The sequence below is a fragment of the Paraburkholderia heleia NBRC 101817 genome, assembly GCF_000739775.1.
Lineage (GTDB): Bacteria > Pseudomonadota > Gammaproteobacteria > Burkholderiales > Burkholderiaceae > Paraburkholderia > Paraburkholderia heleia.
In genome coordinates, this window is record NZ_BBJH01000046.1 from 1 (window position 1) to 57,671 (window position 57,671).

General features: G+C 61.6%; 48 protein-coding genes and 3 pseudogenes (1 of these 51 running past the window's edge). 30 read left to right on the forward strand and 21 right to left on the reverse strand.

Annotated elements, in window-relative coordinates; all coding sequences use genetic code 11:
- Nucleotides 1-145: 145 nt before the first annotated feature.
- Nucleotides 146-448, reverse strand: coding sequence for a DUF3579 domain-containing protein (locus tag BHE01S_RS29945; RefSeq protein WP_042270414.1), 303 nt, complete (start codon nt 446-448; stop codon nt 146-148).
- A 104-nt stretch (nt 449-552) separates the two neighbouring features.
- Entirely contained in the window at nt 553-2,208 is a 1,656-nt protein-coding gene (gene mqo, locus BHE01S_RS29950; RefSeq protein ID WP_084069365.1) for a malate dehydrogenase (quinone), read from the reverse strand.
- A 902-nt stretch (nt 2,209-3,110) separates the two neighbouring features.
- On the opposite strand from mqo, the gene BHE01S_RS29955 reads away from it, so the two are divergent.
- Together BHE01S_RS29955 and BHE01S_RS37270 are read left to right on the forward strand one after the other, a co-directional pair.
- On the forward strand, nt 3,111-3,335 hold the full coding sequence (locus tag BHE01S_RS29955; RefSeq protein WP_042270416.1) for a hypothetical protein: 225 nt from the start codon (nt 3,111-3,113) through the stop codon (nt 3,333-3,335).
- Nucleotides 3,336-3,438: 103 nt separating this feature from the next.
- Nucleotides 3,439-3,885: a DUF3331 domain-containing protein gene (locus BHE01S_RS37270; RefSeq protein WP_084069367.1), complete on the forward strand. Its 447-nt coding sequence runs from the start codon at nt 3,439-3,441 to the stop codon at nt 3,883-3,885.
- A 256-nt stretch (nt 3,886-4,141) separates the two neighbouring features.
- On the opposite strand, the gene BHE01S_RS29960 is transcribed toward BHE01S_RS37270, so the two are convergent.
- The 3 genes from BHE01S_RS29960 to BHE01S_RS29970 form a co-directional block, all read right to left on the reverse strand.
- Nucleotides 4,142-4,996 (reverse strand): alpha/beta fold hydrolase, encoded by an 855-nt coding sequence (locus BHE01S_RS29960; protein ID WP_042270418.1) that lies wholly within the window; start codon nt 4,994-4,996, stop codon nt 4,142-4,144.
- A gap of 251 nt (nt 4,997-5,247) precedes the next feature.
- Nucleotides 5,248-5,634, reverse strand: a complete 387-nt coding sequence (locus tag BHE01S_RS29965) for an SgcJ/EcaC family oxidoreductase (RefSeq protein ID WP_042270420.1) — start codon at nt 5,632-5,634, stop codon at nt 5,248-5,250.
- 56 nt (nt 5,635-5,690) lie between these two features.
- On the reverse strand, nt 5,691-6,734 hold the full coding sequence (locus tag BHE01S_RS29970) for a D-cysteine desulfhydrase family protein (RefSeq protein WP_042270423.1): 1,044 nt from the start codon (nt 6,732-6,734) through the stop codon (nt 5,691-5,693).
- Nucleotides 6,735-6,948: 214 nt separating this feature from the next.
- Between BHE01S_RS29970 and BHE01S_RS29975 the strand changes: the two genes are divergently transcribed.
- From BHE01S_RS29975 to ubiM, 3 genes are all read left to right on the forward strand, one after another.
- Nucleotides 6,949-7,158, forward strand: a complete 210-nt coding sequence (locus tag BHE01S_RS29975; protein ID WP_042270426.1) for a hypothetical protein — start codon at nt 6,949-6,951, stop codon at nt 7,156-7,158.
- Between the two features lie 274 nt (nt 7,159-7,432).
- A complete protein-coding gene (locus BHE01S_RS29980; protein WP_042270427.1) occupies nt 7,433-7,873 on the forward strand; it encodes a hemerythrin domain-containing protein in 441 nt (146 codons plus the stop codon).
- Nucleotides 7,874-7,896: 23 nt separating this feature from the next.
- The gene (gene ubiM, locus BHE01S_RS29985; protein ID WP_042270430.1) at nt 7,897-9,093 is read left to right on the forward strand and encodes a 5-demethoxyubiquinol-8 5-hydroxylase UbiM; all 1,197 of its coding nucleotides are present in this window, start codon (nt 7,897-7,899) and stop codon (nt 9,091-9,093) included.
- Nucleotides 9,094-9,144: 51 nt separating this feature from the next.
- Here the strand turns inward: ubiM and BHE01S_RS36170 are convergent, their stop codons facing one another.
- On the reverse strand, nt 9,145-9,996 hold the full coding sequence (locus tag BHE01S_RS36170) for a hypothetical protein (RefSeq protein ID WP_052406183.1): 852 nt from the start codon (nt 9,994-9,996) through the stop codon (nt 9,145-9,147).
- 561 nt (nt 9,997-10,557) lie between these two features.
- On the opposite strand from BHE01S_RS36170, the gene BHE01S_RS29995 reads away from it, so the two are divergent.
- The 12 genes from BHE01S_RS29995 (at nt 10,558) to BHE01S_RS30035 (ending at nt 27,496) form a co-directional block, all read left to right on the forward strand.
- A complete protein-coding gene (locus tag BHE01S_RS29995; RefSeq protein WP_084069370.1) occupies nt 10,558-19,293 on the forward strand; it encodes a hemagglutinin repeat-containing protein in 8,736 nt (2,911 codons plus the stop codon).
- Nucleotides 19,294-19,538: 245 nt separating this feature from the next.
- The gene (locus tag BHE01S_RS38120; RefSeq protein ID WP_157025719.1) at nt 19,539-20,093 is read left to right on the forward strand and encodes a hypothetical protein; all 555 of its coding nucleotides are present in this window, start codon (nt 19,539-19,541) and stop codon (nt 20,091-20,093) included.
- 2 nt (nt 20,094-20,095) lie between these two features.
- Nucleotides 20,096-20,293, forward strand: coding sequence for a hypothetical protein (locus BHE01S_RS30000; RefSeq protein WP_218000432.1), 198 nt, complete (start codon nt 20,096-20,098; stop codon nt 20,291-20,293).
- A 202-nt stretch (nt 20,294-20,495) separates the two neighbouring features.
- Nucleotides 20,496-20,792, forward strand: coding sequence for a hypothetical protein (locus tag BHE01S_RS37285; RefSeq protein WP_245639896.1), 297 nt, complete (start codon nt 20,496-20,498; stop codon nt 20,790-20,792).
- 66 nt (nt 20,793-20,858) lie between these two features.
- Nucleotides 20,859-21,437: a hypothetical protein gene (locus BHE01S_RS40005; RefSeq protein ID WP_157025721.1), complete on the forward strand. Its 579-nt coding sequence runs from the start codon at nt 20,859-20,861 to the stop codon at nt 21,435-21,437.
- A gap of 68 nt (nt 21,438-21,505) precedes the next feature.
- Nucleotides 21,506-21,697: a hypothetical protein gene (locus tag BHE01S_RS40010; RefSeq protein ID WP_042270436.1), complete on the forward strand. Its 192-nt coding sequence runs from the start codon at nt 21,506-21,508 to the stop codon at nt 21,695-21,697.
- An 862-nt stretch (nt 21,698-22,559) separates the two neighbouring features.
- Nucleotides 22,560-22,856 (forward strand): hypothetical protein, encoded by a 297-nt coding sequence (locus BHE01S_RS38125; RefSeq protein ID WP_157025723.1) that lies wholly within the window; start codon nt 22,560-22,562, stop codon nt 22,854-22,856.
- A 298-nt stretch (nt 22,857-23,154) separates the two neighbouring features.
- A complete protein-coding gene (locus tag BHE01S_RS30015) occupies nt 23,155-23,427 on the forward strand; it encodes a hemagglutinin repeat-containing protein (RefSeq protein ID WP_042270438.1) in 273 nt (90 codons plus the stop codon).
- A gap of 495 nt (nt 23,428-23,922) precedes the next feature.
- Nucleotides 23,923-25,665, forward strand: a complete 1,743-nt coding sequence (locus BHE01S_RS30020; protein ID WP_042270440.1) for a ShlB/FhaC/HecB family hemolysin secretion/activation protein — start codon at nt 23,923-23,925, stop codon at nt 25,663-25,665.
- A gap of 47 nt (nt 25,666-25,712) precedes the next feature.
- Nucleotides 25,713-26,384, forward strand: a complete 672-nt coding sequence (locus BHE01S_RS30025) for a CsgG/HfaB family protein (protein ID WP_407669570.1) — start codon at nt 25,713-25,715, stop codon at nt 26,382-26,384.
- 64 nt (nt 26,385-26,448) lie between these two features.
- Entirely contained in the window at nt 26,449-26,820 is a 372-nt protein-coding gene (locus BHE01S_RS30030) for a DUF4810 domain-containing protein (protein WP_245639897.1), read from the forward strand.
- A 10-nt stretch (nt 26,821-26,830) separates the two neighbouring features.
- Nucleotides 26,831-27,496 carry a DUF799 domain-containing protein gene (locus BHE01S_RS30035; RefSeq protein WP_042270444.1) on the forward strand — a complete coding sequence of 222 codons (666 nt, stop codon included), beginning with the start codon at nt 26,831-26,833 and terminating at the stop codon, nt 27,494-27,496.
- 12 nt (nt 27,497-27,508) lie between these two features.
- On the opposite strand, the gene BHE01S_RS30040 is transcribed toward BHE01S_RS30035, so the two are convergent.
- The 3 genes from BHE01S_RS30040 to BHE01S_RS30050 all read right to left on the reverse strand — a co-directional run bounded on the left by BHE01S_RS30040 (nt 27,509) and on the right by BHE01S_RS30050 (nt 30,070).
- Complete coding sequence (locus BHE01S_RS30040; protein ID WP_084069372.1) at nt 27,509-27,760, reverse strand: flagellar basal body L-ring protein FlgH; 252 nt, start codon at nt 27,758-27,760, stop codon at nt 27,509-27,511.
- 30 nt (nt 27,761-27,790) lie between these two features.
- Entirely contained in the window at nt 27,791-28,690 is a 900-nt protein-coding gene (locus tag BHE01S_RS30045) for a hypothetical protein (protein WP_042270445.1), read from the reverse strand.
- A gap of 408 nt (nt 28,691-29,098) precedes the next feature.
- The gene (locus tag BHE01S_RS30050) at nt 29,099-30,070 is read right to left on the reverse strand and encodes an AraC family transcriptional regulator (RefSeq protein WP_042270447.1); all 972 of its coding nucleotides are present in this window, start codon (nt 30,068-30,070) and stop codon (nt 29,099-29,101) included.
- A gap of 94 nt (nt 30,071-30,164) precedes the next feature.
- Between BHE01S_RS30050 and BHE01S_RS30055 the strand changes: the two genes are divergently transcribed.
- Nucleotides 30,165-30,998, forward strand: a complete 834-nt coding sequence (locus BHE01S_RS30055) for an oxidoreductase (RefSeq protein ID WP_042270449.1) — start codon at nt 30,165-30,167, stop codon at nt 30,996-30,998.
- A 24-nt stretch (nt 30,999-31,022) separates the two neighbouring features.
- Here the strand turns inward: BHE01S_RS30055 and BHE01S_RS39335 are convergent.
- Nucleotides 31,023-31,118 (reverse strand): annotated as a pseudogene (locus tag BHE01S_RS39335) (DUF4148 domain-containing protein); the annotation flags it as partial.
- Between the two features lie 1,051 nt (nt 31,119-32,169).
- Here BHE01S_RS39335 and BHE01S_RS38725 point away from each other — a divergent pair.
- Entirely contained in the window at nt 32,170-32,619 is a 450-nt protein-coding gene (locus BHE01S_RS38725) for a hypothetical protein (RefSeq protein WP_157025728.1), read from the forward strand.
- A gap of 256 nt (nt 32,620-32,875) precedes the next feature.
- Here the strand turns inward: BHE01S_RS38725 and BHE01S_RS30075 are convergent, their stop codons facing one another.
- Nucleotides 32,876-34,225 carry a metallophosphoesterase family protein gene (locus BHE01S_RS30075; protein WP_042270451.1) on the reverse strand — a complete coding sequence of 450 codons (1,350 nt, stop codon included), beginning with the start codon at nt 34,223-34,225 and terminating at the stop codon, nt 32,876-32,878.
- Between the two features lie 283 nt (nt 34,226-34,508).
- Here BHE01S_RS30075 and BHE01S_RS30080 point away from each other — a divergent pair, with 283 nt between their 5' ends.
- Nucleotides 34,509-35,576, forward strand: coding sequence for a purine-nucleoside phosphorylase (locus tag BHE01S_RS30080; RefSeq protein ID WP_042270453.1), 1,068 nt, complete (start codon nt 34,509-34,511; stop codon nt 35,574-35,576).
- 57 nt (nt 35,577-35,633) lie between these two features.
- Here the strand turns inward: BHE01S_RS30080 and BHE01S_RS30085 are convergent, their stop codons facing one another.
- The 7 genes from BHE01S_RS30085 to BHE01S_RS30115 form a co-directional block, all read right to left on the reverse strand.
- Nucleotides 35,634-36,785, reverse strand: a complete 1,152-nt coding sequence (locus BHE01S_RS30085; protein ID WP_042270455.1) for an MFS transporter — start codon at nt 36,783-36,785, stop codon at nt 35,634-35,636.
- A gap of 167 nt (nt 36,786-36,952) precedes the next feature.
- Nucleotides 36,953-40,066: an efflux RND transporter permease subunit gene (locus BHE01S_RS30090; RefSeq protein WP_042270457.1), complete on the reverse strand. Its 3,114-nt coding sequence runs from the start codon at nt 40,064-40,066 to the stop codon at nt 36,953-36,955.
- 53 nt (nt 40,067-40,119) lie between these two features.
- The gene (locus BHE01S_RS30095; protein WP_042270459.1) at nt 40,120-41,187 is read right to left on the reverse strand and encodes an efflux RND transporter periplasmic adaptor subunit; all 1,068 of its coding nucleotides are present in this window, start codon (nt 41,185-41,187) and stop codon (nt 40,120-40,122) included.
- Nucleotides 41,184-42,581: a TolC family protein gene (locus BHE01S_RS30100; RefSeq protein ID WP_042270461.1), complete on the reverse strand. Its 1,398-nt coding sequence runs from the start codon at nt 42,579-42,581 to the stop codon at nt 41,184-41,186. The genes BHE01S_RS30095 and BHE01S_RS30100 overlap by 4 nt, the downstream gene beginning before the upstream one ends.
- Nucleotides 42,582-42,813: 232 nt before the next feature.
- Nucleotides 42,814-43,029, reverse strand: a complete 216-nt coding sequence (locus tag BHE01S_RS30105) for a tautomerase family protein (RefSeq protein ID WP_218000433.1) — start codon at nt 43,027-43,029, stop codon at nt 42,814-42,816.
- A gap of 8 nt (nt 43,030-43,037) precedes the next feature.
- Complete coding sequence (locus BHE01S_RS30110) at nt 43,038-43,451, reverse strand: (R)-mandelonitrile lyase (protein ID WP_042270465.1); 414 nt, start codon at nt 43,449-43,451, stop codon at nt 43,038-43,040.
- Between the two features lie 10 nt (nt 43,452-43,461).
- The gene (locus BHE01S_RS30115; protein WP_042270466.1) at nt 43,462-43,794 is read right to left on the reverse strand and encodes a carboxymuconolactone decarboxylase family protein; all 333 of its coding nucleotides are present in this window, start codon (nt 43,792-43,794) and stop codon (nt 43,462-43,464) included.
- A gap of 109 nt (nt 43,795-43,903) precedes the next feature.
- Here BHE01S_RS30115 and BHE01S_RS30120 point away from each other — a divergent pair, with 109 nt between their 5' ends.
- The 4 genes and pseudogenes from BHE01S_RS30120 to BHE01S_RS30135 form a co-directional block, all read left to right on the forward strand.
- Entirely contained in the window at nt 43,904-44,797 is an 894-nt protein-coding gene (locus BHE01S_RS30120; protein ID WP_042270468.1) for a LysR family transcriptional regulator, read from the forward strand.
- A 136-nt stretch (nt 44,798-44,933) separates the two neighbouring features.
- Nucleotides 44,934-45,791 carry an enoyl-CoA hydratase/isomerase family protein gene (locus BHE01S_RS30125; protein ID WP_042270470.1) on the forward strand — a complete coding sequence of 286 codons (858 nt, stop codon included), beginning with the start codon at nt 44,934-44,936 and terminating at the stop codon, nt 45,789-45,791.
- 19 nt (nt 45,792-45,810) lie between these two features.
- Nucleotides 45,811-46,074, forward strand: a pseudogene (locus BHE01S_RS30130) (SDR family NAD(P)-dependent oxidoreductase); the annotation flags it as partial.
- 470 nt (nt 46,075-46,544) lie between these two features.
- Nucleotides 46,545-46,954, forward strand: a pseudogene (locus BHE01S_RS30135) (transposase); the annotation flags it as partial.
- Nucleotides 46,955-47,139: 185 nt separating this feature from the next.
- On the opposite strand, the gene BHE01S_RS30140 reads toward BHE01S_RS30135, so the two are convergent.
- Nucleotides 47,140-48,051 carry a LysR family transcriptional regulator gene (locus tag BHE01S_RS30140; protein ID WP_042270472.1) on the reverse strand — a complete coding sequence of 304 codons (912 nt, stop codon included), beginning with the start codon at nt 48,049-48,051 and terminating at the stop codon, nt 47,140-47,142.
- A 153-nt stretch (nt 48,052-48,204) separates the two neighbouring features.
- Here BHE01S_RS30140 and BHE01S_RS30145 point away from each other — a divergent pair, with 153 nt between their 5' ends.
- From BHE01S_RS30145 to BHE01S_RS30160, 4 genes are all read left to right on the forward strand, one after another.
- The gene (locus BHE01S_RS30145; RefSeq protein WP_042270474.1) at nt 48,205-49,074 is read left to right on the forward strand and encodes an NAD(P)-dependent oxidoreductase; all 870 of its coding nucleotides are present in this window, start codon (nt 48,205-48,207) and stop codon (nt 49,072-49,074) included.
- Between the two features lie 27 nt (nt 49,075-49,101).
- Nucleotides 49,102-50,610: an aldehyde dehydrogenase family protein gene (locus tag BHE01S_RS30150; protein ID WP_042270477.1), complete on the forward strand. Its 1,509-nt coding sequence runs from the start codon at nt 49,102-49,104 to the stop codon at nt 50,608-50,610.
- A 76-nt stretch (nt 50,611-50,686) separates the two neighbouring features.
- On the forward strand, nt 50,687-52,012 hold the full coding sequence (locus BHE01S_RS30155; RefSeq protein WP_224101322.1) for a DUF3100 domain-containing protein: 1,326 nt from the start codon (nt 50,687-50,689) through the stop codon (nt 52,010-52,012).
- Between the two features lie 104 nt (nt 52,013-52,116).
- The gene (locus BHE01S_RS30160; protein WP_042270481.1) at nt 52,117-53,310 is read left to right on the forward strand and encodes a M20 aminoacylase family protein; all 1,194 of its coding nucleotides are present in this window, start codon (nt 52,117-52,119) and stop codon (nt 53,308-53,310) included.
- A 66-nt stretch (nt 53,311-53,376) separates the two neighbouring features.
- Here the strand turns inward: BHE01S_RS30160 and BHE01S_RS30165 are convergent, their stop codons facing one another.
- Nucleotides 53,377-54,597 (reverse strand): acetylornithine/succinyldiaminopimelate transaminase, encoded by a 1,221-nt coding sequence (locus BHE01S_RS30165; protein WP_042270482.1) that lies wholly within the window; start codon nt 54,595-54,597, stop codon nt 53,377-53,379.
- Nucleotides 54,598-55,091: 494 nt separating this feature from the next.
- Between BHE01S_RS30165 and BHE01S_RS30170 the strand changes: the two genes are divergently transcribed.
- Both BHE01S_RS30170 and BHE01S_RS30175 read left to right on the forward strand, forming a co-directional pair.
- Nucleotides 55,092-55,631: a hypothetical protein gene (locus BHE01S_RS30170; RefSeq protein ID WP_052406185.1), complete on the forward strand. Its 540-nt coding sequence runs from the start codon at nt 55,092-55,094 to the stop codon at nt 55,629-55,631.
- 318 nt (nt 55,632-55,949) lie between these two features.
- A complete protein-coding gene (locus tag BHE01S_RS30175; protein WP_042270484.1) occupies nt 55,950-56,843 on the forward strand; it encodes a hypothetical protein in 894 nt (297 codons plus the stop codon).
- Nucleotides 56,844-57,227: 384 nt separating this feature from the next.
- Here the strand turns inward: BHE01S_RS30175 and alc are convergent, their stop codons facing one another.
- Nucleotides 57,228-57,671, reverse strand: the 3' portion of a protein-coding gene (gene alc, locus BHE01S_RS30180) for an allantoicase (RefSeq protein ID WP_042270486.1). 555 nt of this gene lie beyond the right edge of the window; 444 of the gene's 999 nt are visible here — the last part of the coding sequence; its start codon lies beyond the right edge, outside the window; the stop codon is at nt 57,228-57,230.

A 57,671-nucleotide genomic window follows, 5' to 3' on the forward strand; every position in this document is an offset into this window, starting at 1 on the left:
GCAGCGTAAAGTCGACTTCGAAATTGAAAACATCAGGACTGGAGAGCAACCTGATTAATGCGGTCTCTCTGGGAAGCCAAAAAGACCAGAACATCTGCCCGGCAGCTGCCTTGACAAGCCGGTGCGGCTGCGCGGCGCGAGTCTCCTACCCCTTGCTTTGCACCACGAGATCATTGTCCCGGGCGAACTTCAGCACGAAGTCGAAGGCGTAGGGCGCGACCTCGCGCAGCCGGGCGTCGAGCACGACACACTTCAGGTTGCCGATAATCATCGGGCACACATAGGGCGAATAGCCGATGTGCAGGTTTTCCCTTCTGACGCCGCGAGCCCGCGGTCCGAAGCTCGACAAGGCGCCGGCCAGGCGCTCGGACCAGTCGCTGGGCCGGAATGTCTTGCCCTTGCTGGTGATACCTTGAATGACGTATGCAGAGGGATTCGCGGTGGTCATATGCCAATCTTTTCAGGCTCTGAAGAGGTGAAGGCTCTTCGAATGAGACGTTCCGTGCTCCAGCGCCCGATGCAGGTAAAAGTCACTCGCACCGGTCGCGGCGTTCAGTGCGCCAGTTCGACATGTCTGCTGCGCGCATGCGCACCCGTATTCGTATTCGAACAGGCAGCACGGGGCTCGGGCATGTCGGGCTCGGTCGCGGCACGGTCCGGCGGCAAGCCGAGTTGCAGGATTTCGCTCGTCGTTTTCAACGACTCGCGCGCCTTGCCGGGATTCGACGAAAGCTGCATGCCGTAACCCGGAATGATCTTGCGGATCTTTGCCTGCCACGCGGACGTTCGAAACTTGCTCTGAAAGGCCCTTTCCAGCAGGTTCAGCATGATGGGCGCCGCCGTCGACGCGCCGGGGGAGGCGCCCAGCAGGCCCGCAATGCTTCCGTCCTTCGAGCAGACTATTTCGGTGCCCAGCTTGAGCACACCGCCCTTTGTCTTGTCGCGCTTGATGATCTGCACGCGTTGACCGGCTTGCCAGAGTCGCCAGTCTTCCTGGCGGGCAAGCGGGAGATATTCCTGCAATGCCTGGAGGCGGTTGGCGTCGGAGAGCGTCAGTTGACCGGCCAGATACTTGATGAGCGAGAACTCGGAAAGCCCCACACGCATCATCGGAACGATGTTGGTCATTTTCGTGCTGACGAGCAGGTCGCTGTACGAGCCGTTCTTCAGAAACTTCGTCGAGAATGTGGCGAACGGTCCGAACAGAATGGCCTTCTTGCCGTCGAGAATGCGCGTGTCCAGGTGCGGCACCGACATGGGCGGTGAGCCGACAGAAGCCTTGCCGTATGCCTTGGCGAAATGGCGGCTCGTAATCTCGCTGTTGTCCGCGACGAGGAATGACCCGCCAACCGGAAAGCCGCCGTAATCCTTAGCCTCGGGAATGCCGGATTCCTGCAACAGCGGCAGGGAACCGCCGCCTGCGCCCACGAAGACGAACCGCGCGTCGATCTGGCGGGTCTGCACGCGCGACTGGGTATCTTCCAGCGTCACGCGCCACGTGCCGTCGTCATTGCGCGAGATTTTCTGAACGTTGCTGTTCAGGAGCAGATCGAAATTGGACTGACTGCTCAGGTAGCGCACGTATTGACGCGTGACCTCGCCGAAGTTCACGTCGGTGCCCTGCGGCGCCCACGTCGCGGCAACCTTCTGGCGGGGATCGCGGCCTTCCATCATGAGCGGAACCCACTGAGCGATCTCGTCGTGTGATTCCGAATATTTCATGCCCTGAAAAAGCGCATTGGTCTGCAAGGTACCGTAGCGATTTTTCAGGAAACGCGTGTTCTCGTCGCCCCAGACGAAACTCATGTGCGGCGTCGTGTTGATGAACGAGCGCGGCTGCTTCAGTATTCCGCGGTTGACACCCCAGGCCCAGAACTGCCGCGAGACCTGAAAGTCCTCGTTGATGCGCACAGCCTTCGTGATGTCGATGGCGCCGCTCGAAGTTTGCGGCGTGTAGTTGAGTTCGGCGAGCGCGGTATGCCCGGTGCCCGCGTTGTTCCAGCCGTTCGAACTCTCCGCGGCGACGCTGTCGAGCCGCTCGGCCATCATCATCGACCACTGCGGTTCGAGTTCGTGGAGCAGGACGCCGAGCGTCGCGCTCATGATGCCGCCGCCTATGAACAGGACGTCGACCCTGGCGTGGTCATTGCCGGATCCTGGTAGCGAGCGGCCAGAATATTCCTGTCCCGATAGTCGTTCTCGTTTCATTTGTGCCAAGATTCTCACCCGCTGTGTTTGATGCGGAAGTGGTTTGCCGTAATGGCCGCGTGAGCTTGCTTCTTCCCGCAGGCCTTTTGTCGATCGATCCCGTCGAGCTCGCTCGTTGCGACGAGGAGTGAAGAACGACAAAAATGAAATTCAATTCGGCAACAGTTAATTGAAAAGGAAACCGCGAACGCATGACTGATTTCCTTCTTGTCCAGACGAACGTAATGGTATGGGGTCACAACTGCTACATATAGTCGCAGTGTGGTAATGGACCTTTGCTTGATGGGTGTGAATTCTTGACGCAGGACGCGAGCGAACCTCGCAAGCGCATTCTGCCGTTGATTTCGCTTCAGTATGTGCGAGCGTCAGGATTTCTTTTTGTTCCAGTTCACGTCTATTCAGCGCTAGTGGTCTATGCCGTTGCGAGGAAATGGCGCGTCATCGGAGCGGATCGGGCGATGGATGCGCGAACTCGCGATAGCGCAATCAATCAGGCTGCGAGCCCGCACTGACGTGAGTTCTGTGGACTGTGAAAAAGATCAATGGCAGCTTATGGAGCAGACTGTTCCAGAATCCGTGGTGAATCCTTGTGGCGTTAAGCAGCGCAGAGAGGAAGTGAAGGAATGGAAATGGAAAGCGTTATTTTGCCGGGCGGGCGGTCAATCGATATATCGATGCCGTATTCATTGACATGAAAAGAAGCAGTCGGTAATACGAAATCGGTCAACACAGTATTTCCAATTCCAGCATGACGATGGCCTCGAGAGCTGACGCATTGGGTGCAGTTTGCCAGCGGGGCGCATGGAAGAAACTCTTCCATTGCCGGCACTTAATCCGGGCGGGGCGGCAAACTATAGTTCGCGGCACAGCAGCACGTTACGCTGCGCGTAAGGAGTTTAGTCGTGAAAGTTATGTCATGCCTCTTGGTCGCCATGTCGCTTTTCGCCACCGCCGCGTATGCACAGGGAAACCATGCCCAGCCGTCCGCCGCCACCGAAGCCGCCAGGCAGAATGAAGCGGCTCCGGCGGCGCATGAGTTCGGCCGCGTTGACCACGATCGCCGTGAAGACAAAAAGGACGACTGTGTCGGTCCGGTGTCGTTCTGCAACATCTATTTCGGCAGCTGAGCGTTTGCTTCTGCAAATCGCTCCGGGCAAGTCGGTGCTGGAAGCGCATGGTATGGCCGCCCATTGATCTGAATCGTTTTGCTGAACGGTTCGGAGGTGAAAATTGGACAACTCGAATGAGCACGTGTGGGAAAGCACCATTGCGCTGCTCGGCCGGATATCATCGCCAGATGATGGAATAGGCAAGTACAAGATGAGTCGTGCCGATAATGGGCGGGATCCCGCAAAAAGAGGGCCTCCGGCGCGTGCCGGAGAACGGCCGACCGATCCGGCCAACTGCACCATCGTCGATCGAATTTCCGCCTGTTCCATCATGGTTCGTTGGGGCGACGCCACCGTGGGACATTATGGCGAGCAACTCTGGAAGCGCGGCATCGCGCGACGCTCGACCTGGTGCATCTTGAGCGGAATGCGGGTCAGGCGGGGCGATATTGTGTATCGGCCCTGTACGCGGGGACTGCGACCGATGAATTGCGAAGAAGTGATTCTGGCGGAGGTGCTGGAAGGGGTTGACGTCGGTGTTTGCCAAATTTCGTCGGCAATCGATTAGGGCGTAGCCCGGTATTCGAGCGATCCGCGCTTCCGCTGCGAAGCGGGCGGTCCCCCAACTTGCGTTTTAAGAAAGCGGTGGACTCATGAGAACGCTGTAGCGCGGTATCCCACCCGCGTATGTCAGTGGGGTCCACCGCCGACTGTTACTGCTACGTCTGCCTCAGGCAATTCGGATACCTATGGGAAAACCTGGAAACCGATCGTACTTGACGCGGAAAGTCATATCAGCGGAGAACAGGGTCGCGACTAAAGCCTCAACCTTGCGTGATGAAGGTATGGACGTGGGTGTTGAACAGGTCGGGGTGCGTGCCGTTCATGCCGTGTGTGGCGCCCTTGATTGTGACGCGCCGTGCGAACTCGATCCACGCCTCCAACGCTTCGACGTTGTTGCGGAACATGAGCGGGCTGCGCTGGCCGTCGATCAGCAGCGTGCGGCACTTGATCTCGCCGGCGGCGCGCGGCGCATACGGCGGCAGCGGGTCCTGCAACTGCTTGGGCAGCGTCGTGGCGTTGGCGATGGCCATCTGGCGAAACGCGGCCGAACCTTTTTTCCAGGCGCCCGGCACGCTCACCGAGTCGACGAACAACTCGAGCCCCGCTTCGACTTCACCTGCGTGGATGAGGTCGGCGGCGCGCGTGCGCAGCGCGTTGGTGGCGGGAGGCAGCGCGGCTTCGTCGTCGTCCACGCGGGACAGCGGGCCGCCGGGGTCGGCGAGCACCAGCGTGCGCACGAGGCGCGGATAGCGGCGCGCCAGATGCCACGCCACGCAGCCGCCACGCGAATGGCCCACGAGGTGCACCGATTCGAGACCCAGCGCGGCGATGAAATCGGCCAGCTCGGCAACGTGGCTTTCCCAGCCGAAATCGCCCTGAATGCAGGCATCCGCCGCAGGCCAGTAGTGGCTCAGACTAGGCGCGATGCAGCGAAAATGCTCCGACAGGCCGTTAAGCTGCGGCATCCAGTAGCGGTAATCGCAGAGCGATCCGTGGACGAACAGCAGCGGCTCGCCATCGCCGCGCTCGAGGAACGGCAGGGCAATGCCCGAGTGCAAGGTCGCGTACGACAGGTCGGGCGCAGCAAGCAGGGATGGATCGATGCGTTGATTCAAGGAGTGGCTCCTGACATGTGAGCGTCACTTTGCCGCAAGCGCACGATTAAGGGAAACTCAATAAACTGAAGGAATCGATAAGGTTTTCTGATTCTAAAAAGGGGCGTAACGCGGTAAGGCCCGTCGCGCGGGGGCGTTTCCTTTCATCGGTGAAAGCAATCGCGCGTGCCACAGCGCTGGCGCACGGCGGCACAATGGCGATTCGCGGTTCGCGATTTGAGGCGACGATGGCCGCGTTTGCGGCGCGGGACCTACGCCTTCGGCGCCACGAGATTGGCGTCGCGCGCGAGCAGCCAGCGTCCGCTCGCATCCTTGCGCACCAGGGTGAGCGTGTAGCCCGCACGCCGCATGGGCTGGGTTGCGCCCGGCGGCATGATGGAGATGTCAATGCGATTGCGCAAAAAGGCCCAATCCCCCAGCACCTGAAGTTCCACGATCTCAGCCGTGCCCTCTATGCGCATGGCTTGTTGTGCCTGCGAAGCCGCGGCGAACGCCGCCTTGCCGAACGGCTCCTGGCCGGGCACCGTGAACACCACGTCGTCGGCCATCAGGTTCAGCACTTTGGCGGTGTCGCCGGCGCGGCTGGCTTCCATCCAGGTTTGCACCAGCTCGCGAATTGCACGTTCGTCATCGGTCATCGTGGACTCCCTCTTTTTTCAGTTCAACGCATTCTGGAATACGCCCCCGCGGCGCCTCAAAACGCACTGCGATAGGCAAACAGGCCCGGCAAACCGCCAGTCATGACGAAGAGGACGTTCTCGCCGCGCGCAAGGCGTCCCGAACGTGCGGCTTGCACGAGACCGGCGAACGCCTTGCCGCCGTACACGGGGTCGAGCAGCAGGCCTTCTTTCGAAGCGACGAGCCGCACGGCCTCGCGCATCGCGTCGGTCGGAATGCCATAGCCGTCGCCGAGCTGAGCTTCGTCGATCACGATCGAGCGGCCCTCGATGCGCCGCGCCGGATCGATCAGCCCGAGCGTCTTCGCAGCCTTTTCGAGCGTTGCTGCGTGGGCCTGCTCAGCCTTCGCGAGGACGGTGTAGGCGAGCACGAGGCCCGGGTCGATGCCCAGCGCCGCGAAGCCGGCGGCGAGCCCCGCATGCATGCCGCCGCTGCCGTTGGGCACGACGATGCGCGCGAAGCTCAAACCCTGCACATGGCCCTGCGCCATGATTTCGGCGGCGCACGCCGCGTACCCCAGACACCCCACCGGGCTCGACCCGCCCAGCGGGCATACATAGACCTTGCGGCCCTGGGCGCGCAGCTCGTCGGCGCGCGCCTGGGCGAACTCCAGCGCATTGGCTGCGCCGGGCAGGTCGTGCACGCGTGCGCCGAGCAGGTCGTCGAGGAGGATGTTGCCGTTCTCCAGATACTCGAAGTCCTCGCGCGGCACGGCACGCGTGAGCACGAGTTCGCACTGCAGGCCCGCTTGCGCCGCCGCAGCCGCCGTCAAGCGCGCGTGGTTCGACTGACGCGCGCCCACGGTGACGACGGTGTCCGCGCCCTCAGCCAGCGCTTCGCCCACCAGAAACTCCAGCTTGCGCAGCTTGTTGCCGCCGCCGCCGAGGCCGGTGAGATCGTCGCGCTTGACATAGATATTCACGCCCCCAAGTTCGTCGCTTAGCCGCGGCAAGGGCTGGATCGGCGTGGGTCCTTCCAGCAGTGCGCGGCGAGCATGCCGCGAAAGATCGAGCTGATACGGGGACGCGGCATGCGTCGCTGCATTCGTTATGGTAGTCATCGGGGTCTCGCTGTCTCGCAATTTGAAATGGGCCGGTGGCTGGCGGCAGCCGCGTTCGCCAGGCGCCGAATCATAACCAGGTAATGCTCGAATCATGCGTCTCAGGGTTCTCACGTCCACGTAATTCCGTATTGCGTCGCAGCAAGGAGGTTTTTAGACTGATTCTTATCCAGACAATCGTCCGAGACGATATTCCCACCACGGGAGGCTTCAAATGAATATTTTTCAATCGCCGAGCCAACCATCGAGTCCGAGGCTGCACGTATTCGAACAGGAAGGCGGCTGGCACTGGGGTATCACCATAGAGCGTTCGGCAGGCGGCGGGTTCAAGGTCATCGCGTACAGCGAAAAGACGTTCCGCGCCGAAAACGAAGCACAATGCGACGGCGACCGCGCCCTCGTCAATCTCGCCGAACTGGTTTGAGCCGCGCGCCGCGCGGCTTCGTGTTTTCACGTCTGCGGCACCCTTCCTCGCATCCTTCTACGTCTGCGGCCCGCGCCCCCGCGCTGCGCCGGAATCGGCGTGTCCTTTCGTCTGATTGCTTCGTCTGCGTGCGCTCCGGCCGCGTCCATCGGCCTCAGTGACCGGTCGCGCGACGTTTGCGAAAAATCAGCGCGCAAACCCATCTGCCTCGGTATCTTGAAAAATTGCCCGAGAGGGCTTTTCAGACCGTTCCCGAACGCCGTCACTTACCTTCATGACCTCACCTGCGCCGCGCCCCTCGCCGACCCTTGCGCCCGATCTGCAACTGGGCGAACCCATGACCGATACGATACATGCCGAGTTCGTCGCGCTGCTCGACGCGCTTGCGCGCGCGAGCGACGAAACATGGCTCGGCGCGTTCGATGCGTGGGCGGCGCACACGAAGCAGCATTTCGCGCAGGAAGAAGCGTGGATGGAGGAAATGTACTTCGGTCCGCGCCATTGCCATGCGGGCCAGCATCGGCACGTCCTGAACGTGGCCGCCGAGGTGCGCAGGCAAGTTGCCGACGAGGGGCGCTTCGACACGGGGCGGCAACTGGTGGGCGAACTGCGCGAATGGTTCGCCTGGCACGTGCAGTCGATGGACGCGCTCATGGTCGAAGGCCTGCGCGAACACGGCATTGCGAAGTCCGATCAAGCCGATCAAGCGGTCTGAGTCACATTCCAATCGTTCGATTCATGCAAGCAGATATCGTAATCGTGGGCGCCGGTCCGGTGGGGCTGTGTCTCGCGCGCGCGCTCAGTGGTGCTGGCCTCAAGATCGCCATGGTCGAGCAGCAGAGCCTCGCCGACATCGGCGAGCCGCAGTTCGACGGGCGCGAGATCGCGCTGACCCAGAAGTCGGTGCGCATGATGCGCAGGTTCGGGCTTTGGGATCTCATCGATCCGCACGCGCGTGCCCCGCTGCGCAGCGCCAGGGTGTTCAATGGTCCATCGCCAGGGGCGCTCGAGATCGGCCACGACCTGAGCGGCCACACGGAGCTGGGCTGGCTAGTCTCCAATCACCTGATTCGCAAGGCTGCCTACGAGGCGCTGCTGCAAAGCACGGCCGAGCATGGCGACGTGACGCTGCTCGCGGCGCGAAAGGTCAGCGCCGTGAAAGCCGACGACGCTCTGGCGAGCGTGACACTGGAGAGCGGCGAGACACTCTCGGCGAAGTTGATCGTCGCGGCGGACAGCCGCTTCTCATCCACGCGCAAGATGATGGGCATTGCCGCCAACCTGCACGATTTCGGGCGCGCCATGCTGGTTTGCCGCATGACGCACGAAGCGCCTCACGAACACGCCGCGTGGGAATGGTTCGGCTACGGTCAGACGCTCGCGTTGCTCCCCATGAACGCGGAGCGCTCGACGAACGCGCATCAGTCGTCGGTCGTGCTCACGCTGCCGGTGGGCCAGGTCAACGAGGTCGCCGCGCTGGAGCCCGAGGCGTTCGCGCGGCATATCGAGGATCGCTTCATGCACAGGCTGGGCGCGATGACGCTGGCGAGCACCCGGCACGTGTATCCGCTCGTGGCCGTTTATCCGGAGCGCTTCGTCGGCAAACGCTTCGCAGCCGTGGGCGACGCCGCGGTCGGCATGCATCCGGTGACCGCGCATGGGTTCAATTTCGGTCTGCTCGGGGTGGAAAACTTAGGTAAGCGAATCATCGACGCGCACAAGAGCGGCTTCGATATCGGGGCGCCCTCGGTCCTGCAGGGCTATGAAACGCAGCACCGACGCGCAACGAAGCCGCTCTATCTCGCGACCCGGTTCATCACCGACGTCTATACGAACAACACCGCACCCGCGAAACTGGCGCGCGACTTCATGCTGCGCGCGGCTTCGAAACTGATGCCGTTCAAGAAGGCCATCGCGGCTTCGCTGACCGGCTGACTTCACGTTCACAAATCGTCTGCAAACGCTGCCTGAGGGCGGCCGGAAGGATCAGTGATGCCAGAAGAGGGGATCCTGGCGAGAGCGGCTGTCGCCTTCCTGCGCATACTGGCTTTCCCATGGCCACGTCCGGCCATGGCGCTTTGCGACACCCGGCTCGTGCCCGGCGCTGGCGAGCGTGAGCAGGTGTCTCGCTTCGCGGCTCGATGCGTCGACTTCCACCGCATGCCCCGCGTCTTGCCGCACACAAGCCCATTGGCGCTCGTGCGCGCATTGCCGCGCCTCGCCGATCAACGCGTCGCGCTGCTGCTCGCGCGCAACGAGGTCGGCTTTCATCTGCTGCGCTTCAGGGTTGCCGGGCTCCACGGCGAGCACGCTCGAGAGTGCCCTGCGTGCGGGCCAGAGAGTGTTCTTGTCGAGATTCAGGCGCGCGCTGGCCAGATTCCTCGCGACCTCGGGATGCGCACTCGCATAGCGCGGGGCGGCCGGCGCATTCCCCTGGGCGACGCGGTGCTGCGCCGCATTCGCACGCGGCGGGACGGCGGGTGGCCGCGTGGTCAGCGCGGCGAGGGTACCGCTAGTGCGTTGAGTGCCCTGCGTGCCCTTCGACCCGCTCACGGCCCCCTCGACCACCTGTACGCCGGGCTTCGGCACCCATTCGCTGCGGTGCAGGAACGCGTAGCCGGCGAGCGCGATCGCGAGCGAGCCGAGACCTGCCCAGGCATAGCGCGGCAGCCGCTTGCGCCCGGTGACGTGTTCTTCGTCGATCGAAGGGTACTCACCGTCGTAGGCCCGATTGCCGCCAAGCGCGCCCGGCAGCGCGCCCAGGCGCCCGGCTACGCCGTGCGTGCGTTCGCCCGGCACGCCATCGCTCGCGGCTGCGATGCGGGCCGCAGCGGCCACTTGATTCGCTCCGCATTGCGGGCAGAGTGCGAGAGGCGCATTGAACCTGGCTCCGCAGTAGGGGCACTCCGACGGATCGGAATCGTCGTGACCAGGGGCGTTGAGCATGGGAGGAGCGCGCTTTCGCTTCGATTGACGAATTGCCGCAAAATCGGTGCCTGATTTGCGCACTTATTCGAATATGGGCCACTTCGCCGCGAAGATCAATCGGCGGATTCCGCCAGTTTGGCGGATACGGACAGGCGAAACGCCGGCGAGTGACGCTGCCTTTGCGGCTGTGCGCCTGACAGGAATTAGTGCAATGGCACGTCAGATTGCGTGCGGCGACGTCCCCCCACATTCATTCGCACTGCTGGATTTCGTCAATTTTTGACAAGCCTGACGATAAATCGGATTTATCCGATAGTTATCCTGCATTCCGCCTGTTAGCCTCGTCCACCGCATGCTCAAGGCATTTCAGGAAACGACGCCTGTTTTCCGTCATGGCCTTGCGTCGTCGACATTGGACTGGAAAGCGCCTTGTATCGCGCAAGGCTTCATCCAGTATTACAGGTACAAGCAATGCATAACCGTTGTTACCGGCTTGTCTTCAGCAAGCTTCGCGCAATGCTGGTCGCTGTCACTGAAACGGCAATCGGCCAAGGCAAGACATATCAGCGGGAAGCCGGGCCTTCGCTCGCGCTTCAGTGCATCACGCTTTTCGCCATACGTCACGCTGCATTCGCCGCGCTGGCACTCTTCGGACTCGCACCCGTCCTCGCAGATGCGCAGATTGTGCCGTCGGGCGCGCACGCGCCGAACGTCATCAATACGGCAAATGGCATACCCCAGGTGAACATCAACAAGCCGTCCTCGGGAGGCGGCGTGTCGATGAATACCTATTCGCAGTTTGATGTCCATAAAAACGGGACGATACTCAATAATTCGCCGGTCATTACGTCCAGTCAACTCGCGGGACAAATCAACGGTAATCCTGGCTTCGGGCCGAATGACGCTGCGAAGATCATCGTCAACCAGATCAACAGCAACAGTCCCTCGGTACTCAAGGGATATGTTGAGGTCGTGGGAGCCAAAACCGCTGCGGTCGTGATCGCGAACAGTTCTGGCCTGGTCGTGGACGGCGGCGGGTTTATCAATACCGCCAAAGGGATTTTGACGACGGGCAATCCGCTAGTCGACGGCAAGGGCAATCTTGCCGGATTCTCGGTCACGGGAGGGACGATTACCGTCCAGGGCGCGGGCCTGAACGCCTCGAATATCGATGAGGTGGATCTGTTGTCGCGTGCGGTGCAGGTGAATGCGGCGATATATGCCAATAACCTGAAGGTCACAACCGGCTCAAACAGCATCGACTATGCGAGCCTGACGCCGACGCCCATCGCGGGCAGCAGTCCCGCCCCCGGCGTGTCGATCGACGTATCGCAACTGGGCGGTATGTACAGCGGGGCGATCAAACTGGTGGGCACCGAGAACGGAGTCGGGGTCGCAAACGCCGGTTCCATCGAGGCTCAGGCCGGCGACCTCACGCTGACCAGCGCGGGCCAGCTCGTGCACAGCGGAAAAATGACCGCCACGGGTAACGTCGCGATCAACGCGGCCAGCCTGAACAATAGCGGCACGATTTATTCGCAGCAGAATACCGCCATCGGCTCGACGGGCGCCGCAACGAACAGCGGCGTCGTTGCTGCCGAGCAAGATACCTCGCTCTATGCGGGCAGCGTTGCGTCGACCGGGCTGCTTGGCGCGGGTATCAACACCGACAGCACGCTTGCCACGAGCGGCAATCTCACGGTCAGGTCAGCGGGCCGGCTTTCGGCAGACGGCCAGATCATCGCCCCCGGCACGGTGACGCTCCATGGAGTCTCGCTTGATCTCTCGAACGCGCAGACCTGGGCAGGCACGGCGCTGGCCCTCGCCGCCACCGGCGGCAACCTCAGCCTCGTGAACGCCACGACGGGCGCGGGTGCGTCCATCACGGCGAGCGTGGCGGGTACGCTCGATAACAGCGGCGGCACGTTCAACGCCCCGCAACTCGCGATCCAGGCGGGCAATCTCCTGAACCGCAGCGGCACCATCACGCAAACCGGAAGCGGTCCGACTTCGATCATTGCCGCAGGCACTCTCGACAATACCAGCGGCTCATTGCAGACGAACAGCGCCGATCTCGCGCTCACGCCTGCCACGCTCATCAATGACAGCGGCACGATTGCAAATGCGGGCACCGGTACCCTGTCGGTTCAGACCGGTTCGCTCTCGAACAATGCGGGCACGCTGGCGACGAACGGCGCACTGAAGGTGAAAGCCGGGGCCGTCTCGAATCGCGGCGGCAGGCTCGCCGCGCAACAGGCGGCGAGCCTCGTCGTGACGTCGCTCGACAACAGCTCCGCCGGACAGATCACCGCGCAGGACATCTCGATTGCGGACACCGGCGCATTCAGCAACGTGAACGGCACATTGCAGGCGGACGGTACGCTTGTCGTCGCCGCGCAAACGATTGCGAATGACGGCGGGTCGATAGCCAACGCCGGCGCAGGGGCAACGACCGTATCGGCCTCGGGCACACTCACGAACACGAACGACGGGCAGATTGGCGGTAACGGCGACGTCTCCGTAACGGGCGGCAGCGTCGACAACGGCGCGGGTACGCTGGCGGCGGGCGGCATCCTTTCCGTCCAGTCGCGCAGCATCCTGGGCAATGCGGCGGGCCTCATCCAGGCGGGCACCAACGCGGCCGTGGCCGCACAGGGAGCCATCAACAACATGGGCGGCCAGGTCGGTGCGAACGGCACGCTGCAGGTCTCGGGCTCCGTACTGGACAATACTTCGGGTCGCGTAGCCAATACCGGCAAGGGGACGACTACCGTCACCGCGGGCTCGATCACGAACAGCAACGTGCCCGGCACGGCTGGCGCAGGCGTGATCGGCGGCAATGGAGACGTCACGCTCTCGGGCCAGTCGCTCTCGAACACGCAGGGCGCACAGGTGGTGGCCGGTCACGACCTGACGCTCATCGAATCGCAGTCCGTGAACAACTCGGGCGGCACGCTCTCCGGGGCGAACAACCTGACACTCAACGGTGCGGGCGCTACGGTATCCAACGTCAACGGCTCGATGCATGCCAACGGTGCGCTCTCGCTCGGCACCGCGTCGCTGGACAACAGCTCGGGCAGGATCGGCAATGATCAAGGCAGCGGCGCAAGCGTCGCCATCACCACGGGTAAGCTTACGAACCAGAACGGCGCCATCGGCAGCGACCGGGACCTGACGCTGACGACGAACCAGCTTGCGGGCAATGGCACGATCATCGCAGGCCATGACGGTACGCTCACGTTTCTCGACGACTACGCGCTCGACGGCGCGAACCTGATCCAGGCGAACCACGATCTCGCCTTCACGGTGTCGGGCAATTTTACGAACCGGGGCACGCTCGGGGCGGTCAACACGTTGGCCGTGACCGCCGCGAACATCGATAACCAGGCGGGCGCGGGCCTGAACGCCGCAAACACGATCGTCAATGCGGCTGGCGCGATCACCAATGAAGGGCGCATCGAGGGCGACACGGTCACGACGAACAGCGCGACGCTCACTAACACCGCGACCATCATTGGCAACACGCTCACGCTCAACGCCTCGCAGTCGATCGTCAATGACGGAGCGGCCGCGATCATGGCGGGTGCGCAGCAGGTGAACGTGTATTCGCCCGGCAACATCTCGAACACGAACGGCGCGAACATCTACAGCCTGGGCGACATCAACAGCGCAGCGGATGCCACGCGCGACGCGAACGGGTTGCTCGCCGACCGCTCGAACTCGTTCACCAACGACCAGTCCACGGTCCAGGCGCAGGGCAATATCGAAATCGCCGCGCAGACGCTGACGAATTCGCGCCCCGCGCCAACCGTCGATACCGTGACGACCGACGTTTCGACGGTACACCAGACCAAGCGCAGCCAGTACATCGCCTGCACGCCGAGCAACGGCGACGGCAATGCGGGCTGTGGCGATTCGGTCTGGTCGGGTCCCTACAAAACGCCGCTTACGGCTACCTGGGCCGCTTCGGACGTGGTTTCGGAAACGTCGGGCCCGAATGCGACCGACCGCGCGCTTGTCGTGAGCGTGAACGGTGTCCAGCAGACGATCTGGTACAACACGTCCACGACGAATCCCGATGGTTCGATCACGGTCACCTACTGGGCCAACTACGACCCGAACGTCAACTTCGATCCGGCCACCGAATACCCGGCGCGCAGCGATGCGCACAATGGCTACCAGCGCGTGGAGATTGCGCGCGACACCACGACGACTACACAGCAGGATCAGGTGACGGCGCAGGCGCAGCAGGGCCGGCTTCTCGCTGGCGGCAACATGACGCTCGCCAATGTCGGCACGCTGAACAACGACTACAGCGCGATTGCCGCAGGCGGCTCGATCCAGATCGGCAGCCCGGCACAGACCGGACAGCAGGGCGGCGCGCTCGATCTCTCGGGCAGCGGCAGCAACGGTGGCACGCTCGTCAACAATGTGGGGCAGACGCTGTACCAGTACCAGCGGCAGGATATCGTTTCGACCTACGCGTGGAACGAAAATCCGTCGCGGGACGTGGGGCGGGTGGTGGAACCTTCCATCGTGCTCGCTCCGGTCGCCATCGGCGGTACGGGCGGCACGATCATCGCGAACAACGCGGTGCTCATCACGGGCACGGATATCAACAACACGAACGTCGCGGCGGCAAATTCAGCCACCGGGGCGACCGGCGGCACGCTGGGCGCTAACCAGGCTCTCGCGGGCCAGAAGGCGAATGCGCCGCAGACGGTCGCGGACAGCACGGGCTCGCTGCACATTACCCTGCCGAAGAACGGCCTGTATTCATACAACACCGTACCGAACGCGCCGTATCTAGTGGAAACCGATCCGCGTTTCACGAGCTACACGAAGTTCATCAGCAGCGACTACATGCTGGGCCAGCTCGGACTGAATCCGCAGACCGTGGAGAAGCGGATCGGCGACGGCCTGTATGAACAGCAGCTCGTGCAGAACCAGATCACGCAGTTGACCGGGCGCGTCTACCTTCAGGGTTACGACAGCGCTCTGGACGAATACACGGCGCTGCTGACGGCGGGCGTGAACTCGGCGCAGCAATTCGGTCTGGAAGTGGGCATGGCGCTGACAGCTGCACAGATGGACGCGCTGACGAGCGATATCGTGTGGCTCGTGAACGAAACGGTAACGCTGCCCGATGGCACCACACAGCAGGTGCTGACCCCGGTCGTCTATCTGGCGCAGACGCATGCCAACGACCTGCAACCGACCGGCGCGCTGATTGCTGCTGACGACGTCGAACTGCACGCGACCGGGAGCGTGACCAACAGCGGCACCCTCCAGGGCGGCACGCAGATGGTCGTAACCGGTACGAACATCGTGAACCGGGCAGGCACGATTGCGAGCCGCGGCACGGGCGGCACGACTGTGGTGTCGGCCACCAACGATGTCGTGAATGCATCGGGACTCGTCACCGGCAACCGGGTCGCGGTGCTGGCGGCCCACGACATCGTGAATACGACGCTGGTGGACAACACCGGGATCAGTTCGGCGGCGGGAGGCAGCAAGGTCAGCCAGACGCTGCTGGGCGCACAGGGAACGATTGCGTCGACCGGCGACATGCTGGTGAGCGCGGGCAACGACCTTACCATACATGGCGCGGCCATCACGGCGGGTGGCAGTGCGTCGGTCAGCGCCGGGCATGACATGACGGTGGATACGGTGCAGTCGTCCACGTCGCAGTCGTTGAACCAGAACGCGAACCGCCATTGGGAATCGGCGGCGGTAATGAACGAGACGAGCGCGATCACGGCGGGCGGCAACCTCGCGATGCAGAGCGGCAACGACATGGCGCTCAAGGGGGCGCAGGTCACGGCAGGGGGCGACCTCGCGGCGGTGGCAGGCGGTAACCTGACCGCCACCGCCGCCACCAATACCGCGAAATACGACAACGTTGCCACAGACAGCAAGACGCGCAAGCAGGTTGATGGCAGCTACGACGAACAGGCAGTTGGCACGACCTTTACCGCTGGCGGCAATGCCACGCTTGGGGCGGTCAGTACCGATGCGTCGAAGGGCAACGTGACGCTCACGGGTTCGTCGCTCACGGCCGGTATGGTCGACGGGGTGGACACCGGCGCAGGCACGGCCACCATCGCATCGAGCGGCAACATCACTCTCAACGAAGCCCGCGAGGAGCATGACAGCTATATCGCTTCCGAATCGAAGCGCGGCAGCATCGTCAGCGGTTCGACCACGGATCAGTCGCTCGCTACCCAGGCCAACGTCGGCGTAGGCAGCACCGTGTCCGGCAACACTGTGCAGATGAAATCCGACAAGGACCTGACGGTCCAGGGCAGCAACGTTGTGGGGACGAGTGACGTGAACCTGGTTGCGGCGGGTAACGTCGCCATCACTACGTCGCAGGATACGTTCAGTTCGCAGAGCGCCTATCAGAAGCGCGAGTATGGTTTCCTGTCTGGCCTGAGTCCGCTCAACCAGCTTGACGGCGGCCTGCAGGGCTACTCGATCGGGGTGCGCAAGACTACCGACGACCAGCAGGGTGCGCAGGTCACGAACAACGGCAGCATGGTCGGGGCGATCAACGGCAACCTGAACATCACGTCCGGCAACGATCTCCATGCGACGGGCGGCACGCTGTACGCAGGTAACAACCTTGGCCTCGCTGGCAAGACCGTAACGATCGACGCCGCCCGCGACACGACGAGCCGGAGCGAGCAGCAGTCGTTCAGCCAGACGGGGATTACCGCTGGAATCAGCAGTCCGGTTATCGCGGCCGTGCAGACGGGCGTCCAGATGGCGAAGGACGTACAGAAGACCGGGGGTGACGTTCGCCTGGATGCACTGGCCGCTGCGACGACCGGCCTTGCCGGGAAGAACGCCTACGATGCGGTTGCCAGCAACCCTTCCCAGCTTGGCGGTGTCGGTGTCAACGTCTCGCTGGGCACGAGCCATAGCAACAGCAGCTCGAATGCGACCTCGACTACGGCGGTGGGCAGTACCCTCGGGGCGGGTAACAACCTGATCATTGCCGCTTCCGGCTCGGGCGAGGACAGCAATATCAATGTCACCGGCAGCAAACTCGCGGCCGGCAACAACGCGGCCCTGCTCGCAGACGGCAGCATCAACCTTCAGGCCGCCCAGAATTCGGACCGCCAGTCCAGCACGAGCAGCGGTTCGAGCGCGTCAATTGGCGTCACCATCGGCGTGGGCCAGAGCAACGGCATTTCGTTCCAGGCGGGTGTGTCCGGCACGAAGGGCAACGGTAACGGCGGCGATACCTCGTACACCAACACGCACGTGAGCGCGGGCAATACGCTTACGCTCCAGTCTGGCGGCGATACGAACCTGGTCGGTGCGGTTGCGAGCGGCGGCCAGGTCGTGGCTGATGTCGGCGGTAACCTCAATGTCCGGAGCCTCCAGGACACGAGTCACTACGATTCGAAGCAGACCAGCGGCGGCGTGTCGGTGAGCGTGTGCGTACCGCCGATCTGCGCGGGAAGCTCCAGTGTGGCGGCAAGTTTTAACCGGCAGAAGCTGAACAGCAACTACGCGAGCGTCACGGAGCAGTCCGGTCTCCAGGCAGGCGACGGCGGCTTCCAGATCGACGTCAAGGGCAATACGGACCTGACTGGCGGCGTGATCGCCAGCAGCGACGCGGCGGTCCGGAGCGGCGCGAACAGCCTGACGACAGGCACGCTAACCTATACCGACATCCAGAACCAGGCAAGCTACAGCGGCTCGTCAGTGGGGATCAGCGGCGGTTACGGCGGCGACATCGGCAAAACGTCGTCCGGGACCGCGACGAACGTCAACCCGGTCCCCGGCACCACACTGCCGAGCAGCAGCGGTGGCGTCACGATGGCTCCGCCCATCGTGCTGGGCGCGTCGGGCGATGCGAGTTCCACGACGCACAGCGCGATCAGCGGCGGCGCGATCACCATCACGGACAGTGCGGCCCAGCAGCAGCTTACGGGCCAGACCGCCGGGCAGGCTGCCGCCGGTATCAGCCGCGACACCAGCAGCACGGAAAACGCGCTCGCGCCGATCTTCGACAAGGACAAGATCGAGGCGGGCTTCGATATCGCGAGCCAGTTTATCAATCAGATCGGCACGTTCGTCAACAACCAGGCGAAGAAAGCCGACGCGGCAAAGGCTGCGGCAAACGATCCGAGCCTGACACCGGAGCAGCGTGCGGCCGCGCAGCAGCAGGCGGACCAGATCAATGCAGAATGGGGGCCGTCCGGCTCGTACCGCCAGGTGCTGACCGCGCTGACCGTGGCAGCGGGTGGTAATGTCACTGGCGGTATGGGGCAGTTCGCGCAGGCGGCGACGGTCGCGTATATCCAGGAGCTGGGCGCGAACGGTGTCAAAGAGCTCGCCGATTCGCTCGACAGCGATACGGCGCGCGCCGCACTGCATGGCATAGTAGGTTGTGCGGGCGCGGCTGCCAGTGGCCAGGCGTGCGGTGCGGGCGCGATGGGGGCCGCAGCGAGTTCCGTGCTCGGCACGCTGCTCGGACCGACGAGCAACATGTCGGCAGCAGATCGCGAAGCGCGCGAGAACCTGGTGAACAGCCTGGTGGCGGGTGTCGCGGCTGCGGGCGGTGTCGACGCGGCGACGGCCTCGGGTGCGGCGCGGATCGAGGTGGAGAATAATCAGGTTGCGCCGCCGATGGCACAGCCGCCTGCATGGCTGGCAGGATTCAAGCTACCGGGGTATACAGGCGAGAGCCGTGGAAAAGACGATGGCATCATTGCCGATCCAGCGACCGAGCTTGATCCATCGATGAAGGCCGGGCCGTTGATTTCTCCGATGCCGGATGCGAAAAGCGTGAATGACTGGATCACGGCGATCATTCCGGATCAGGTCAAGAATCTGGTGGATTACGTCTTTACGATGGCGGGTGGGGACGGTGGAAATAGCGCCTTCTGGTCTTCAACAAAAGCCAAGACGCCCGTTGAAAACGCCTATGACCATTCGACCAAGCACGGTGGAGAGTTCCCGGAGTATCAGAACTCGGTGCAGTATGTTCAAGCAGCGCGGGACTTTGTGAACAATCCGCCGACGGGAACACTCATCAAGACGCGTCCCAATGGTGACACACTGTATTACGATCCATCGTCAGATACGTTTGCCGTGAAAACTAAGGATGGAGCGCCGAGAACGATGTTTAAGCCTGATCCGGCTCAACACGGCTACCCAACTAATCTGGATTACTTCAATGCACAAAAATAACTGCCGAGTGTGCGGCTATGAACTGGCGTATCCCCCTTGGGGGGATGATGGTGAAGACCCGTCTTGGGACATATGCCCTTGTTGCGGTACAGAGTTTGGTTACGAAGATTGCACACCGGTAAGCGCCAGGAGAAAAAGAGAGCAATGGATTGCTGCGGGCTGCCCGTGGTTTGATCGCAAAAAAAAGTCATTAGATTGGGACTTGGAACGCCAATGCGAGCACATCCCAGAGGCGTTTAAATGATGTGGAGAATAATCAGGTTGTGCCGCCGATGGCACAGCCGCCTGCATGGCTGGCAGGATTCAAGCTACCGGGGTATACAGGCGAGAGCCGTGGCAAAGGCGACGGCGTTATCGCCGATAATGCAACGGAACTTGATCCCTCAGCGAAGGCCGGTCAGCTGGTGACGCCGTTGCCGGACGCCAAGACAATTGGTGACTGGATTACTGCGATTATTCCGGATCAAGCAAAGAATCTGGTTGACTATGTTACGACGGCGGTTAATGGAGAGGATAGCAACCGACAAGTAGCAGAGCAGATTGCGAACGGGCATGCGTTCGATAAACATGTGGTTGAGCAAGATGAATTTGGCAGCTCGATAGCGACGAAAGATCACTTCGCGAAGCAGATAGAAAATGTACTTAATAATCCATCGGCTACCAAGCAATTGAGTAATGGGCGCTCGGCGTATTGGGATGACTCAACAGGGATGGTGGTTATCCAAAATCCAAATGCTACGGATGGTGGAACTGCTTTTAAGCCAAAGAATGGCAAGGCTTATTTCGATAATCTGAGGTGATGATGAAAGTTAATAAAATTGGAAAGTCTGCGGAGGTCGAGTTTGAATATGATGAGTTGCTTGTGATTAATGCAGCTCTCAACGAGGTTTGCAATGGTATTGACGCATTCGAGTTCGAGACTCGGGTTGGAGTTTCGCGCGCTAAGGCGGAGCTCTTGATGAAGGCGATCCAGGCGGCTCTTGATCAAATTGAAAGATGAGAAAGACAGGCTTTCATGGCGATCACTCAATCTATGAGCTTGGTCCGGCTTCGGATGTGGTGCTGTTCTTTGCCCGCCTGAGAGACTACGCGGAACAGGATCATCCAGAGCAGGGATTGGAGCCTACTGACAGATCGTCTGTACCGGCGCTACCTTCGTCAGGAGGAATTGGAGCCGGCATTGGCTCTCATGGCGCAGACACATGAAAATTTTCACGCTAAAGCCGGCGGCATCATCGGTTGGATGGGATGCGACGATGCTTGAAAATCCGGAGAAAAGCTGGCTGGATTCTGATCAACCGACATTGGTCGACGTATTCGGAAAATATTTTGAGAGCTTTGAAGGTGCTTGTGGTTCAGAAAAATCATTCTTCGATACCTTTAATATTTACAAGCCGGTGCGAGTGGTGATATCTGACCTCGCTGGCTTTGCGCGTGACAAGGACAAGCCACTTGCGGACTATGACCCGTTTGAAGTTAAGCCGTTCTGGCTTCAATAAGGTAAGGCTGTTTTAACTTGACGCGGGGTGACCGTCATCAGTTCGCTTCGGCATAGATAATCATAGATGAATACCCACGCGCGTCTTATCCTGATTTTATTAGTATCATTTATTAAATTTAAAGCTGCCGCACGAACCCCGCCTGCAGCCGATGCAGCGGCGGTGGCACGTGCGAATGCGGAGCAGCAGCAACAGTTCCCGCAGCAGCACGCAGCCGAACAGCGCGCGGCGACTGTGGCTGCATCGCGCGTGCGCTCCGACGTGCCCGCAAGGAAGGCTGGCCCACGCTCCCGACGAACAGCGCTGTTTCGCGATCCAGACCTTCACGTCACAGGCGGCACGGTCATCGCGAACAACGCGGTGAGCATCTCCGCCACGGACATCCGCAACATGAACGTGGCGGCGGCGAACTCCGCGACCGGCGGCCCGCTCGGGGCAAACCAGACGCTGACGGCGCAGCAGGCGAACGCGCCGCAGACGGTCGCGGACAGCACGGGCTCGCTGCACATTACCCTGCCGAAGAACGGCCTGCATCCGTACAACACCGCACCGAACGCGCCGTATCTAGTGGAAACCGATCCGCGCTTCACGAGCTATACGAAGTTCATCAGCAGCGATTACATGCCGGGCGGCCCCGGGGCCTGAATCCGCAGAACGTCGAAAAGCGTCTCGGCGACGGGCTCTACGAGAAACAGCTCGTCCAGAACCAGATTATGCAGTTCACGGGCCTCGTCCACCTGCAGGGCTACAGCAGCAACCTCGACGAATATACAGCGCTGATGACGGCGGGCGTAAACTCGGTGCAGCAATTTGGCCTGGGAGTGAAGTTTGCCGGGTTATACGACGATCAGGGCAATACAAAACGGGGCATGTCCAACGCAGAACAGACAACGCATGAGGTCTAGGCCGCCATCGTTCAGGTACTGAAATGAAAAAAATATACGGATTGCTACTGAGTTGCTTCATTGGCCCGATCTTAATTTCTGGGTGCTGTCCCAACGGATGCTTCGTCCCGCACGGTTATGCGTATGAACGGGCCATTTCCTCTCCTGCCACTCACTCCGATTTTTGGGAAAAACTGGGCGTGAGCGAGGAACAGAAACAGAAGGACTGGGTTGCTAGCGGAGGGAAAAGAAACGGGCTTTTTAGCGCGCCATTCAACCGGCAGTCCGATGGAGACTCTGCCGTGTTTCTTGCTAGAGCAGACAGAAAACTCCAGCGCTGCCTGATCGGAAAAGGCTATCGGTTTACGGGTCAGTGTATCGATGATATGGAGAAAACTGAGCCAGCTTGCGGTGCGCCGTAAAAGAGTGCTTTGGCGGCGTCCTGAAAAATGGTGTTGCCGCCGCAGGTCTGGAATGCGCTAGCTGCCATCCTTCAGGTGCTGAAATGAAAAGAATTTGCGGGAAACTACTGAGTTGTTTTATTGCCTCGATTTCAATTTCCGGGTGCTGTACTTATGGATGCTTCGTCCCTCACGGTGAAGCATATGAAAGAGTCATTTCCCCTTCTACCTCTCGCTCCGATTCCTGGGGAAAATCGGGTGCGAGCGAGGAACAGAAACGGAAAGACTGGATTGCTTGCGGAGGTAAAAAAAACGGACTTTTTATCCCGCCTTTTGACCGGAAGTCCGGTGAAGATCCTACTGTATCTTATATTAGATCAAGCAGAGAATTCCAAGGTTGCCTTACTGGAAAAGGTTATCGTTTTGCAGGAGAGTGCATCGGAAACATGTCGAAATTCTATCCAGTTTGTGGTGCGAAATAAATGATAAAAAAATATCTTCTTTCGGGTTTTCTTGCCGGGGCTGGATTGATTGCCAGCGGTTGCATCATTTTGGATGGGGCGCCGACCGGAGAAGAGTATGAACGAAGCATTTCCCCTTCTACCTCTCGCTCCGATTCATGGCGAAAACCGGGCGCGAGCGAGGAACAGAAACGGAAAGACTGGATTGCTTGTGGAGGTAAAAAAACGGACTTTTTACCGCGCCTTTTGACCGGAAGTCTGGTGAAGATCCTGCTGTATCTTACATTAGATCAAGCAGGGAATTCCAAGGTTGCCTGACTGGAAAAGGTTATCGTTTTACTGGAGAGTGCATCGGAAACATGTCGAAATTCTATCCAGTTTGTGGTGCGCAATAAATGACAAAAAATATATCTCCGTTCGGGTTGTCTTGTCGGGGCTGGGCTGATTACTGGAAGTTGCATTATTTTGGATGGGGCGCCACCAGTTCGGCGCGAACCTCTCTACGCCAAATTTTAGAAAAAACCTCGCGGGTTACGCAGACCCAGGACAGCCACTGCAGGCAGACGCATTCGGGCCTGATGACAAGTGGTTTGAGTGTGACCATCGGCGCCAGTCGATGTCGGTCCAGCAGCAGGTCAGCCAGGTCACGAACAATTGCAGTGTGGTGGGTTCCGCCAATAGCGACCTGAATGTCGCCGCAGGCGACGATCTACACCTCACCGGCAGCGTCCGGCACGCCGGCCAGGACGTAAGCATGGCCGGCAAGGCGGTCACGATTGATTCGGCTTACGACACGTTCTCGCAGGCCAACCAGCAAAAAGCGCACTCTTGCCGCCGAACGACTTTCGAGTGTGCGACTACGAACTGGCGTACCCCCTTGGGGACATAGCAGAGGAAGATCCATCCTGGAACGCATGTCCTTGTTGTGGTACGGAGTTTGGATACGAAGATCGCACGCTGGTAAGGGCCGGGAGAAAAAGAGAACAATGGACAACTGCGGGTTGCTCGTGGTTTGCAGTAGTCGATTTCCTATGCATCAATGCAAGGCGCGGCCTGATCGAAGCCCCCCATAGGAAAGACCTTTCGGCGCGCGGAGATTTTCGCTTGATAAGGGAAATGTTGACGCAGAGCATTAATCTTGATCAATCAGACGCGAAAATTTTATGAGACGTGCTGTACTTCAACGTCAACGAGACTTCAAAATTGGACGAGATTTTCGAACGTTCCAATCTGAATTCGTGGGAAGCCCTGAGAGTCAACCTTGACACCACTTTCATCATCGAATTGAAGCGCCTTTACGAGACGAGTTGAATCAGAACACACAACAACATCAAGCCATTTCGATCTACCGCCCTACCGTTCACCGAATTACAGATCAAGAGCAATGAAAATCCGAAAGAGGCTGGCGGCTCTGCCGCTCATAGCCCTGGTATCTCTCGCACACTCGCAGCAGCCCCCACCCGATGTCGCGGCGGCCGCACGCACGAACGCCGAACAGCAACAACAGGTCGAGCAGCGACGCGAAGCGCAGCAGCGCGCCGCGACCGTCGCAGCACCCGTTGTGCGCTCGGCTGCGCCATTAGCAGGAGAATGGGCCGTCCTGCCGGTCGAAACGCCGTGTTTCCGCATCGACACGTTTTCGGTCGAGGTGCCGGACACGCTGCCCGAGGTTACACGCGTCAAAGGTGCCTCTGCCCTGCCGATGGACCCGTTCGCATTCCTGCATGACTGGCTGCGCCACTACGAGGGCCAATGCGTGGGCAAGCAGGGGCTCGACATGCTGACCAAGGGCCTGCAAGGCGTGATCCTGAGTCACGGCTACGTCACGACGCGCGTTCTGCTACCTGCACAGGACCTGTCGAACGGGACGATGAAATTCGCCCTTATCCCGGGCGTAATCCGCAACCTCAAGTTTGCCGATGCGGATACGCGTGGGACATGGAAAACGGCGTTTCCAGCGCGTGACGGTGACGTGCTTCAGTTGCGCGACCTTGAGCAAGGTCTGGAGCAAATGAAGCGTGTCCCGAACCAGGACGCGACCATGGAGATCGTGCCCGGTGCAGTCCCGGGCGAAAGCGACGTGGTGATCACCGCCAAGCGCTCCAAGCCCTGGTCGCTCGTAGTCTCCGCAGATAACTCAGGCACGGACGAGACGGGCCGCTATATCGGCAATGTGACGCTTGGCCTGTATAACTTGCTCGGCCTCAATGACGTGCTCTCGGGCGGCTTCAACCAGGATTTGCAGTTCGGCAATCACGACCTCGGCACGCACGGCTGGAACGCCTCGTACTCGGTGCCGTGGGGTTACTGGACCAGCACGCTGTACGGCTACACGAACACGTATTACCAGCAGGTCGCGGGCGTCAACCAGACCTTCGTATCGAGCGGCAACGCGCAGACGGCGGGCCTGAAACTGGAGCGGGTCATTCACCGCGGCCAGAGCGATGCAACGGGCGTCGAGTTCCAGCTTGTCAAACGCTTCGGCACGAGCTTCATCGAGGACACCGAAATTCCGCAGCAGCATCGCAATAACACGTTCATTGAGGCAGGACTGACGAACCGGCATTACTTTGGCGCGGCTCAGTTCGACGGCGCGCTCGCGTACCGCCAGGGTATCGGAGCGCTCGGCGCGTTTTCCGATACATCGAATGGACCAACGTACTACTTTCGCGTGACAACGCTCGATGCCAACCTCTCCGTACCGTTCAAGGTGGCCGGTCAGTCGTTTCGTTACGTCGGCACATTGCACGGGCAGTTCACCAACGACGAGCTCAACTACATCGACGACCTGACGATCGGTAGCCGCTATACGGTGCGCGGCTTCAGCGGTCAGACGATGCTCGCGGCCGAAAAGGGCTTCTACTGGCGCAATGAACTGCAGTATCCGCTCGGGCAAACCGGGCAGGTTCTCTACGCGGGCATCGACTACGGCCACCTGTGGGGACCGTCCACCGCGTTTCTCGCTGGTACGCAACTCGCGGGTGCAGCCGTCGGCCTGAAGGGCTCGGTGCAGAGTCGGCCCGGAGCGTACAGCTATGACGTATTCGCCGGTACGCCGATCTACGCACCGACGGGCTTTCCCGCTTCGAGCGTGACGCTCGGTTTTCAGGTCACTGGGCAGTTCTAGCTATCGCATTGTTGATTGTTGTTTTATCGAAAAGGAGAAGGATGAATATGGCAAGCATGTATGGCGTTTCCGTGCTCGCAGCGGCCGCCGTTGCATTGGCCGGCTGCGCAACGGAGTCATCGCAATCGCTTCCGGTACAGCCGGTGAGCGTTTCCCGAACCCCCTACGCAGGCCAGCGCATCGAGATGGCGGTGGGCAAGTTCGACAACCGGTCGAGCTATATGCGAGGAATTTTCTCGGACGGAGTTGACCGACTCGGCGGACAGGCAAAAACCATTCTGGTCACTGCCCTGCAGCAGAGCGGCCGCTTCAACGTTCTCGATCGGGACAATCTCGACGAAATCCGCCAGGAAGCCGGCTTCATGAAGAAGGGGCAGGCAATCAAGGGCTCGAACTATATCGTCACCGGCGATGTGACCGAGTTCGGCCGCAAGGAAGTAGGCGACCAGCAACTATTCGGCATTCTCGGCAGCGGCAAGAGTCAGGTGGCCTATGCAAAGGTAAGTCTCAATGTGGTCGATACCACGACCTCGGAAGTCGTCGCGTCGAGCCAGGGAGCCGGCGAGTACAGCCTGTCGAACCGCGAAATCATCGGCTTTGGGGGTACTGCCAGCTACGACTCCACCCTGAATGGCAAAGTGCTTAATCTCGCGATCCAGGAGGCGGTGAATCATCTGTCCGAGCAGGTCGACCAGGGCGCGCTCAAGGCAGCACGCTAAGCGCGCATCGCGGGCCCATCACAGGGGCTTTCTCGCGAAGTACACCACATCTACGGAATTCACAATGAAACAAACAGACCTGATGCGCGGCATGAGCCTGCCAGCAGTGGCGGTCGCGATTCTCTTCGCGGGATGCGCGGTCAAGAGCCCACCGCCGCTTTACCAGTGGAACGGCTACGAGCCAGCGGTCTACGACTACCTCAAGGGCGGCAAGGACCCGCAGCAGCAGATCGATGCGCTTGAAAAAGCCCTGCAGGAAATCCGCGCCAAGGGCGCCACGCCACCGCCAGGCTTTTATGCGCAATTGGGCATGTTGTACGCGAGTGTTGGCAAGGACGGACAGGCCATGGAGAATTTCGATACCGAGAAGCATCTGTTTCCCGAGTCCTCGACCTACATGGATTTCCTGATGAAGAAAAAAACGAAACAGCCTTAAGGGAGCCGTCATGTCCAGAATCTTTTCTTTCAAACTTTGGTTTGCCTTTTCGACATTCGCGCTGTTGGCGGCGTGTGCGCAGCCTGTCAGGCACGTCGATTACACGGCCTTCAGGAACAGCCGTCCGCATTCGATCCTGGTGCTCCCGCCGGAGAATGAAACGACCTCCGTACAGGCGACGAACAGCATGCTCTCGCAGATGACGATGCCGCTCGCCGAAGCAGGCTATTACGTGGTGCCGGTGGCGGTGATGGATGAGACATTCCGGCAGAACGGCTTGACTGTCCCGGCAGACATTCAGGCAACCACACCCGCAAAGCTTCGCGAAATCTTCGGTGCCGACGCCGTGCTGTATTCGAAGATCACGCAATTCGGAACCACGTACCAGGTGGTCGATAGTGCGACTGTCGTCACGGCGTCGGCAAGACTGGTGGACCTGAAAACCGGCGATGTGCTGTGGCAGGGCAGAGCAACTGCCAACAGCAACGAGGGGAATAACTACGGCGGTGGGAGCTTGATCGGCATGCTCGTAACCGCGGCGGTCAAGCAGATTGCGAACTCGGTCACGGACAAGAGCCACGATATTGCTGCTGCGACGAGCTATAGGCTTCTGCACGCGGGGCCGCCGAATGGTCTGCTGTATGGGCCGAGATCGCCGAAATACGGCACAGATTGACCGTGCCGGTTGTCACGCGCGATGCTCCATGCGGCGAGTAGCGCGTCTGGCGGGTTCGTAATTGTCGGCCCCCTCGTTGGGATTCACGATTCCGGAAAGCCGCAGCCGTCGAAGCTCACCGCTCATCGCGATGAGTTTCTCCCCGGAGACCACCCGATTACCCGTAGGCGTCTTGCTGAAAATCGTGACGGTCAGCGTGCCGGTCATATCGCTCGAAAGAAAGTGAGCGTCGCTGTCGTTGAACGAGGTCGAAGCCGAGCCGATATTGAAAAGTAACGCGAGACGCTGGCGCTCTCAAACCCTCTTCATGCGTTCCCAGCCGTGGCGCACGGCGGCCTTGAATCTTTCCCAGCCGTTTTCCGCGTAGCGCGACTCCCAATCTTCGCGAGCGCTCGGCTCAACCCCTTGCCAGTCGTGTCCGCGATACCGTTCGTCCATGCCCAGCGTTGCACCGTGCTCGTAGGCTGCGCAATATTCTTCGTAGGACATGCCGGAGTCCGCGTAATTTGCGTCATAGTCTTTGCTGACTTCCGTCTCGCAGGATGTGTCGTCGACGGGGGTGCCCATGAAGGGATCGCCCACCAGGCCTCTCGCCGATGTCTGCTGCGCTTTGGCTGGGCTCCCGGTTCTTGCAGGCTCAGTCGCCGCGCGCGTCGTGAGCTGCTGCATGCCGCTGACGACGGTTGGCACTGCAGATGAAAATGCCGTATGCCGTGCTTCGGATCCCGACTCGGGCGATGTCTCGTGCAGGTTTTCGGGCGCTCGAGCCGTACTCCGGGAGGGTGCCGTGACTGACGAGGCGTTGCGCCAGGCGCTGCTGCGTTCCTCGATGTCCGCTGCACCCGCGCTGCGCATTACTTCGCGCGCCAGGTTCACTTGCATTTCGGAAACGTCCGCGCTGACGACGGATCCGCCACGGCGGATGAACTCCCGATAATCTTCGGTCTCGGGCGGATACGCGCCCTGTGTGAAGAGCCGCGCGAACAAGCGTTCTAGTTGATCGAATACCGGCGTATGTTGTCCCACATCGCTCGCACCGGTTGCATACACACGCGGCCCTTTTTCCACCGGGGCCTCGACAGACATCGAGTAAATGGCTATATCGGCTTGTGCGACGCCTGCGTCGCCTAGCGCCCTTTGCGCGGAACGTGCGCTCCCATAGCTGTCGTAGACGCCCAATACGGTTTGCCTCATGACTGTCTCCCTTCGCTGTCGACGGGCGGCGGTGCCGCCGCGTACGAGGCGTGGGCGCAACGGTCATGCCCGATTGCGGGAACAGGCGATTCGGGCGATCCGGCACCCCGGGGAAAGCGTTCGGATTCACCGGGTCCGTCATGGACCCGCTCGCGCATCTTGCGTGTGGGAGGCGCAATGCGTTCGCGAGGCAAAAAAATACCCGCACAAGGCGGGCAAGAGGATTGAGGAGACACAAAGAGAGCACGCGGGGCACTCTCGATGCAACTGTAGCGTTTATCGCGGCGCCCTACACCTATCAGAACGGGGAGGGCGGACGAAATATCGACGTGGGCGGCAACGCAAGGCGGAAATGCGGCGGATCGCGTGGCAATTGATTGGGAATACGGAGATCATTGCGCGCCAGACTCAGTGCGACGACACATAAATCGCATCTGCAAACGGCTCCGGAAGGGCAAAGCTTGTGCGCATCCGCTTCGTTTCCGCCGCGGGCGTCAGGCCAAAGAGTCTTTTGAACTCCCTGCTGAACTGGGACGCACTCGTGTAGCCCACCGCGAAGCTCGCCGCCTCCGCGGTCAGGTCCTGGCGGACCATCAACAGGCGGGCCTGATGCAAACGCGTTGACTTCACATACTGCATCGGCGAAACCTGGGTGATTGCCTTGAAGTGGCTATGAAAGCTCGGAACGCTCATTCCCGCTTCCTGTGCCAACTGCATCACGTCCAGCGGTTGCGCGTAGCCGGCGTGGATAAGGCGTAGCGATCTGCCAATTCGGCCGAACTGACCTCGCATCGCCAAAGCCTCGCGCATCGAGCTGCCTTGTGCGCCCGTGAGCACCCGGAAATAGAGTTCACGCAGCAGGCACGGGCCCAATACTGCGGCTTCGATGGGCCGATGCATCGCCTCGAGCAAGCGCAGAAACGAGACCTGCATCGCCTCATCCATCGGCGTCGACATCATGCTCTGAGGCGCCTGCACGCGCTCCGTTACGCCTTCGCGATCGATCTGTACCGCCAGTTCGGCCGCCAACGTGAAATCGAGGTGCAGGTAGAGCGCAAGCAACGGACGCGCCTCGGTTGCGTCGGTTTCCATGCTGAACGGAACAGGCACGGACACAGCCAGATAGTGATGTTCGTCGTACAGGTAGAGATGGTCGCCGAAGTAGCCTCGCTTGCGCCCCTGACAAACGATCACGATGCCGGGGTCGTAGAGCACCGGCGTGCGTGACAGCGGCCGGTTCGAACGCAGGATACGGACGCCCGGCAGCGCGGTGAGGTTGTAGCCCTCCTCGGGCGCCAACGCGCGAAGCAACGCAATGATGCGATTGCGGCTTCGCGACGTGAGGCCAGGATAGTGGGTAGAGGTCCGCTTCGTGCTCATAGTTTTAGGCAAGAAAATTAGCAGAATCAGGCTTTGTTTAGCCCCGTCCTCAGACTAGTATGCACTCACCTGGCAACGTTCGGGAGAAGCTTCAATGGAGTCCAGCAAAATTCTGCTCATCACTGGCGTGAGCAGCGGCTTTGGCCGCGCGCTTGCGCAAGAGGCGCTGGCCGCAGGTCACAAAGTCGTCGGTACCGTGAGAAGTGCCGAGGCGAAGCGCGAGTTCGAGTCTCTTTCTGCGAAAGCCGCATTCGCACGTGTGCTCGATGTGACCGACTTCGATGCGATCGACGGCGTCGTCGAAGAAATCGAGGCGAGCGTCGGGCCGGTTGACGTGTTGGTCAATAATGCCGGCTACGGGCACGAAGGCGTCATGGAAGAATCGCCCCTGGCCGAAATGCGCAAACAGTTCGACGTCAACGTGTTTGGCGCTGTCGCCATGATGAAGGCGGTTCTGCCATTCATGCGTGCGCGCAGACGTGGGCACATTTTGAACATCACGTCGATGGGCGGCTATATCACCATGCCGGGAATCACTTACTACTGCGGTAGCAAGTTCGCACTGGAGGGTATCTCCGAGGCGCTTGGCAAAGAGGTCGAAGCTTTCGGTGTCGCCGTGACAGCCGTCGCGCCTGGCTCGTTCCGCACCGACTGGGCCGGTCGCTCGATGCGACGAACGCCCCGTTCGATCCCGGATTACGACACGATTTTCGACCCCGTGCGCAAGGCGCGCGAGGAGAAAAGCGGCAAACAATTGGGCGATCCCCGGAAGGCGGCGCGCGCGATGCTTGCCGCAATTGCCGCGGAGTATCCGCCCGCGCATCTATTGCTCGGTAGCGATGCACTCGGGCTCGTGAGGGACAAGCTGTCGATGCTGGAAGTCGAAATCCGCGCCTGGGAGAGCGTGACGGTCTCGACGGACGGCTGAGGATCGCGGGCGCATCGAGGTTTCTCACCCGGCCTGAAGCCGCTGGCACGCCGTTGCGAACCAATGATCGACCAGGCGCTGTGCCGCCTGTAGATCCTCCGGGTAGTATGGGTCGTTCCATGCTTGCGAAGCATCACGCGCCGGGATGATTTCGGCGGTGCAAACGCCCCCGGCATGTGCAGATTTGCCTGGATCACTTTACCGGCCCGTTGGGGGTCAGGATCGGTGGTTCAATCCCGCCCGTATCCACCGCGAAGCCGCCCCAGGGGCCCGAACCGACACTCGGGCCGATGTCACCCGGCGGGCTGTAGTCGCTGCTGACCGGTATCGCGGCCGGTGAACCGCGAGAACCGGCCCCCGTCCCAATGACGCCTGGCGGGCCGTAGCCGGTATCGGAGGTAGCCGTCGCCGAAGCGTTTGTGTTGCCGTTCGCGCCCGATACGCCCGGTTGGCTGTAAGTTGCCGGCGCGGCGCGCGCTATGGCGTTTGCGCCTGGCGCGCTCCGGGGTACTACCGCGACCACGTTCTGCCTCATGCGCAACCGGGCGAACGTGCTTCCCAGGGCGCTGGCGGAAGCGACGCCAGGGCCACCTGCACTCGCGTTACCACCGCCGGCGGCGCTTCCACCTGCGCTACTACCAGTGCCTGAGCTGCCTGCGCCGGAACTGCCTGCGCCGGAACTGCCTGCGCCGGAACTGCCTGCGCCGGAACTGCCTGCGCCAGAACTGCCTGCGCCAGAGCTACCTGCGCCAGAACTGCCGGCACCGTGGCCGCCTCCTCCAGAGCCCGCCCCAGTGCCACCCGAACCGGCACTGCTGCCACCTGAACCGGCACCGCTGCTACCCGAACCGGCGCCGGAGCCACCGGAGCCGGAACCGCTGCCCCCCGAGCCCGCACCGTTGCCGCCTGACCCGGCACCATTGCCTCCGGCGCCCGCACCCACACCGGCGCCCGCACCTACACCGGCGCCCGCACCCACACCGGCGCCCGCACCCACGCCGGCACCCGCACCCGCCCCGGCGCCGACACCCGCCCCGGCACCGACACCCGCCCCGGCACCGACACCCGCCCCGGCGCCGACACCCGCCCCGGCGCCGACACCTGCACCGGCGCCGACACCTGCACCGACGCCCGCGCCATTGCCACCTACACCCGCTCCGACGCCCGCACCGTGGCTACCATTGCCGTTGCCGTTGCCGTTGCCGTTGCCGTTGCCGTTGCCGTTGCCGTTGCCGTTGCCGTTGCCGTTGCCGTTGCCGTTGCCGTTGCCGCCCGCACCCGCACCCGCACCCGCACCCGCACCCGCACCCGCACCCGCACCCGCACCCGCACCCGCACCCGCACCCGCACCCGCCCCGTGGCCACCGCCGTTGCCGCCTGCGCCCCCACCGTGGCCGCCACCACCGCCATTGCCGCCCGCCGCTGCATAAGCCGCACCGGACAGCGCGAAAACTGCCACCCATATCGCCGTGTGTTTCGTCGCTCGGTTCATCGTCCGCCCCTTTCCTCGTACAAACCGCTTCGAAAGTGCGCCGGTGCAGCGCCCAATTTCTGCGCGTATGCCAACAGCCGCCTCGCGCATACGATGTGCCACGATGAGCAGGGGAATCGATTCTATTGAGGATAACTATGAACAACGCTACGCATCGCCCGATGCAGCCGGATGATCCCGGCGTTCCTTTGTACGGTTGGGCGTTTTCGCCGACGGCATTTTGAGAAATCGCCACCGGCAAAAGTCTCCACACGTCACGTACGGATCCGGCAGCACGTCACGCGTGGGGTTCAAGTCGAGAGCCGGACTTGAACAAGAGCCTTTATCACCCGCCGGGAAAGCATGATCCGTGCGCAGATCATCGGTACAGGCGTCCCGATCGGCGTCAGGGTTTTCCGCTCTGCGCAAATTCCCGGATGCGCGCGGCCAGCGCGGGTATGCCAGCATTGCGGGCCGCGTAGTGAGAAATCTGGCGTGTGGCCAGATCGACGGTCACCTGATCGTCGGGCGCCTTGGTATAGGGTCCGTCGACGGCAGCGTGATATTCGATGCGCAACTGGGCGTCGTTCGCAACGATGCGCAAATAGCCGTAATTCTGGTCGTCGTAGTTTTCGATGACTACGGCATCGGTGTCCTTCGAGGCGGCCTGGATCAACTGCGGTGCCCGAAGCGGCGGCTGCCCGTTGCTGGTCAGCCGCTGGATACCGTGTCCACCGTTACCGCACACGATGTACGGAATGTGGGTTCCGTCCGGACGTGTGCGTGTAAAGCGCTGATAGTTGTGCGCATGTCCCGCAAGATCGGCATGGGGCCATACGCCCACCTCTTCGCAGATCGCGTCGATCTGCTGCTGCATCTCGATACTCCAGCCGTGACGTCCGCGAGCGACATACGGCGGATGATGATGCGCGAACAGGAGTGCGCCCCCGTAGCCTTCCTTTTTCACCCGCTTCAACGCCGCCTTGAGAAACTTCAGCTGGCTGTTGCCGATGTCGCTGTTCGAAATCACGCCAGGATCTTCGAGCGTATTGCTATACAACGCGATGATGCGCACAAACGGCGCTTCGAACGTAAAGAAGACGCCAGGTTGAATTTGCGCCGTACGTGAAAGGTTGCCCGCATCGGGAGAGACCTGAAAGCAGTCGGAGCAGAAGTTTCGCAGAAACGCCTGCAAACTCTTTTCGTGCTGCAATGGCGAGATCATCCCGTCATGATTGCCGGCGACGGCGAGAATCGGTGCGTGGTAGTCGCGATAGGGTTCATAGAACTGGTCGTAGTAGTACTGCGCTTCGCCAAAGCTATAGACGATGTCGCCCAGCAGAAAATTGAATTGCGGCACTTCGGCAGGATCGGTTTCGTCGAAGTCGCTGACCATCTTGTCGGCGACTTCGTTCTGCGTTTTCGGGCCGCGAGTACTACCGCAATCGCCCGTCGAGTGAAAAACGATCTGCCCGTTCGTGTTGATCTGGTCGAGGATCGTCTGATCGTTGCTGATCACGTCCGCGAGTGTCAGGCGGGGCTCGACGCCGCCACGCGGCGCTGGAAACGCAAGGGCCTTGAGTTTGTGCTCGCGGTTGAGTTCGTCGATCATCCGGTAGGCCGCTACGTCGGAGGCATGCCTGACGATGAAGGTTTGCGGATCGGGCGTAGGCTGCGGCTGCGAGAAGACCGGGGCGGCGAGAACGCGGCCGCTGCCACTGCTGGTCGGCGTTCGAACCGGGCGCTTCTTTGGCATGTTCTATTTCCTCCACTCGTGGATACAAAGCGGGACCGCGCCTGACGGGCATGGTCCCCTGCCGAATGCTCCGGGTGAGACGGCGGCTTGCGGGAGAGGTTCAGTCGGAGTCGTTGCAGGTCGTAACAGGCGATTTTTTTCTCCGTTTATACTCACTGTCGCCTGAATGGCTCACGTCCAGGTCCCACGCTGCACGCCGAAAAAAACCACGACATCAGTCGACAACACGGCACGCGATTCACGTTTCGCAACCGCGGTTCTTACATAACGGGTGGGACCTATTATGCTAAATCGTGCTTTTGGCGCAGTGATTTCATCTTTGCTTGTGGCCGGCGTGGCCGCTTTGCCGGCTATCGCGCATGCCGACGACAGCTTCGCGCAGGACGACGGCGCGTCGCATGGCCGCGCGGTCAAGGTGATGATCATTTCGATGTTCGGCCCGGAAGGGCAGGTGTGGCTGGATCATCTCGGACCGTGGCAGGACATCACCGTCGCGGGTCTGTCCCCTGATTACCCGGCCGTGCACTGCAACCGGCAGGATGTCTGTGTGATGACTACGGGCATGGGACACGCGAATGCCGCCGCGTCGATCATGGCGCTGACGTTCTCGCCGCGGTTCGACTTGCGCCATACGTACTTCATGGTGGCGGGCATTGCCGGGATCGATCCGCTTCAGGGGACCGTCGGTTCCGCTGCCTGGGCGAACTGGCTCGTCGACTTCGGCATTCAGTGGGAGATCGACGGACGCGAAATTCCGCCGGGCTGGAACACCGGCTATCTCGGCATCAACACGACGGGCCCGACGCAGAAGCCGCCGCTCGACTATCGCACCGAAGTGTTCCAGCTGAATCCGGCGCTGACGAACGCGGCATTCGCGCTGTCGCGCAACGTGACGCTGAGCGACGACGCGCAGGCACAGGCCGCACGCGCCAAATACAGCTATGCACCCGCAAATCGGCCGCCGACGGTGATCCAGTGCGATACGCTGGCGGGCGATACCTGGTGGTCGGGCACCGAACTCGGCGAGCGAGCGCGGCAATGGACCAAGATCCTGACCGACGGCAAGGGCACCTACTGCACCACGCAGCAGGAAGACAACGCCACCTTCGAAGCGCTGACGCGAGCGGCGAACGTGCATCGCGTCGACCTGAACCGTGTCGCGGTGCTGCGCGCCGGCTCGGACTTCGACCGGCCGTATGCGGGCCAGTCGAGCGCGGATAATCTGCTCAACTACGCGTCGCAAGGCGGCTTCACGATCGCGATCGGCAATCTGTTCCTCGCGGGCAATCCGCTCGTGCAGGACATCGTCGCGCATTGGGGGGAGTGGCGCCATGGCGTGCCGCAGCGGTAGTGCGCTTGCGGGCCGCCTGCGCGCAGATCCGTGACCGGTTCTCGCGGCGAGGCCATCTCAGGGTTTGAGCTTCGCGAGGCGCGGTGCGAACCGGCACATGACGAGGGGGAGGACGGCCAGGACGGCGCCGACATGGAATGTAGTGGATGCGCCATGCCGGTCCCACAACCAGCCGGCGATGACGCTTGCAAACAGCATACAGATGCCGCTTGCGAGATTGAAGACGCCAAACGCCGTGCCCCTGAGCGACGGCGGCGCGGTTTCGGCGACCATCGCGGAGAGAATGCCTTGCGTGAACCCCATGTGCAGGCCCCACAGTGCGACGCCGATGAGCAGGGTGACGATCGATGCACGCGCGCCGAGGACCAGATCCGCGGCGATCAGTGTGACAATGCCGAGCGCAAGCAAAACACGGCGGTCGGTTCGATCGGACAGCGCCCCAGCAGGATACGCGCTGAGCGCGTAGGTGAGACTCATCACCACCATGACGCCGGGAATCCACGCGATATCGATTCCCGTCTGCTGCGCGCGCAATACGAGGAACGCTTCGCTGAAGCGCGCGAGGGTGAAGGTGGCGCCAATCGCGACCACGAACCAGTAGCGCCCCGGAAATTCCCGCAACGCCTCCCAGCGCAGTGGTGACCGGAAGCCGTGGGACGCCTGTTCGTGGGCCGGCTCCTCGATGCCGAACACGATCAGGCCGACCGCTATCGCGGCCGGAACGACAGCAAACCAGAGGACCGTGCGGATGTGATCGGAGAACCGGAACATCAGCACGATGGCCACGAGTGGCCCGGCGAATGCGCCGATGGTATCCATCGACTGTCTGAGCCCATAACACGCGCCGCGAATCTCCGGTGGCGAGACATCCGCGAGGAGCGCGTCTCGCGGCGCACCCCGTATTCCCTTGCCGGCACGATCGATAAGGCGCGCCGCCGCGACAAGCGCGGGCGTGTGCGCCAGCGGAAAAAGCGGCTTGGACAGCGCGGCCAGCCCATAACCGAGCAGCAGCAGTGCCTTGCGCTTGCCTAGCCAGTCGCTCACGGGGCCCGAGAAGATCCTGACGATCATCGCGGTCGCTTCGGCGGCCCCTTCGAGCAAGCCCAGCGCGCCCACGCTCATGCCCATCGTGGTGACGAGGAAGATGGGCAGCAGCGCGTGAACGAGTTCGGAAGACAGGTCCATGAAAAGGCTCACGAATCCCAGCATGCGTACCGCGCGGGGAATGGGGATGCGTGAAGTTGCGGACGTTTCAGGCAGCACGGCACTCGCTCTGGAGATAGGTGAACGCGTATCGCGCGAGGGCGATGACGACCCTGTCCAATGATGTCCGATGCGCTCGCCAGCAGCAACCAGACCGCCCGCTTTCACCCGGCTCACCCATTCGCTGTCCCCGGGTCGGCGACTTCGTCGCGCGTGAAGCGCCCGTAGCGCAACGCCAGCGCGGGCAGCACGATCAGGTTCAGGGCGGTCGACGTGATGAGCCCGCCAAGAATGACGATCGCCATCGGCCCTTCGATTTCCTTGCCCGGCGCGCCACTCGTCGCAGCGAGCGGCGCCAGCGCGAGCGCGGTAACCAGCGCAGTCATGAGGATCGGCACCAGCCGTTCCGATGCGCCGCGCACGGCGGTGTTCATGTCCCAGTCCAGTCCATCCAGGTGCACCAGATGTTCATAGTGGCTGATCAGCATGATCGAATTGCGCAGCGAAATGCCGAGCAGCGTGACGAAGCCCACCATGCTGCCAAGCGAAAGATTGCCACCGGTGAGGACCACGCCCAGCACTCCGCCCACAAGCGCGAAGGGCAGGTTGATCATCACCAGCAGCACGGCGCGCCGGTTCTTCAACGCCATGAACAGCAGCAATGCGATGCCCACCAGAGCAATCCCGCCGTATGCGAGCAGGTCGCGCTGCGATTGGGCGCGCGCTTCGCTCTCTCCGCTGAAAACGGCATAGGTACCCGCGGGCATCCTGATCTCGCGATTCACGCGCGCCTGCGCTTCCTTCACGAAGTCGCCGACCGCCCGGTTGCCGAGATTGACCGACACCGTCTGCACGCGCTCGCCGCCGTCGTGCGTGATCTGGTAGCGGCCGGCGACCTGCCGGATCATGGCGAGCGTGGAAAGCGGCACGGCAAAGCCGTCGGCGTTGCGCACCATGAGTTCGCTCACGTCGCCGACGGACCTGCGCATTGCGGGGTCGAGCACGACTGCAACGTCGTAGCTGCGGCTGCCCTCGTAAATCTGGGCGACGGTCACGCCGGCATAGGCGGCCTGGATCGCATCGAGAACTTCGACCGGACGAAAGCCCCAGCGGCTCAGTGCGTCGGGATTGAGCCTCACATCGAGTTCGGGAATCCCGGGGGGGGAATCCACCCGCACACTGGCTACGCCGTGGATCGTACCGACGAGCTGGGCGATCTGCTGCGCCGTGCGGTCGATGACGTCGAGATTGTTGCCGAAGACGTTCACGACCACAGGCGCTGTCGTCCCCGAAATGGTCTCGTCGATGCGTTCCTCGAGAAACGTGTTGACCGAGGTGGAGAGGCCCGGAAAGCGCGCCAGGGCCTGGCGAATCCGGTATAGCGCCCAGCTCTGGCCCGATGCGCCCATCGGCTCGAGGTCGACTTCGAATTCCGAGAGCTGCACGCCGGTCGGGTCGACCACACCGTTCGCACGGCCGGCGCGCTGCGCCACGAGGCGCACGCCCGGCACCTGCAGCAGCGCCTGCGAGACCTGGGTGCCGATGCGCATCGATTCGGCAAGCGAGGTGCCCGGCGCGAGCCCCATGTGCACGGTGTAATGTCCTTCCCGCAGTTGCGGAATGAAACTCCCGCTCATGAATGGCAGAGAGGCGAGCGCCGCGGCGCACATTACCACGACGATGACCATGACCCCTTTCACATGTTGCTCGACCTTCTTCAGCAGTGCGACGTAATGTGTCTTGAGGCGCCCGATCAGGCGCGGCTCCCGCTCGGGTAACGGTCCCTTGGCCAGCAGGGCGAGCGCCATCGCGGGCGTGAGCGTCAGCGCGACGCCCAGCGACGCGAGCACGGCGAGAATGTAGGCGATGCCCAGCGGGGCAAAGAGCCGTCCGCCGATACCCGTGAGCGTGAGCACGGGCAGGAAGATCAGCATCACGATGAAGGTGGCGAAGACTACGGCACTACGCACTTCGAGCGAGGCGCGCAGCACGATGCGAAAGGCGGGAAGCGGCTGGGCCAGCACGCGGTTCTCGCGCAGGCGGCGGTAGATGTTCTCCACGTCGATGATGGCATCGTCGACCACTTCGCCCAGGGCGATGGCGAGGCCGCCCAGGGTCATCGTGTTCAGGCTGATCCCGAACGAAGTGAGGACGATGATCGCGATTAGCAGCGACATGGGAATCGCAACGGCAGAGATCACGGCGGTGCGCACGTTGAGCAGGAACAGGAACAGCACTACGACGACCAGCAGGGCGCCGACGATAAGCGCCATGCGCAGGTGAGCGACGGACGCCTCGATGAAGTTGGCGGGCCGGAATACGTTCGTGTTCACGTCCACGCCCTGGCGGGAGAGCACCGGCGCAAGCCCCGCGAGTGTCTTTTCAATGTCGCGTGTCACGGCCATCGTGTTGGTTCCGTACTGGCTTTCCATCACGACCATCACGCCGGGCTTGCCCATGATCGATGCTGCGCCAACGGCGGGTGCGTTGCCCCAGCTCACGCTGGCAATGTCGCCCAGGCGAACCGCTGCGCCGTTGCCGGAGCGGATCACGACACCCGCGAGTTTCTGGGGCGTCGCGATCTGGCCATCGGCGTTGACGGCGATGCGCTGATTGCTGTTTTCGATGAACCCGGCGCCACGCACGCCTGTGGCCTGGCGCGACGCGGCAATGACATCCTGGATCGACAGATCGTGGTGCATCAACCTGGCAGGATCGACCTGGATCTGCATCTGACGCGTTTGGCCGCCGAACACGATCACATCGGCCACGCCTCGCGTACCCAGCAACGGCGGTTTGACGGTCCACTGCGCGATGTCGTAGAGGTCCGCGAGCGAGCGCGTCTTCGACGTCAGGCCGATGGTGCGCACGACGCTCGTCGTCGTCGTGAGCGGCAGGAGCTGGGGTGCCGCGACGCCGGCCGGCAGCGTCCCCGCGAGTCCGCTGATGCGCTCGGTGACGAGTTGCCGGACCTGCATCACGTTGGCATGATCGTCGAATACGAGCGTCACCGAGGAGAGGCCCTGCATGGACCGCGAGCGGATCGACTGCAGGCCGGTCATGCCGCCAAGGGCATTTTCGACCGGCTGTGTCACGAGGGTCTCCACCTGTTCGCTCGTCATGCCCGGCGCGGCCGTCTGCACGATGCTCATCGGCGGTGCGAACTCGGGAAAGACGTCGAGCCTGGCGCGCGTGAGGGAAAAGAGCCCGTAGCCGGCCGCCATGACGGCCAGCGAAAAAATGACGCCGCGAAAGCGCAGCGAAAAGCGAATGATCGCGTCAAGCATGGGGCTGTGGGTGGCGTTGTTCTGGGCGGGACATGTGGGGCTCAGTTGCGGGATCAGTCGTCACACTCGGGCGGGTCCTTGCAGGCGGTGCCGATGCCCTGTGGCTTGATCTCTTCGGAGAGCAGCAGTTGCGCGCCTTGCGTCACGACCTGATCGCCGGCCTGGAAGCCGGCCGTCACGATGAAACCGCGATCGCCTTCGTTGGCCGCGGGCACGTAGCGCCGCGTGAAGCGGTCGTGCGCCGTGCGTACGTATGCCCAGGTCTGGCCGCCGTACCACACCACTGCCTGCACCGGGATCAGCAGCCCCGAAACGGCCTCGTTCGAGGTGGGCACGCGCGCGCCCGTGCGCAGGTTCGCGGGCAGCATGGTGCCCGCGACGTAAAACCATGGCGTGCCCTGTACGGCGGGATCGGCGAGGGGTGAAGCGGATAGCCTCCGGGCGGCCACTGTGCCGCCACCGGGTGTATCGACCGCGATGCGCTCGGGTGGCGTCTTGCCGAAGCCGGATGGCAACGTCACGCGTAACACGACCGACTGACCCGCCTGGAGGCGCTGAAACAACGTAGAGGCCGGCGCCGTTGCCGCGTTTGCGAGGGCATCGCCGAACTGCTGCCGCATCGTGCCGTCAAGGCCGTCCAGCGTGACCCGGGCGGCCTGGAGTTTTGCCGCGTCGCCCTGCATCGTCGCCTGCGCTGCCTGAAGCGTCTGCTTCGAAACATTGCGGTCGTCGGCGAAGAGCGTACGGCTGCCTTCGTACTGCGTGCGTGAACTGGCTGCCTGTGCGGCGAACGTGTCGACGTCGGCGCGTGCGCTGGCGAGACGGTTGCGCAGATCGAAGAGCGGTTGCAGATCGATGACCGTGGCATCCGCGCTGATGCCGGACTGGCTCGTGACGGCCGCGAGCGGCGCGACTTCGATGTGGCCGGCGCGCTGCGCGTCGAGGCTCACGACCACGACTGTCTCGCCTTTGAACGTCTGCACCGTGGTCCGCGGCGCAGACGGCGCGGCGGCGGATGTCGATGCGCCGGAGTCGTCGAACGCCTGGTTGATGATGTACCAGCCTGCGCCGGCGCAGAGGGCCAGCGAAAGGACGATCAGAAGGATCAGCCGGATTTTCATCGTGTTGTCCCCTCACTGAGGGTTGGCCTCGCTGCCTCGTGGACGAGAGGTAGCTGCATCGCGTCTTCGAGTGCGCCTGCAGCCTGCTGGAGCGCGATTTCGGCGTCGAGATGGGCGATTTCACTCGTCTGATAGCCGGCTTGCGCCTGTGTGTACGTCAGCCGGTCCGCATTGCCGCTCGCGAATGCAGCCGCCTGGCTGTCGAGCTGGCGGCGGGCGCTCGCCAGATGGGCATCGGAGATCTGCCGCGCTTCGCCGCTCGCCTGATAGCGCGCCAGGGCATGCGCGAGGTTGCCAATGATCCTGTCCTGCAGCGCGCCGGTGCGGACCGCTGCTTCCTTGCGCTTCGCCTCGGCCTGCTTGATGCCCCCCTGGTTCTGGTCGAAGATCGGCAGCGTGATGCCGGCCAGTCCGAAGGCGATCTTGTTGGTGCCGGTGTCGTACGTGTAGCCGGGGCCGAGATGGATGTCCGGATACTGTTTCGCGACTTCGAGCTGAAGCGCCGACTCGGCGGCGGCGTAATCGGCCAGTGAGGCGCGCAGATCGGCGCGATGGAAGATCGCCGCTCGCTGCGCGTTAGCCGGAGGCGGAGCCGGGGCAGCCGTGCCGAAGGCGCTCAGGTCGAGCGTTACGCCATCGAGCGCGGTGACCGGAACGCCGATGGCGGCGGCCAGTTGCGCGCGCGCGTCTTCTTCGGCCATTCGCGCGGCGGTCAGGTCGCTCTGGGCCTGGGTGTCGGCAAGCACCGCCGCATCGACATCGGGTTGCGAATACTGGCCGACTGCGAGACGGTGGCGGCTCATGGCCGTGATCTCCCGCTGGGCTTGCGCCTTCGTGCCGAGGAGGGCGATGCGCGTACGCGCGGCAAAAAGGGCGAGCATGGCGTCGCGGACCTGGGCACTGACCGTCCATGCCGCGGTGATGATGTTCAGCCGGGCCGCTTCAGACAGGTGGCTCGCCTGATCGACGCGATAGCCGCGCTTGTGCGCAGTCTCGATCGGGATGTCGAGTGATGGGCCCCAGGTAAAGGGCGCGCCCGGTCCCGGGTTGGGCGTATTGAACTGGAACGGCATCTGCAGGACCGGATTGGGAATCGCGTTGGCAACATCGATGCCGGCTTTGGCCGTGTCCCATTGCGCACGGGCCATATCGAGGGCGGGGCTGTAGTAGAAGGCCGCCAGAGTAAGCCACTCGCGATTCCAGGCTGCCGGCGGCCACGGCCTGACATCGTGGCCAGCTTCGCGCGCGATCCAGGCATGCAGTTCATCGCTAGCAAGCGAGCGCTGCTCGAATTGGCGGGCGATCTGGTCGGGGGCGATCGGCTGCGGATGATAGGTCGTACAACCGGCCACCCCGGTCAATACGATGAAGGCAATCGATAACGCGCGCCGCATGCTGGCATTCCATCCCGGACGATGTGCCGCCCACGCGGACGGCTTTCGGGTTGGAGGCTACGCCACCGGTTGTGAAGTTTTTGTCAAGAACCTTCGCTGTGCGGCGGTCACGGGGGAGTTTTTCAACGAAATAGACCCGCTGCTGTCGCTCGGGTTGCCGGCGCTGCGATGACGGCTCAGGATCCTGGAGCCGCCGTTCATCGGCTTCCGTCGACGGAATTTCGCGAAGGTGTCAAAGCGGATCGTAGCCGGGTTTCTTGTATAGGCGCGTCATGCTCGGAGCGATCCCTTGACGACATACCTTGTCCATCCAGTCGCCTGGCCTGATCGCCTCGATTGCAACCGAGAGCGAGTTCTCGATTGAATACGGCACTCCCAAAAAGCGCTCGACGATCGCATGCGCAAGCGGCGCTTTCTGGTCCTCGCTGTGGCCGGGCCATAGCTTCACGATAACGTTCAGATTTCCCGCGACGCACCGGCGAGATACTGCTCATCAGTTACCGGTTCCAGCCACTCGACATTTTTGCCGTCCAGCGCCTCCTGGATGGCGATGTGCGTCATCGAGGTCGTCGCTGAAGCGCCATGCCAGTGCTTGTGGCCTGGCGGACACCAGATCACGTCTGCGGCACGAATCTCAACGATGGATTCGCCCTCGCACTGTGTCCAGCCGCAGCCAGACGTCACAACCAGGGTCTGGCCCAGCGGATGGGTATGCCAGTTCGTGCGCGCACCGGGCTCGAACGTCACGCTCGCGCACGACACCCGAGCGGGCGGCGGCGGTGCATTAAGCGGATCGATACGCACGGTGCCGGTGAACCATTCGGCGGGACCTTTAATTGAGGACTGCGAGCCAGCTCTTTTGATTTCCATGATGTTTCTCTCATGCTCCGTTATTGGCGGCCACACCCAGCTCCTTGAGCTTTGATACGGTCGACATTGCATTGGGCCAGCCCGCGTAGAACGCGAGGTGCGTGGTCAGTTCAACGAGTTCGTCCTGCGTGACGCCGTTCGCGATAGCGCGCGGAACGTGAAAATTCATCTGCTCGGTTTTGCCGAGTGCGATTAGTGCAGCGCAGGTCACGAGACTGCGGTCCCGTTTCGACAGTTGAGGGCGCTCCCAGATGTCGCCGAACAACACCTCGTCGCTCAGTTCGGCCAGCTTCGGGGCCAGTTCGCCAAACGACTCACGTGCGGCAGCAGGTTTTCCGGACATGCCTTTCTCCTTTCTCCAGGCCAATGGATGACATGAGGACATTCTGCGGACGGCGCGCGCGTGCGACTAGACGGTAAAATGCGCTAAGACCTATGAGTGGATTTCATCAATGCTGCGCGAAAATGTGACCGACCTGCTGGCATTTATTACGGTGGCGCGCGAAGGCAGCTTTACTCGTGCCGCGGCCAGGCTTGGCGTATCGCAAAGCGCGCTGAGCCATACGCTGCGCGGGTTGGAAGCGCGCATGGGAGTACGGCTGCTTAGCCGGACCACGCGCAGCGTCGCACCGACCGCTGCTGGGGAGCGGCTGCTGAGAACCGTCGCACCACGATTCGAAGAAATCGAGAGCGAACTCGCTGCGGTGGTCGAAATGCGTGACAAGCCGGCGGGCACGATCCGGATCACGACCACCGACTACGCCGCCGATACCGTTCTTTGGCCGCGCCTGTCAAAGGTCTTGCCCGACTACCCTGACATCAAGGTCGAACTCGTGGTGGACTATGGCTTGTCCGACATTGTGGCTGACCGGTACGACATCGGGGTGCGATGGGGCGACCAGGTCGCGAAGGACATGATTGCGGTGCGTATCGGCCCAGATGCACGTCTCGCGATCGTCGGATCGCCGTCCTATTTTGCGCAGCACCCATCGCCCAGACAGCCGAAGGATTTACTTCATCACAACTGCATCACGCTGAGGCTGCCGACGCGCGGTGGTCTATATGCGTGGGAACTCAAAAAGGGCAAAAGGGAAATGCAGGTCCGCGTTGACGGGCAATTCACCTTCAATGGCGCTTACCAAATGCTGAACGCGGCGATCGACGGCGCGGGCCTTGCGTTCGTGCCGGAAGACCTTGCACAGCCTCACGTGGATGCCGGACGGCTGCAGTATGTCCTCGAGGACTGGTTTCCGACGTTTCCGGGGCTACATATCTTCTACCCAGGCCGCCGCGAATATTCGAGGGCGTTAGCTATTGTTGTGGACGCCTTGCGCAATGGGGCGTGAGCGGGCGAGCGCGCATCCACCAACCGCCAACCCCGCGCTGCGTGTGGAAGGCCACCCTGAGCATACATCTGCAATAGATAAGCGCTATCGCCCGGTCATTCATGTACAACTGCCAAACGGCTGCTAATGGTGCACCATGCCCGATTCTTCGCAACTCGACATCGACCGAACCAGGCCGGGCCAGTGGACGGTCACTTTCAGCAACCCACCGATCAACATGTTTGTGCCTGCCACAATCGAGGAATTTGGCTTGCTGACGAGGGACCTCGAGGCGGACCCGTCCGTGAAGGTCGTGCTGTTTCAGTCGGCGAATCCCGATTTTTTCGTCGCCCATCTCGACGTAGCCAAGGCAGCCGAACGGCGGGAGGTGCTCGGGCTTTGGCGCGACTGCGTGCTACGCCTCTCGTCAGCGCCAGTCGTGAGCATCGCCAAGATTCGCGGTCGCACGCGCGGGATCGGTAACGAGTTCGTGCTGGCCTGCGACATGCGTTTCGCCAGCCGGCAATATGCGATCTTCGGCAACCCGGAGGTCGGCGTCGGCCTTGTACCGGCCGGCGGAGCGCTTGAGTGGCTTCCGCGCCTGGTCGGCCGCTCGCGGGCACTTGAGATTGCCCTCAGCGCCGACGATTTCGACGCCGATGTCGCCGAACGCTATGGCTGGGTAAACCGCACGCTGGACGATTCCGGCCTCGACGCCTTTGTCGATACGCTGGTCCGACGCCCGGCCTCATTTGACCGTGAAACGCTCGGGGCGGCGAAAGCCCAAATCAATCGCTTCGGGATGCCAACGGCTGCCGAACTTCAGTCGAGCATCGACCTGTTCTTCCCGGCCTTGGCCTCGCCAGGTGGGCAGGCCCGCCGCGCCAGGCTCCGGAACCTCGCTTATGGCGGGCCGAGCGATTTCGAAATGAACTTCGGGAGGTACCTGCCTGCGCTTGGTCAGGCGGACAGCAATGACACAGAGCGGCCGCTCACAGGCGCGCGGAAGGGTTGAGCCTCCGCGATCAAACATAGCGCTGCCGGGCGTCGTGCCAGTGAAGCTTGATGTGACCGATCGGGCGGCCGTGGCCGCCGCCGCTGACACGGCACGCGACGTCACGCTTCTGATCAACAACGCGGGCATCGCCCGGTTTGGCGGTCTGATGGACGACGGCGCCCTTGAGGCCTTGCGCGATCACTTCGAGACTAACGTGTTCGGCATGCTGTCGATGTCGCGGGCGTTCGCACGCAACCTCGCCCGGAACGGAGGCGGCGCGATCCTGAACGTGCTGTCTGTGTTCACCGACGAGTTTACGCGTCGGTGAAGGCCGGGATGTCGGCAGGTGTCTATCTGGACGCGAGGCGTCGCGACCTCGAACTTCCGTACACGACCCTGATCTGCCCTTCAGTTTTCCCCAGAACGGCCGTTCAACAGTCGGGAGCCTTCGGATAAAAATATGATATTCACGCCAGAATTTTCTACAGCGGACGCCACGGAATATACACTGATCGCCAATCATTATGTCGAGACGCAAGTAGCGCTGAACCTAAGCGTTGCGTACGTTCGGGCGCGTGTACTCTTTGGCCGACAACACGTGCCGCTGCCTACTGCTAGATTTGTGGTGGTCTATGATGTCCGTGGACAAAAGGTGGCAGACGATCTTGAAGGCTGCCTGCATCACGCGCTCGGAGATATTGCACAGATTCGGGTGAAACGGTCATGAGCTTTCAACTTATGGTTCGAGGTATACCCCTGAACGATGTCGAGCGTACGCTTGGACAACTGCTCGCAGTGCATGTGACGCCGGCCAACGAACAGGAACGTGCACAGGTCGGAGAACTGGCGCGTCAGGTCCAGCAGGCCACGGGCCAGACAGTCAAGGTGGCGTTCGCGGATCAGGGGTATACAGGTGAAGAGCCCGCGCAGGCGGCGCTTGACGAAGGAATCGAGCTTCAAGTCATCAAGCTGCCGGAGGCAAAAAAGGCTTCGTATTGTTGCCGCGCCGCTGGGTAGTCGAGCGCAGCTTCGGCTGGCGCAACCGGTTCCGCAGACTGGCCAGAGACTACGAGCGGTTGCCCGAAACCCTCGCTGGTTTGCACTTCGTCGTATTCTCTGTGCTTATGCTTGTCCACTTTGCAGCCCTTACTGGAGGGCGACAATCATTTTGGCCGGTGTAGCGGCGAAGGTTTTGGCCGGTGGGGAGAAGTCGGAGGCGGCGTAGCCGCCGGAGAGTTCTCCCCACCGGCGGCGCCGAGTCGGCTGGGCTCTACGATGGCTGATCGAATAAGAAAGCGATCAGCTACATGTCTGGAACACCTCATATCAATCAGGGTATTGCACTTCAAACTTGAGAACTTGTTGTCTAACGAAATGCGCGCATCTGCGAATGCATCAGCTGGAGTAGTCGGTTCGAGGCGACGGACAGCTTTCGGCCGACGCGTGTCACGAGCTGCGCCTCCGCGTTGATAAGCAACGGATGATCAATCGGAATCGCGAAGAGTTCCCCCGCGTCCAGCTCAGTCGAGACGGAAAACGCCGGCAAACACGCAATGCCCAGCCCCGATTTCACGAACTGCTTGAGGATGGATATCGAGTTGGTCGTGACGATCGGATCCAGGCGTATCTTTTCGGCAAACTCGACGGCCTCGAGCATCTGCCTGGTACCGAAGGAGGGATGCGCTGCCGCCAGCGGAAAAGACGCCAGCTCTCGCACAGTCATAGCCTTTTCACGTTGCGCGCGAGGAAAGCCGGGGCCAACGATCGCCATCAGTGGTTGCATGCGCGATGCGCGCGCGACGATCTTGGGCTCGGGCGGCGGGTTATAGACTAGCCCGATATCACCCTCGTCCTCGGTGATCTTGCGCATGACCTCGTTCGTTCCGGCGAGGTCGAGATTGACCTTGATGCCCGGATACTGTTTGCAAAACTGCTGCATCGGGCCCCCCAGCATGTCGGACACAAAGCCCTCGCCGAGCACGACGTTGACATGCCCCGTGCGCAAGCCGCGCAGTTCCTGCAAGCGGCTGATGAGGTCTTCCTTGTGCGCCATCTGCTCGCGGTAGTACTCGATCACGTACTGCCCGGCCTCCGTCGGTTTCACCCCGCGCGCATGCCGCTCGACGAGCGCGGCATCGAGTTCACGCTCCAGTAACCCGATCTGTCTGCTCACCGCCGACGGTGCGACGTTCAGCCAGTCGGCCGCCGCGCGAATGCTGCCGAATCGTACGGCTTCGTAGAAATAGACAATCCTGCTCTCCGTCAGACCCTCTGCCATGAGAAATCACCGTTCGAATTATTAGAACGTTTTGCAAATTGGCGTTTATTGATTATAGGCTTTCGAAAGTCCAGTATGGAACCCAGGCAGTCGAAAACTTGGAGCGGCAGCCACGATATGAACTGCGAAATCAAGAGACCTGGAGCTAGAAACATGAAGACGGTTGGTGTAATCGGTCTGGGCAATATGGGGCGCGGGATGGCGCTCTCGCTCAAGCGCGGCGGTTTCAACGTGCTCGGCTTCGACGCCGCGCCCGGCGTTGCCGCCAAGTTGCAGGAAGAAGGCGTTCAGGCGCGTGCTTCCATCTCTGATATCACCCGTGATGCCGACGTGCTGATTCTGTCCCTGCCGACATCCGATATCGTCGAGCAGGTCGTGCTCGGTGAAGGCGGCGTCGCCGCGAGCGCGAAGCCGGGCCTGATTGTTGTGGACACGACTACCGCGGAGCCGGGCAGCACGCGCAAGGTGGCTGCGGCGCTTGCTGAACGCAAGGTGGGGTTCGTCGACGGTCCCGTCAGCGGCGGACCTAAAGGTGCCGCGACGGCCACAATGACGATGGTTCTGGGCGGCTCCGACGCAGACGTCGCAGCTGTCGAGCCGATCCTCGCCGTGATGAGCGCGAAACGCGTCCACGTCGGCCCGGTCGGCGCGGGGCACGTGACCAAGATCATCAACAACATGTTGACGGGCGTTCATCTTCTGGCCGCGAGCGAAGCCGTGCGCGCCGCCGAAGCGAACGGCGTCGACCCGGAAAAGCTGGTGGAGGCGCTCAACGGCGGCTCGGGCAAGAACAGTGCAACGCTGACGAACTATCCGACATGGATCTTCAACGGCAAGTTCGACTCCGGATTCACGATGAAGCTGATGAGAAAGGACGTGCGCCTTGCGATGGCGCTACTCGATAGCGCGGACGCTACCGCGCCGATCGCGAAGGAAGCGGGCCGCTTGTGGGCGGCGAGCGCGGACAGCATCGGCGATGCGGAAGACTTCAACCGCATCGTCCAGTTCATCGACAAACAGTAATCGCCAGATATCCGGAGCCATTTTCAGATGAGCAATAACGCAGAAGACCTTCTCGTAGCGTTTCAGCATTTCTTCCCGCAAGCAAAGACCATCGGTTCGTATGTCGGTGGCGAGCTGGTGGAAGGCGCGGGTGAGACGATTCAACTCTTCGATGCCGCGACAGGCGAGAAGAGCATTGCCTACAAAGATGGCGGCGCGGCCGTGGTCGAACAGGCTGCCGCGGCAGCCGTGCGCGCGCAGAAACAGTGGTGGGCGCTAACGCATGCGGCGCGCGGCCGCGTGATGTTCGAGATCGCCCGCCAGGTGCGCGCGGAAGCCGAAGCCCTCGCGCGGCTCGAGTCACTCGGTTCGGGCAAGCCGATCCGCGATTGCCGCGGCGAAGTCGCGAAAGTCGCCGAGATGTTCGAGTACTACGGCGGCTGGGCCGACAAGTTCTACGGCGAAGTGATTCCCGTGCCGACCTCGCATCTGAACTACACGCGCCGCGAGCCGGCTGGCACCGTGCTGCAGATCACGCCGTGGAATGCGCCCGTGTTCACGTGCGGCTGGCAGGTCGCACCCGCCATTTCGATGGGTAACGCGGTGCTGCTCAAGCCGTCCGAACTCACGCCGACCAGCTCTATCGTCATCGGCCTGCTGTGCGAGCGCGCGGGTGCGCCGAAGGGCCTCGTGAACGTGCTCGCAGGTCTCGGACAGACGGTCGCGCAGTCGGCTATCGCGCACAAGGCGATCAAGAAAGTGGTGTTCGTCGGCTCGCCGGCGACGGGCGCACGGATCGCCGAGGCGGCCGCGAAGCGTGTGCTGCCGTGCGTGCTCGAACTGGGCGGCAAGTCGGCCAACATCATCTTCGGCGACGCGGACCTGAAGCGCGCGGCACTGACCGCGCAGGCAGCCATCTTCGCCGGTGCTGGTCAAAGCTGCGTGGCGGGCTCGCGTCTGCTGGTGCAACGTAGCGTCTACGACGAGTTCGTCGCGATGGTCGCCACGGGCGCCAGGAAAATCAAGGTGGGCCAGCCGCTCGACGACAGCACCGAGGTGGGCCCGATCAATAACCGCAGGCAATACGAGCATGTCATGTCGATGATCGACAAGGGCGTGGCGGCAGGCGCGACGCTCGCATCGGGTTCGCAGGAGCGCTCGAACGCGGGCTACTTTGTTTCGCCGACGGTGCTGTCGAACGTCACCAACGATATGGCCGTTGCCCGTGAAGAAATCTTCGGGCCGGTGGTGGCAGCGATTCCGTTCGACACGGAAGACGAAGCCATCGCGATTGCCAACGATACCGAGTTCGGCCTGGCCGGCGCAGTGTGGACCACCGACGTCGCGCGCTCGCATCGCGTGGCGGCGCAAGTCAATGCCGGCACTTTCTGGGTGAATGGCTACAAGACCATCAACGTGGCGTCGCCGTTCGGCGGCTTCGGTTTGAGTGGTTACGGTCGTTCGAGCGGCGTCGAAGCGCTCTACGAATACACGCAGACGAAGAGCGTCTGGGTCGAAACCGCGAAGGAACCGCCCACGGCCTTCGGCTACCTTTAATCGGCAAGGTATCCTCCCCGTTCTTTCGGGGAGGATCGTCACTCTGGGGAGACCTGACCAAATGAATAGCATAGCAATGCACTCATCCGACGGCCAAGGCATGCGCACGGCCAAGCTACTTGTCTTCGCTGCGGGCGTGATTCTGCTTGCCGAGCTGATCGGATCTTTCACGTTCAAGATCGGCCCGGGCAAGGTGGTCCTCTTGCCGATGATCTGGGCGCTTCTGCTCGGTGCGGCAATCGGCGTGGCCAGTGCGCGATCGAACAGCGCCGCGCGCCTCGACGTGAAAACGCAGTTTTACGCCGCGGCCATCCTGCAGCCTGCGTTGCTGCTGTTCATTGCGAAACTGGGGTTGATGATTGGGAGCGCGCTACCCAAGCTGGCGTCTGCGGGTTGGGCGCTCGCCTTCCAGGAGCTGGGGCATTTTGTCGGCACGATCCTGCTTGGCTTGCCGCTCGCACTTCTGCTCGGTATCAAGCGCGAAGCCATCGGCGCCACCTTCTCGGTCGGCCGTGAGCCTAGTCTCGCCATCATCGGCGAGAAGTACGGGATGGACTCGGCCGAAGGGCGTGGCGTGCTGGCGGAATACCTCACTGGAACCATCTTTGGCGCGGTCTTTATCGCCATATTTGCGGGCTTCGTCGCGAGTCTGAATATCTTCGACCCGCTCGCACTCGCGATGGGTTCGGGCGTCGGCTCGGGCAGCATGATGGCAGCGGCGTCGGGCGCTATCGCTGCGCAGCAGACGCCTGAGGTCGCCAAATCGGTGCTGACGTTTGCGGCTGCGAGCAATCTGATTACGACGACGGTGGGCACGTACTTCACGTTATTCATTTCGCTGCCGATGGCATTGTTCGGCTACCGCATTCTAGAGCCGCTGATTGGCCGCACGACCAGTGCCTCGAACGCGCCCGAAGCGGCAGAAGCCAGCGGACCGAAACTGGGCGATGTGCAAACGGAAGCGCCGCATCTCAGCTATGGCGGCAAAGTGCTGGCATGGGTCGTCACCGCCGTGTTTGCACTGGTATGCGACTGGATGGCGCACGGTACGACGCCGCTGGCGGGGCTGCCTGGGATGCTGCTCATGCTGCTGGCTGTCGTCGTTGGCGACGCGCTTTCCACGCTGACTGGCCGCAAGATCCCTGCGGTGTGCTGGGTCTCGTTTGCGGCGATGTACGCGACGTCTCCTTGGTGCCCTTGGGGCGCACAGTTGGCTGAGCTGAGCGCGCGGAACGATTTTCTTGGCGTGACCACGCCGATGCTGGCCTTCGCGGGTCTCTCGATTGCAAAAGACTTGCCCGCTTTCCGCCGGTTGGGATGGCGCATCGTCCTTGTTTCGTTCGTTGCCAATGCAGGCACGTTCCTCGGTGCGACCGTCGTCGCGCAACTGTTCCACATCTAGGCGACCGGCACCGCCTGCGCAAACGCAGCGGTGCAACGCGCGCTATGAGCTGTGCAATCTGACGGCTGCGTCGATTGCCAGCAAGAAACTCCTATCAAGTGACTATGAACGCTATTGCCGAAATCCAGGCATTCTCGGAGGAGATGACTGCCGTCCGTCGTGACATCCATGCGCACCCGGAACTGGGATACGACGTGAACCGGACGGCGGATCTCGTCGCCAGCAAGCTGGAAGAGTGGGGCTTGCCTGTCGTTCGCGGAGTCGGCAAAACGGGCCTCGTTGCGACGCTGAAGCGTGGGAACAGCACTCGCGCAATCGGACTTCGCGCGGACATGGACGCGCTGCCCATGCAGGAAGCCAACGAGTTCGCGCATCGCTCCACCGTGCAGGGCGCAATGCATGCATGCGGGCACGACGGTCACACGACCATGCTGCTTGGCGCCGCAAGATATCTCGCGAAGTCGGTCGATTTCGACGGCACCGTGCATTTCATTTTTCAGCCTGCCGAGGAAGAAGGCGCAGGCGCGCAGGCGATGATCGACGACGGTCTGTTCGAGCGCTTTCCTGTCGATGCCGTTTTCGGCGTGCACAACTGGCCGGGCATTCCGGAGGGACACTTCGGTGTGCGCCCCGGTGCGATCATGGCATCGACGAGTCTCTTCAGGATTACGGTGACGGGCGCAGGATGCCACGGCGCGATGCCACATCTCGGTGAAGACCCGGTGTTTGCGGTGGCGCAGATTGTCAGCGCATTGCAGAGCATCCTGACTCGCAACAAGAATCCTGTCGATGCGGCAGCCTTGTCGGTGACGCAGATTCACGCGGGTGAAGCGCAGAACGTTGTGCCGACCGATGCCTGGCTGGGCGGCACGGTGCGCACGTTTTCGGAAGAGACGCTTGACCTCATCGAGAGCCGCATGCGGGCCATCGTCGCGGCGATTGCGTCTGGTCTTGGCTGTCGCAGTGAGATCGAATTCAACCGGAACTACCCGCCGACCGTCAACGATCCTGAACAAACCGCGCTGGCAGTCGAAGTCATGCGTGAAGTCGTCGGTGATGAGGCCGTCGACGCGGCGATTCAACCCACGATGGCTGCCGAAGACTTCTCGTTCATGCTGCGTGCAAAGCCGGGTTGCTACGCGTTTATCGGAAATGGCGTCGGCGACCATCGCATCGTGGGGCATGGAGCAGGGCCGTGCCTGTTACACAACGCGAGTTATGACTTCAACGACCGGTTGCTTCCCGTGGGGTCGACTTACTTCGTGCGACTCGTGGAGAGGTTTTTGAAACGCGCGTGAGCCAGTGCCATAGCAGGCGATAAGGGCTCTGAACGCAGAGCCTAGCCTCGCAAAGTCTGTTGCAAGTCACTCGAAACTGAACGAGTCGATTGCGCGCTCCAAACGTGCCAACCCTTCGTCAAGACATTCGTACGGAATGTTGAGCGCCGGCGCGAATCGCAAGACGTTCGGACCCGCATTCAGAATCATGACGCCGTGTTCGAGCGCGGCTGTCATGATGTCTTTCGAGCGTCCCTGATACGCGTCGCTCAACTCCCCGCCGATCAGTAATCCGGCGCCTCGGAGCTCGCGGAACACGCCGGTGCGGGAATTGATCGAGCGCAGGCTCGCAAAGATGTGAGCGCTACGTTGGCACACGCCGTCGAGAACCTGTGGGGTGTTGATGAGTTCGACAACGCGGTCCGCAACGGCGGTAGCCAAAGGATTTCCGCCATACGTCGAGCCGTGCGTTCCCACGGAGAAGTGCTTGCCGATCTCCGCGGTGGTGAGCACCGCGCCGATCGGGAAACCGTTGCCGAGGGCTTTGGCTGCCGTGAGGATATCCGGCGTCACGCCGGCGTCCATATACGCGAAGAGCGAGCCGGTGCGTCCAATGCCCGTCTGCACTTCATCGAAGATGAGAAGCGCGTTGTGCCTGGTGCAGGCATCGCGCAGGCATCGCAGGAAGTCGGGCGTTGCCGGAATGACGCCGCCTTCGCCCTGGACCGGCTCCACGATCACCGCGCAGGTCCGATCGTCAATTGCAACCAGCGCTGCGTCGATATCGTTAAATCGGATATGCGAGATGTCGCCGGGCAGCGGGCCGAATCCGTCCGAGTATTTCGGCTGGCCGCCGACGCTGACGGTAAATAGCGTGCGCCCGTGGAACGATTGCTCGAAGGAAATAATCTTGGTCTTCCTCGCCTCCGTTCCAAACCGGTCGATTGCCACGCGTCGGGCAAGCTTGAGCGCAGCCTCGTTTGCTTCTGCACCGGAATTCGCGAAGAAGGCGTTTTCCGCGAAAGTCGCCTCGGTCAGACGCAATGCAAGTTTGAGTGCGGGGATGTTCGTGAAGACGTTGCTCACATGCCATAGCTGTTCAGCCTGTCTGGTTAGCGTTTCGACCAGCGTCGGATGCGCATGACCGAGAGCGCAAACGGCGATGCCGCTCGTCAGGTCGACGTAGTCCCGGCCCTCTTCGTCCCAGACGAGAGAGCCTTGCGCGCGCACGGGTATCAACGGTGCAGGCGCATAGACGGGGGCCATGACTGTATCGAACGTGTTTCGTGATGGATGTGGGGTAGTCACTGGAGGGTTTCGCTGCAACTGATAAAGGAGTTGCGGAACAAGGGAGGCGTCGCAGGACCGGCGGCTACCTCGCAGTCCGACTTGTGTAGCAGGAGTGTGCCGCTACCCGGCCTGCTTGTGGCTAACTCAAAGTTGCAAACTTGTTCGAAAAATCCGAACGCAGTGTGGCGTCACGCCGTCTAACCTTATCGATAAGACTGGACGGTATTCCATACGGCGGGCGCGGGCGCACCCTCGAGGCCGAGCTTCGAGATATCGAACTGCCCTTGCTTGGATGTGTCGATGGTCCTGCTCGATCACGCTGTTCAGAATTCGTTGTCGAGTAGCGAAGCAGCCCCCGCGTGCCGTGAACAGCGATCGGCGTATCGCTTGCGCGAACATGCGGCCGCCCCGTCAGGCGCCGAAGATGGAAATTCCGGTCGAGGCATTCGCCATAGCCGCTTACCCCGAGCAGGTTTCACTGGATCGATACGTCCAAGGCGACGTACGTCGACTTGTTCAACGCGCTTGCGACACTTGCGGCCATCGAATCCTGGTACGATGCCTCTCATAGCGTCTCGTTTTTTCTCCCTGGCATGAATGACGACAGCACCCTGCTTTGGCAACAGGCGCTGCTTCGGGGCGATGTTCAGATGAAGTTGAAGCTCGCCGAACAGGATCATTTTCGAAAACATGGGCGCTTGGTTCCTCCATTGCCAGCAGACAATGGCGTCCTGCTCCGTAAGGGGCTTCTTTCCCAGCAATGTATGACTGATTTGGTTCGGCCTTTACGCGATGCTGGTTGGAATGTGAAAGTCAACGAGCCCGACGATGAGGCGCTCTATATGACCATCGATGCTTCACACGGCGAGAAACGTTTCAGTGTCGCGTTGTTGTACAGTTGTGGAACTGAAAATGGCATTTACAAAATGCTCGCAAAAGAATGCGTGGCCGTCCTCTATTGTGGCGCTCCTTATAAGCAGGATTCATTTGCCTATGGCATCTCGGTGTATGTCGGACCTGTTTTGGGCTGGCAGCCGCCAAAAGCGGGTTAAACACATGCGATTACATATCGGGAAGTCGGCTGAGGTTTATGGAGATCGCAGCAATTAACCGCTCTCCACTGTGAAGTGTCACTTGGGCTTTTGAACTCTCGGTGACAGCTTTCCCGTCCGGATATTGGCACCTCGAGGAATTTTTGCCGTTGCCACGCCTTATCCGATATTCAATAGAGCTCGCGTTTGAGTCTACCCTACGGTGCCGGTCGTGGCCGGCTCCTGCATAGGCCAACTCGCACTGTCGATCTTAGGCGGTGACCGTTTTGCTTTCTGGCATACCTTAAACTTATCGCTCTACGGCTTCGAATACCGACAATGAACCTCACGGTGCTATTCGCTTTTGCAAATCTTGCAGGTCTCGCCTTGGCCTTCGCGGGCGCGGTCCTGACTATTGTTTACGGCCTGCCAAATCTCGACGTGCTCAACGAGGGATCGTATGTGGCGATGGAGACAACAGAACGATTTCGGCGATACCAAAGACGTTCAAAGCTCGGACTTTGTCTGATCGCGGCCGGATTCGCTCCTCAGCTGCCGTCAGCGGTGTTCGCCTTTAAGGTTTCGCCGGCGACAGGGCCAGTGCGTGTGGCGGACGTGTCTGCACTCGTGTCGATCTGCAAGGATATTGCTCTGGCGGTCGCCGGTGCCGTCACTGCGACAGTGGCGTGGAAAGGCTTGAACAACTGGCTTAGGGAGTTGCGGGGAAGGACCCGCTTCGACGCTGCATTGAGTCTGATGCGCGCAGCGTACGCGCTGCGTGAGGCAGTTGCTAATTGCCGCGCGCCACTCATTGTCGCCGGCGAGTTTCCCGCCGAATATCGCGAGAGCCGGTCCTTGGGCCGTGAGACTCGTTGGGATGACAAGGTGCGGGCCTACGCTCATGTTTTCGCTGCCCGGTGGTCTCCGGTTGGCGCAGCAATGACAGAATTCGAAACAAGGAGCCTCGAAGCCGAAGCCATATGGGGCGGCGACGTCAGGCCGCTAACCCGTGAACTGGTCGATTGCGTTGTGATGTTGAACGCCGCGACAGAGAGCTATATGGACGACTTGCGCAGCGAAGGGGAAAACTTCAAAGCGGATCGCGAATTCGGGCGCAAAGTGAGGTCGGAGGTTTTTGCTTCGCGCGGCGCAACGGATAACGAACTGACAAACCGGATTGCCAAAGCGTTAGAAGCGCTAGAGAAATTCGCGCGGCCCTCGCTTAGACAGTAGTCTATCTGTCGAGTGGCATTCAACCCGAAACTGGACGCACCCTGCAGCGGGGCGGCTCAGCTTTCTGAATGTCGTTCGACATGGAAACAGCGGTTCGCTCAGCTTCGACCTATCTACAGGCCGTCTCGCGAGCGCCGGTCAATGACCGCTCGTTGTGCGCATTAGTCATCTGAACGTCTCAGCCGCCCTCCGCGCGAAGGTCTGTTCCTGGCCGGGTAGCGCCCGCCGTCCGGGCCTGGCGATCCCGCGGGCGCGGCGTCTCATGCAAGGGGCATAAAGCCACCCTGATGAGACATGCACCTTGCTCGATAAGAGACGTTCGTGCGGAACTAGAAAGGGGTTGCGCCTCGTCGCAATCTTATATCCGGGGCAGCGTCGGGTTGATCAACCCGCTGCGCGCCCGATCAGGCGAACTCGCGACACCCCTCCGTCCGGCAGAATATTGAACCGCACATGGGTAACGATCCGTTCAGGCGCGAACGCATGCAAGCAGTCCATTTCCAGCGTCTGCTCGCCGAGCAACACGGGCCAGAACATCGATTGGGTAATGAGCGATTCGTCGGTGGCTGCCGTGACGAATGCGCCTTGCAGCGAGCAACGATCCGCGAAATTGCCTTTGAAATGCGCGGTGTCGACATCGATCCTGCTGATTTCGCCCGGCACCGCAAGTTCGACGATGCACCAGTCACAGCCCGGTTCGCGACGTCGGCGGGTTTCCCACCCTTCACCTATGTTGGCCGCACGCGTGGGCAAGAGCAGATTTGACGCGAGGCCGTAGTGTTCGTTGTTCGTCGCAACGATCCGCGCTCCATTCATCGCTGACGCCAG

Coding starts and splice junctions, on each gene's coding strand:
- BHE01S_RS29965 (WP_042270420.1), bottom strand. CDS start 5,634: ATGACCGATGACGAACGTGCAATTCGCGAGCTGGTGCAAACCTGGATG.
- BHE01S_RS29970 (WP_042270423.1), bottom strand. CDS start 6,734: ATGACTACCATAACGAATGCAGCGACGCATGCCGCGTCCCCGTATCAG.
- BHE01S_RS30115 (WP_042270466.1), bottom strand. CDS start 43,794: ATGTCCGGAAAACCTGCTGCCGCACGTGAGTCGTTTGGCGAACTGGCC.
- ubiM (WP_042270430.1), top strand. CDS start 7,897: ATGCAAGCAGATATCGTAATCGTGGGCGCCGGTCCGGTGGGGCTGTGT.
- BHE01S_RS30000 (WP_218000432.1), top strand. CDS start 20,096: ATGAAAGTTAATAAAATTGGAAAGTCTGCGGAGGTCGAGTTTGAATAT.
- BHE01S_RS40010 (WP_042270436.1), top strand. CDS start 21,506: ATGCAGTTCACGGGCCTCGTCCACCTGCAGGGCTACAGCAGCAACCTC.
- BHE01S_RS30120 (WP_042270468.1), top strand. CDS start 43,904: ATGCTGCGCGAAAATGTGACCGACCTGCTGGCATTTATTACGGTGGCG.
- BHE01S_RS30110 (WP_042270465.1), bottom strand. CDS start 43,451: ATGGAAATCAAAAGAGCTGGCTCGCAGTCCTCAATTAAAGGTCCCGCC.
- BHE01S_RS30150 (WP_042270477.1), top strand. CDS start 49,102: ATGAGCAATAACGCAGAAGACCTTCTCGTAGCGTTTCAGCATTTCTTC.
- BHE01S_RS30075 (WP_042270451.1), bottom strand. CDS start 34,225: ATGCCAAAGAAGCGCCCGGTTCGAACGCCGACCAGCAGTGGCAGCGGC.
- BHE01S_RS30085 (WP_042270455.1), bottom strand. CDS start 36,785: ATGCTGGGATTCGTGAGCCTTTTCATGGACCTGTCTTCCGAACTCGTT.
- BHE01S_RS29975 (WP_042270426.1), top strand. CDS start 6,949: ATGAATATTTTTCAATCGCCGAGCCAACCATCGAGTCCGAGGCTGCAC.
- BHE01S_RS30140 (WP_042270472.1), bottom strand. CDS start 48,051: ATGGCAGAGGGTCTGACGGAGAGCAGGATTGTCTATTTCTACGAAGCC.
- BHE01S_RS30155 (WP_224101322.1), top strand. CDS start 50,687: ATGCACTCATCCGACGGCCAAGGCATGCGCACGGCCAAGCTACTTGTC.
- BHE01S_RS30030 (WP_245639897.1), top strand. CDS start 26,449: ATGAAACAAACAGACCTGATGCGCGGCATGAGCCTGCCAGCAGTGGCG.
- BHE01S_RS29945 (WP_042270414.1), bottom strand. CDS start 448: ATGACCACCGCGAATCCCTCTGCATACGTCATTCAAGGTATCACCAGC.
- BHE01S_RS30035 (WP_042270444.1), top strand. CDS start 26,831: ATGTCCAGAATCTTTTCTTTCAAACTTTGGTTTGCCTTTTCGACATTC.
- BHE01S_RS37285 (WP_245639896.1), top strand. CDS start 20,496: ATGAAAATTTTCACGCTAAAGCCGGCGGCATCATCGGTTGGATGGGAT.
- BHE01S_RS30175 (WP_042270484.1), top strand. CDS start 55,950: ATGAACCTCACGGTGCTATTCGCTTTTGCAAATCTTGCAGGTCTCGCC.
- BHE01S_RS30015 (WP_042270438.1), top strand. CDS start 23,155: ATGTCGGTCCAGCAGCAGGTCAGCCAGGTCACGAACAATTGCAGTGTG.
- mqo (WP_084069365.1), bottom strand. CDS start 2,208: ATGAAACGAGAACGACTATCGGGACAGGAATATTCTGGCCGCTCGCTA.
- BHE01S_RS30080 (WP_042270453.1), top strand. CDS start 34,509: ATGCTAAATCGTGCTTTTGGCGCAGTGATTTCATCTTTGCTTGTGGCC.
- BHE01S_RS30055 (WP_042270449.1), top strand. CDS start 30,165: ATGGAGTCCAGCAAAATTCTGCTCATCACTGGCGTGAGCAGCGGCTTT.
- BHE01S_RS30100 (WP_042270461.1), bottom strand. CDS start 42,581: ATGCGGCGCGCGTTATCGATTGCCTTCATCGTATTGACCGGGGTGGCC.
- BHE01S_RS40005 (WP_157025721.1), top strand. CDS start 20,859: ATGAATACCCACGCGCGTCTTATCCTGATTTTATTAGTATCATTTATT.
- BHE01S_RS30045 (WP_042270445.1), bottom strand. CDS start 28,690: ATGAGGCAAACCGTATTGGGCGTCTACGACAGCTATGGGAGCGCACGT.
- BHE01S_RS29995 (WP_084069370.1), top strand. CDS start 10,558: ATGCATAACCGTTGTTACCGGCTTGTCTTCAGCAAGCTTCGCGCAATG.
- BHE01S_RS30050 (WP_042270447.1), bottom strand. CDS start 30,070: ATGAGCACGAAGCGGACCTCTACCCACTATCCTGGCCTCACGTCGCGA.
- BHE01S_RS38125 (WP_157025723.1), top strand. CDS start 22,560: ATGATAAAAAAATATCTTCTTTCGGGTTTTCTTGCCGGGGCTGGATTG.
- BHE01S_RS30125 (WP_042270470.1), top strand. CDS start 44,934: ATGCCCGATTCTTCGCAACTCGACATCGACCGAACCAGGCCGGGCCAG.
- BHE01S_RS30090 (WP_042270457.1), bottom strand. CDS start 40,066: ATGCTTGACGCGATCATTCGCTTTTCGCTGCGCTTTCGCGGCGTCATT.
- BHE01S_RS30145 (WP_042270474.1), top strand. CDS start 48,205: ATGAAGACGGTTGGTGTAATCGGTCTGGGCAATATGGGGCGCGGGATG.
- BHE01S_RS30160 (WP_042270481.1), top strand. CDS start 52,117: ATGAACGCTATTGCCGAAATCCAGGCATTCTCGGAGGAGATGACTGCC.
- BHE01S_RS30020 (WP_042270440.1), top strand. CDS start 23,923: ATGAAAATCCGAAAGAGGCTGGCGGCTCTGCCGCTCATAGCCCTGGTA.
- BHE01S_RS30095 (WP_042270459.1), bottom strand. CDS start 41,187: ATGAAAATCCGGCTGATCCTTCTGATCGTCCTTTCGCTGGCCCTCTGC.
- BHE01S_RS30025 (WP_407669570.1), top strand. CDS start 25,713: ATGGCAAGCATGTATGGCGTTTCCGTGCTCGCAGCGGCCGCCGTTGCA.
- BHE01S_RS29980 (WP_042270427.1), top strand. CDS start 7,433: ATGACCTCACCTGCGCCGCGCCCCTCGCCGACCCTTGCGCCCGATCTG.